Source organism: Mycobacterium sp. NGS56 (assembly GCF_059812425.1).
Genome location: NZ_JCALCQ010000001.1, coordinates 685,670 through 741,112, shown reverse-complemented (window position 1 = coordinate 741,112; position 55,443 = coordinate 685,670). Strand labels below are relative to the sequence as shown.

Annotated in this window: 57 protein-coding genes, 1 tRNA gene and 2 pseudogenes (2 of these 60 only partly in view); 39 read left to right on the top strand and 21 right to left on the bottom strand. The window is 64.5% G+C overall.

The features are described 5' to 3' along the window. From AC5Y4F_RS03455 to AC5Y4F_RS03430, 6 genes are all read left to right on the top strand, one after another. Positions 1–1,284, top strand: partial view of a serine hydrolase gene (locus tag AC5Y4F_RS03455; protein ID WP_499995147.1) — the 3' portion only. It extends 300 nt beyond the left edge of the window; only the last 1,284 of its 1,584 coding nucleotides appear in the window; its start codon lies off the left edge, out of view; it ends in the stop codon at positions 1,282–1,284. Next, complete coding sequence (locus AC5Y4F_RS03450; RefSeq protein ID WP_499995146.1) at positions 1,281–3,662, top strand: cation-translocating P-type ATPase; 2,382 nt, start codon at positions 1,281–1,283, stop codon at positions 3,660–3,662. The genes AC5Y4F_RS03455 and AC5Y4F_RS03450 overlap by 4 nt, the downstream gene beginning before the upstream one ends. 68 nt (positions 3,663–3,730) lie before the next feature. Beyond that, complete coding sequence (locus AC5Y4F_RS03445; protein ID WP_067930187.1) at positions 3,731–3,919, top strand: antitoxin; 189 nt, start codon at positions 3,731–3,733, stop codon at positions 3,917–3,919. A gap of 3 nt (positions 3,920–3,922) precedes the next feature. Then, positions 3,923–4,396: a type II toxin-antitoxin system Rv0910 family toxin gene (locus tag AC5Y4F_RS03440; RefSeq protein ID WP_067930185.1), complete on the top strand. Its 474-nt coding sequence runs from the start codon at positions 3,923–3,925 to the stop codon at positions 4,394–4,396. An 88-nt stretch (positions 4,397–4,484) separates the two neighbouring features. Next, a complete protein-coding gene (locus AC5Y4F_RS03435) occupies positions 4,485–5,255 on the top strand; it encodes a VOC family protein (RefSeq protein WP_067930346.1) in 771 nt (256 codons plus the stop codon). Positions 5,256–5,392: 137 nt separating this feature from the next. After that, a complete protein-coding gene (locus AC5Y4F_RS03430; RefSeq protein ID WP_067930182.1) occupies positions 5,393–5,827 on the top strand; it encodes a hypothetical protein in 435 nt (144 codons plus the stop codon). A gap of 4 nt (positions 5,828–5,831) precedes the next feature. Here the strand turns inward: AC5Y4F_RS03430 and AC5Y4F_RS03425 are convergent, their stop codons facing one another. The 3 genes from AC5Y4F_RS03425 to AC5Y4F_RS03415 are packed head-to-tail and all read right to left on the bottom strand — an operon-like array spanning position 5,832 to position 9,053. After that, a complete protein-coding gene (locus AC5Y4F_RS03425; RefSeq protein WP_067930180.1) occupies positions 5,832–6,308 on the bottom strand; it encodes a VOC family protein in 477 nt (158 codons plus the stop codon). Between the two features lie 2 nt (positions 6,309–6,310). Then, entirely contained in the window at positions 6,311–7,825 is a 1,515-nt protein-coding gene (locus AC5Y4F_RS03420; RefSeq protein ID WP_067930178.1) for a carotenoid oxygenase family protein, read from the bottom strand. Further along, a complete protein-coding gene (locus AC5Y4F_RS03415) occupies positions 7,815–9,053 on the bottom strand; it encodes an acetyl-CoA acetyltransferase (protein WP_067930177.1) in 1,239 nt (412 codons plus the stop codon). The genes AC5Y4F_RS03420 and AC5Y4F_RS03415 overlap by 11 nt, the downstream gene beginning before the upstream one ends. 823 nt (positions 9,054–9,876) lie before the next feature. Between AC5Y4F_RS03415 and AC5Y4F_RS03410 the strand changes: the two genes are divergently transcribed. Beyond that, complete coding sequence (locus AC5Y4F_RS03410; protein WP_067930176.1) at positions 9,877–11,376, top strand: glycoside hydrolase family 183 protein; 1,500 nt, start codon at positions 9,877–9,879, stop codon at positions 11,374–11,376. A 169-nt stretch (positions 11,377–11,545) separates the two neighbouring features. Here AC5Y4F_RS03410 and AC5Y4F_RS03405 read toward each other — a convergent pair whose 3' ends face one another. Continuing rightward, entirely contained in the window at positions 11,546–11,764 is a 219-nt protein-coding gene (locus tag AC5Y4F_RS03405; RefSeq protein WP_082947419.1) for a hypothetical protein, read from the bottom strand. Between the two features lie 1,032 nt (positions 11,765–12,796). On the opposite strand from AC5Y4F_RS03405, the gene AC5Y4F_RS03400 reads away from it, so the two are divergent. Both AC5Y4F_RS03400 and AC5Y4F_RS03395 read left to right on the top strand, forming a co-directional pair. Continuing rightward, positions 12,797–14,026: a PPE family protein gene (locus AC5Y4F_RS03400; protein ID WP_082947417.1), complete on the top strand. Its 1,230-nt coding sequence runs from the start codon at positions 12,797–12,799 to the stop codon at positions 14,024–14,026. Between the two features lie 28 nt (positions 14,027–14,054). Next, the gene (locus tag AC5Y4F_RS03395) at positions 14,055–15,434 is read left to right on the top strand and encodes a PPE family protein (protein WP_499995141.1); all 1,380 of its coding nucleotides are present in this window, start codon (positions 14,055–14,057) and stop codon (positions 15,432–15,434) included. Positions 15,435–15,606: 172 nt separating this feature from the next. Here the strand turns inward: AC5Y4F_RS03395 and AC5Y4F_RS03390 are convergent, their stop codons facing one another. Beyond that, positions 15,607–16,212 carry a DUF4268 domain-containing protein gene (locus AC5Y4F_RS03390; protein WP_499995139.1) on the bottom strand — a complete coding sequence of 202 codons (606 nt, stop codon included), beginning with the start codon at positions 16,210–16,212 and terminating at the stop codon, positions 15,607–15,609. 542 nt (positions 16,213–16,754) lie between these two features. Beyond that, positions 16,755–17,003: a hypothetical protein gene (locus AC5Y4F_RS03385; RefSeq protein ID WP_156749892.1), complete on the bottom strand. Its 249-nt coding sequence runs from the start codon at positions 17,001–17,003 to the stop codon at positions 16,755–16,757. Between the two features lie 321 nt (positions 17,004–17,324). Here AC5Y4F_RS03385 and AC5Y4F_RS03380 point away from each other — a divergent pair, with 321 nt between their 5' ends. Next, the gene (locus tag AC5Y4F_RS03380) at positions 17,325–17,501 is read left to right on the top strand and encodes a hypothetical protein (RefSeq protein ID WP_499995137.1); all 177 of its coding nucleotides are present in this window, start codon (positions 17,325–17,327) and stop codon (positions 17,499–17,501) included. Then, positions 17,494–17,835 carry an RNA polymerase-binding protein RbpA gene (locus AC5Y4F_RS03375; protein WP_067930170.1) on the top strand — a complete coding sequence of 114 codons (342 nt, stop codon included), beginning with the start codon at positions 17,494–17,496 and terminating at the stop codon, positions 17,833–17,835. Before AC5Y4F_RS03380 ends, AC5Y4F_RS03375 begins: the two co-directional genes overlap by 8 nt. Positions 17,836–18,861: 1,026 nt before the next feature. Here the strand turns inward: AC5Y4F_RS03375 and AC5Y4F_RS03370 are convergent. Both AC5Y4F_RS03370 and AC5Y4F_RS03365 read right to left on the bottom strand, forming a co-directional pair. After that, positions 18,862–19,578 (bottom strand): annotated as a pseudogene (locus AC5Y4F_RS03370) (class I SAM-dependent methyltransferase); the annotation flags it as partial. A gap of 308 nt (positions 19,579–19,886) precedes the next feature. Next, positions 19,887–20,267, bottom strand: a complete 381-nt coding sequence (locus AC5Y4F_RS03365; RefSeq protein ID WP_499995135.1) for a hypothetical protein — start codon at positions 20,265–20,267, stop codon at positions 19,887–19,889. Positions 20,268–20,819: 552 nt separating this feature from the next. Here AC5Y4F_RS03365 and AC5Y4F_RS03360 point away from each other — a divergent pair. Next, complete coding sequence (locus AC5Y4F_RS03360) at positions 20,820–21,494, top strand: DUF5995 family protein (RefSeq protein WP_067930160.1); 675 nt, start codon at positions 20,820–20,822, stop codon at positions 21,492–21,494. A 129-nt stretch (positions 21,495–21,623) separates the two neighbouring features. Here AC5Y4F_RS03360 and AC5Y4F_RS03355 read toward each other — a convergent pair whose 3' ends face one another. Continuing rightward, complete coding sequence (locus AC5Y4F_RS03355; RefSeq protein WP_499995131.1) at positions 21,624–21,752, bottom strand: hypothetical protein; 129 nt, start codon at positions 21,750–21,752, stop codon at positions 21,624–21,626. Between the two features lie 1,520 nt (positions 21,753–23,272). Here AC5Y4F_RS03355 and AC5Y4F_RS03350 point away from each other — a divergent pair. From AC5Y4F_RS03350 to AC5Y4F_RS03310, 9 genes are all read left to right on the top strand, one after another. Further along, positions 23,273–24,451, top strand: a complete 1,179-nt coding sequence (locus AC5Y4F_RS03350) for a tyrosine-type recombinase/integrase (protein ID WP_499995129.1) — start codon at positions 23,273–23,275, stop codon at positions 24,449–24,451. Between the two features lie 162 nt (positions 24,452–24,613). Further along, entirely contained in the window at positions 24,614–24,841 is a 228-nt protein-coding gene (locus AC5Y4F_RS03345; RefSeq protein ID WP_499995128.1) for a MerR family transcriptional regulator, read from the top strand. Positions 24,842–25,003: 162 nt separating this feature from the next. Further along, positions 25,004–25,213 (top strand): helix-turn-helix domain-containing protein, encoded by a 210-nt coding sequence (locus tag AC5Y4F_RS03340; protein ID WP_499995126.1) that lies wholly within the window; start codon positions 25,004–25,006, stop codon positions 25,211–25,213. A gap of 123 nt (positions 25,214–25,336) precedes the next feature. After that, positions 25,337–27,190 carry a YfjI family protein gene (locus AC5Y4F_RS03335; RefSeq protein WP_499995125.1) on the top strand — a complete coding sequence of 618 codons (1,854 nt, stop codon included), beginning with the start codon at positions 25,337–25,339 and terminating at the stop codon, positions 27,188–27,190. A gap of 545 nt (positions 27,191–27,735) precedes the next feature. After that, positions 27,736–28,188: a hypothetical protein gene (locus AC5Y4F_RS03330; protein ID WP_499995124.1), complete on the top strand. Its 453-nt coding sequence runs from the start codon at positions 27,736–27,738 to the stop codon at positions 28,186–28,188. Further along, positions 28,185–28,679 carry a flagellar hook-length control protein gene (locus AC5Y4F_RS03325; RefSeq protein ID WP_499995122.1) on the top strand — a complete coding sequence of 165 codons (495 nt, stop codon included), beginning with the start codon at positions 28,185–28,187 and terminating at the stop codon, positions 28,677–28,679. Before AC5Y4F_RS03330 ends, AC5Y4F_RS03325 begins: the two co-directional genes overlap by 4 nt. A 107-nt stretch (positions 28,680–28,786) precedes the next feature. Further along, positions 28,787–29,347, top strand: coding sequence for a recombinase family protein (locus AC5Y4F_RS03320; RefSeq protein ID WP_499995121.1), 561 nt, complete (start codon positions 28,787–28,789; stop codon positions 29,345–29,347). A gap of 73 nt (positions 29,348–29,420) precedes the next feature. Further along, entirely contained in the window at positions 29,421–29,837 is a 417-nt protein-coding gene (locus AC5Y4F_RS03315; protein ID WP_499995118.1) for a YkvA family protein, read from the top strand. Between the two features lie 93 nt (positions 29,838–29,930). Further along, on the top strand, positions 29,931–30,551 hold the full coding sequence (locus AC5Y4F_RS03310; RefSeq protein ID WP_499995117.1) for a hypothetical protein: 621 nt from the start codon (positions 29,931–29,933) through the stop codon (positions 30,549–30,551). Positions 30,552–30,554: 3 nt separating this feature from the next. On the opposite strand, the gene AC5Y4F_RS03305 is transcribed toward AC5Y4F_RS03310, so the two are convergent. Beyond that, positions 30,555–31,229 (bottom strand): cation diffusion facilitator family transporter, encoded by a 675-nt coding sequence (locus AC5Y4F_RS03305; RefSeq protein ID WP_499995116.1) that lies wholly within the window; start codon positions 31,227–31,229, stop codon positions 30,555–30,557. A 196-nt stretch (positions 31,230–31,425) separates the two neighbouring features. Here AC5Y4F_RS03305 and AC5Y4F_RS03300 point away from each other — a divergent pair, with 196 nt between their 5' ends. From AC5Y4F_RS03300 to AC5Y4F_RS03265, 8 genes are all read left to right on the top strand, one after another. Beyond that, positions 31,426–31,692, top strand: coding sequence for a hypothetical protein (locus tag AC5Y4F_RS03300; protein ID WP_499995115.1), 267 nt, complete (start codon positions 31,426–31,428; stop codon positions 31,690–31,692). After that, the gene (locus AC5Y4F_RS03295; RefSeq protein ID WP_499995113.1) at positions 31,689–32,390 is read left to right on the top strand and encodes a hypothetical protein; all 702 of its coding nucleotides are present in this window, start codon (positions 31,689–31,691) and stop codon (positions 32,388–32,390) included. Before AC5Y4F_RS03300 ends, AC5Y4F_RS03295 begins: the two co-directional genes overlap by 4 nt. A gap of 11 nt (positions 32,391–32,401) precedes the next feature. Continuing rightward, positions 32,402–33,211, top strand: coding sequence for a hypothetical protein (locus tag AC5Y4F_RS03290; RefSeq protein ID WP_499995112.1), 810 nt, complete (start codon positions 32,402–32,404; stop codon positions 33,209–33,211). A 48-nt stretch (positions 33,212–33,259) separates the two neighbouring features. After that, on the top strand, positions 33,260–33,685 hold the full coding sequence (locus AC5Y4F_RS03285) for a hypothetical protein (protein ID WP_499995111.1): 426 nt from the start codon (positions 33,260–33,262) through the stop codon (positions 33,683–33,685). Further along, positions 33,682–34,248, top strand: coding sequence for a hypothetical protein (locus AC5Y4F_RS03280; RefSeq protein WP_499995110.1), 567 nt, complete (start codon positions 33,682–33,684; stop codon positions 34,246–34,248). The genes AC5Y4F_RS03285 and AC5Y4F_RS03280 overlap by 4 nt, the downstream gene beginning before the upstream one ends. A gap of 84 nt (positions 34,249–34,332) precedes the next feature. After that, complete coding sequence (locus AC5Y4F_RS03275) at positions 34,333–34,602, top strand: hypothetical protein (RefSeq protein WP_499995109.1); 270 nt, start codon at positions 34,333–34,335, stop codon at positions 34,600–34,602. Then, positions 34,599–36,122, top strand: a complete 1,524-nt coding sequence (locus tag AC5Y4F_RS03270; RefSeq protein WP_499995106.1) for a terminase large subunit domain-containing protein — start codon at positions 34,599–34,601, stop codon at positions 36,120–36,122. The genes AC5Y4F_RS03275 and AC5Y4F_RS03270 overlap by 4 nt, the downstream gene beginning before the upstream one ends. Before the next feature lie 109 nt (positions 36,123–36,231). Continuing rightward, a complete protein-coding gene (locus AC5Y4F_RS03265) occupies positions 36,232–37,137 on the top strand; it encodes a GIY-YIG nuclease family protein (RefSeq protein WP_499995104.1) in 906 nt (301 codons plus the stop codon). Positions 37,138–37,172: 35 nt separating this feature from the next. Here AC5Y4F_RS03265 and AC5Y4F_RS03260 read toward each other — a convergent pair whose 3' ends face one another. After that, positions 37,173–37,541 (bottom strand): GIY-YIG nuclease family protein, encoded by a 369-nt coding sequence (locus AC5Y4F_RS03260; RefSeq protein WP_499995103.1) that lies wholly within the window; start codon positions 37,539–37,541, stop codon positions 37,173–37,175. Positions 37,542–37,565: 24 nt separating this feature from the next. Then, a complete protein-coding gene (locus tag AC5Y4F_RS03255) occupies positions 37,566–39,275 on the bottom strand; it encodes an AIPR family protein (RefSeq protein ID WP_499995101.1) in 1,710 nt (569 codons plus the stop codon). A gap of 499 nt (positions 39,276–39,774) precedes the next feature. On the opposite strand from AC5Y4F_RS03255, the gene AC5Y4F_RS03250 reads away from it, so the two are divergent. Next, complete coding sequence (locus AC5Y4F_RS03250; protein WP_499995099.1) at positions 39,775–40,056, top strand: hypothetical protein; 282 nt, start codon at positions 39,775–39,777, stop codon at positions 40,054–40,056. Positions 40,057–40,117: 61 nt separating this feature from the next. On the opposite strand, the gene AC5Y4F_RS03245 is transcribed toward AC5Y4F_RS03250, so the two are convergent. Both AC5Y4F_RS03245 and AC5Y4F_RS03240 read right to left on the bottom strand, forming a co-directional pair. After that, entirely contained in the window at positions 40,118–40,549 is a 432-nt protein-coding gene (locus AC5Y4F_RS03245) for a DUF2510 domain-containing protein (RefSeq protein WP_499995097.1), read from the bottom strand. Positions 40,550–40,553: 4 nt separating this feature from the next. Then, the gene (locus tag AC5Y4F_RS03240) at positions 40,554–40,886 is read right to left on the bottom strand and encodes a DUF2510 domain-containing protein (RefSeq protein WP_499995095.1); all 333 of its coding nucleotides are present in this window, start codon (positions 40,884–40,886) and stop codon (positions 40,554–40,556) included. Positions 40,887–41,182: 296 nt separating this feature from the next. Between AC5Y4F_RS03240 and AC5Y4F_RS03235 the strand changes: the two genes are divergently transcribed. From AC5Y4F_RS03235 to AC5Y4F_RS03215, 5 genes are all read left to right on the top strand, one after another. Further along, the gene (locus AC5Y4F_RS03235; RefSeq protein ID WP_499995093.1) at positions 41,183–41,896 is read left to right on the top strand and encodes a DUF732 domain-containing protein; all 714 of its coding nucleotides are present in this window, start codon (positions 41,183–41,185) and stop codon (positions 41,894–41,896) included. Between the two features lie 509 nt (positions 41,897–42,405). Then, positions 42,406–43,128 (top strand): hypothetical protein, encoded by a 723-nt coding sequence (locus AC5Y4F_RS03230; RefSeq protein WP_499995091.1) that lies wholly within the window; start codon positions 42,406–42,408, stop codon positions 43,126–43,128. A 95-nt stretch (positions 43,129–43,223) separates the two neighbouring features. Beyond that, positions 43,224–44,651, top strand: coding sequence for a hypothetical protein (locus AC5Y4F_RS03225; protein WP_499995090.1), 1,428 nt, complete (start codon positions 43,224–43,226; stop codon positions 44,649–44,651). Beyond that, positions 44,594–45,085: a hypothetical protein gene (locus tag AC5Y4F_RS03220; protein ID WP_499995088.1), complete on the top strand. Its 492-nt coding sequence runs from the start codon at positions 44,594–44,596 to the stop codon at positions 45,083–45,085. The genes AC5Y4F_RS03225 and AC5Y4F_RS03220 overlap by 58 nt, the downstream gene beginning before the upstream one ends. A 195-nt stretch (positions 45,086–45,280) precedes the next feature. Beyond that, positions 45,281–46,447: a site-specific integrase gene (locus AC5Y4F_RS03215; RefSeq protein ID WP_499995087.1), complete on the top strand. Its 1,167-nt coding sequence runs from the start codon at positions 45,281–45,283 to the stop codon at positions 46,445–46,447. A 47-nt stretch (positions 46,448–46,494) separates the two neighbouring features. On the opposite strand, the gene AC5Y4F_RS03210 is transcribed toward AC5Y4F_RS03215, so the two are convergent. The 6 genes from AC5Y4F_RS03210 to AC5Y4F_RS03185 all read right to left on the bottom strand — a co-directional run bounded on the left by AC5Y4F_RS03210 (position 46,495) and on the right by AC5Y4F_RS03185 (position 51,741). After that, positions 46,495–46,567: transfer RNA gene (locus AC5Y4F_RS03210), tRNA-Arg, on the bottom strand. 48 nt (positions 46,568–46,615) lie between these two features. Then, positions 46,616–47,440, bottom strand: coding sequence for an LLM class F420-dependent oxidoreductase (locus tag AC5Y4F_RS03205; RefSeq protein WP_499995085.1), 825 nt, complete (start codon positions 47,438–47,440; stop codon positions 46,616–46,618). 7 nt (positions 47,441–47,447) lie between these two features. Next, positions 47,448–48,524, bottom strand: a complete 1,077-nt coding sequence (locus AC5Y4F_RS03200; RefSeq protein WP_499995084.1) for a poly-gamma-glutamate hydrolase family protein — start codon at positions 48,522–48,524, stop codon at positions 47,448–47,450. Next, complete coding sequence (locus tag AC5Y4F_RS03195) at positions 48,525–49,820, bottom strand: Nramp family divalent metal transporter (protein WP_499995082.1); 1,296 nt, start codon at positions 49,818–49,820, stop codon at positions 48,525–48,527. It lies immediately after the preceding gene. 28 nt (positions 49,821–49,848) lie between these two features. Then, entirely contained in the window at positions 49,849–50,925 is a 1,077-nt protein-coding gene (locus AC5Y4F_RS03190) for an NAD(P)H-dependent amine dehydrogenase family protein (protein ID WP_067930158.1), read from the bottom strand. A 24-nt stretch (positions 50,926–50,949) separates the two neighbouring features. Further along, positions 50,950–51,741: an SDR family oxidoreductase gene (locus AC5Y4F_RS03185; protein WP_067930156.1), complete on the bottom strand. Its 792-nt coding sequence runs from the start codon at positions 51,739–51,741 to the stop codon at positions 50,950–50,952. A gap of 125 nt (positions 51,742–51,866) precedes the next feature. Between AC5Y4F_RS03185 and AC5Y4F_RS03180 the strand changes: the two are divergent. The 4 genes and pseudogenes from AC5Y4F_RS03180 to pstA all read left to right on the top strand — a co-directional run. After that, positions 51,867–52,010: pseudogene (locus tag AC5Y4F_RS03180) on the top strand (phosphate ABC transporter substrate-binding protein PstS); the annotation flags it as partial. A 243-nt stretch (positions 52,011–52,253) separates the two neighbouring features. Next, on the top strand, positions 52,254–53,369 hold the full coding sequence (gene pstS / locus AC5Y4F_RS03175; RefSeq protein ID WP_067930154.1) for a phosphate ABC transporter substrate-binding protein PstS: 1,116 nt from the start codon (positions 52,254–52,256) through the stop codon (positions 53,367–53,369). A gap of 30 nt (positions 53,370–53,399) precedes the next feature. Continuing rightward, positions 53,400–54,374: a phosphate ABC transporter permease subunit PstC gene (gene pstC, locus AC5Y4F_RS03170; RefSeq protein ID WP_156749898.1), complete on the top strand. Its 975-nt coding sequence runs from the start codon at positions 53,400–53,402 to the stop codon at positions 54,372–54,374. Positions 54,375–54,500: 126 nt separating this feature from the next. After that, complete coding sequence (gene pstA / locus AC5Y4F_RS03165) at positions 54,501–55,403, top strand: phosphate ABC transporter permease PstA (RefSeq protein ID WP_067930150.1); 903 nt, start codon at positions 54,501–54,503, stop codon at positions 55,401–55,403. Between the two features lie 6 nt (positions 55,404–55,409). On the opposite strand, the gene ku is transcribed toward pstA, so the two are convergent. After that, positions 55,410–55,443 carry the 3' portion of a non-homologous end joining protein Ku gene (ku, locus tag AC5Y4F_RS03160; protein ID WP_499995077.1) on the bottom strand. It continues 872 nt past the right edge of the window, so 34 of the gene's 906 nt are visible here — the last part of the coding sequence; its start codon lies off the right edge, out of view — the gene reads right to left on this strand; its stop codon occupies positions 55,410–55,412.

The following is a 55,443-nucleotide window of genomic DNA, read 5'->3' as shown; positions in this document are numbered from 1 at the left end:
AAGGACAACAAGGTGGACGCCGACACCGTCTTCCAGTTGGCTTCTGTGTCCAAATCGGTGGGCGCGACGGTAGTCGCGCACGAGGTCAGCGACAACGTGCTCGCGTGGGACACACCCGTCGCGGCCAAGCTGCCGTGGTTCACGCTGAACGATCCCTACGTCACCAGCCACGTGACCGTCGGCGACCTGTACGCGCATCGCTCCGGCTTGCCAGACCATGCCGGTGACAAGCTCGAAGACCTCGGCTATGACCGCCGGCAAATCCTGGAGCGGCTCAAGTACCTGCCGCTGGATTCGTTCCGAATCAGCTACGCCTACACCAACTATGGGATCACTGCCGGTGCCGAGGCGGTGGCGGCCGCGGCGGGCAAGCCATGGGAGGACCTCTCCGACGAGGTGCTCTACCGCCCGCTGGGAATGGCTTCGACCAGTTCGCGGTTCGCCGACTTCATCGCCAGGCCCAACCATGCGGTCAACCACATCAAAGTCGGTGACAAGTGGCAGGCCCGCTTCCAGCGCGACCCGGACACCCAGTCGCCGGCGGGCGGCGTGAGTTCATCGGTAAACGACATGGCGCGCTGGCTATTGATGTTGCTGGGCAACGGAACCTACAACGGCCGCCGGATCACGTCGCCGGAAGCACTGCTGCCCGCCATCAGCCCGCAAATGGTGTCGTCGCCCGCCACGACGCCGCAGGCGCGCACCGGATTCTACGGATACGGCTTCAACTCCTCGGTCGACTCGTCGGGCCGCACCGAGTTCAGCCATTCCGGCGCTTTCGATTTGGGCGCGGCCACAAATTTCGTGGTGCTGCCGTCGGAGGATTTGGGCATTGTCGCGCTGACCAACGCCGCGCCCTACGGCATCCCGGAAACGCTCGCCGCCGAGTTCATGGACCTCGTTCAGTACGGTCGGATCCGTGAGGACTGGGGACCGCTGTACAAGAAGGCGATCGGCTGGTTGAACAACCCGGTCGGCTCACTGGTCGGAAAGCAACCCCCGGTCAACCCCGCCCCGGCCCGACCGCTCGGTGACTACGCCGGCAGCTATGTGAGCGACTACTGGGGGCCGGCGGTCGTGACCCAACACGACGGCGCGCTGCAACTGCAGATGGGTCCGAAAAACCGGACGACCACCCTCGCCCACTGGGACGGCGACACCTTCACCTTTGCGCTGACCGACGAAAACGCACCACCCGGAACGGTTTCCAAAGCTGTTTTCGGCGACCATACGCTGAACTTGGAGTATTACGACTCGAACAAGCTGGGAACCTTCACGCGATGACTCACGCCTCGGGCCTGACCGACGCCGAAGTCGCGCAGCGGGTGGCGGACGGCAAAAGCAACGCGATGCGGCAGCGCGCCACTCGCAGCATCACCGAGATCGTCCGGGCCAACGTGTTCACTCGGATCAACGCGATCCTCGGAGTATTGCTGCTGATCGTGGTCGCGACGGGCTCGGTGATCAACGGCATGTTCGGGCTGTTGATCATCGCCAACAGTGTCGTCGGCATGGTTCAAGAAATCCGCGCGAAGCAGACGCTGGACAGGCTCGCCATCGTCGGGCAGGCGAAACCCCTGGTGCGCAGGCAATCCGGGACCAAGGCCGTGCCGCCCGGTGAAGTGGTGATCGACGACATCATCGAGGTGGGCCCCGGCGATCAGGTCGTCGTGGACGGGGAGGTCGTCGAGGAGGCGAGCTTGGAGGTCGACGAGTCGCTGTTGACCGGGGAGGCCGACCCGGTCGCCAAAGCCGTCGGTGACTCGGTGATGTCAGGCAGCTTCGTCGTCGCGGGCAGCGGTGCCTACCGCGCCACCAAGGTCGGGCCGGCCGCCTACGCGGCCAGGCTCGCCGAGGAGGCCAGCAAGTTCACGTTGGTGAAATCCGAACTGCGCAATGGGATTAACCGCATCCTGCAGTTCATCACCTACCTGTTGGTGCCGGCTGGACTGCTGACCGTCTACACCCAGTTGTTCACCACGCGCGCGGACTGGCGGGAGGCCGTGCTGCGCACGGTCGGCGCGCTGGTGCCGATGGTCCCCGAAGGGCTGGTGTTGTTGACCTCGGTCGCATTCGCGGTCGGGGTGGTGCGGCTCGGTCAGCGCCGGTGCCTGGTGCAGGAGCTGCCCGCCATCGAGGGACTCGCGCGCGTCGACGTGGTGTGCGCGGACAAGACGGGCACCTTGACCGAGAGCGGTATGCGGGTCGCGAGCGTAGACGAGCTCGACCAATCGGCGCAGCGGGAACCGATCGGCGACGTGCTCGCCTCGTTGGCCGCCGCCGATCCGCGTCCGAACGCGAGCATGCGGGCCATCGCCGAGACCTATCACCAGCCCCCCAGTTGGACCGCCACGGCGACGGCACCTTTCAAGTCGACCACCAAATGGAGCGGTGTCTCTTTCCAAGACCACGGCAACTGGGTGATGGGGGCTCCGGACGTGTTGCTCGAGCCGTCGTCGGACGTGGCTGTACAGGCCGAGCGGATCGGGGCGCAGGGGCTACGGGTGCTACTGGTCGGCGCCGGTGATGTCGCCGTCGACGACCCCGACGCGCCGGGCCGCGTCACCCCGGTTGCGCTGGTGGTCCTCGAACAGAAGGTGCGCCCGGACGCGGGCAAGACGCTGGATTACTTTGCTGAACAAGGCGTTTCGGTCAAGGTGTTGTCCGGGGACAACGCGGTCTCGGTCGGCGCCGTCGCCGGCACGCTGGGGCTGCGCGGCGAGACGATGGACGCGCGTCAATTGCCCTCGGAAACCGCACAATTGGCGGACGCGCTGGACACTCACACCACCTTCGGCAGGGTACGGCCGGACCAGAAACGGGCCATGGTGCACGCCCTGCAAACACACGGACACACTGTCGCGATGACCGGCGATGGCGTCAACGACGTGCTGGCCCTCAAGGACGCCGACATCGGCGTCGCGATGGGATCCGGCAGTCCGGCAGCGCGCGCCGTCGCGCAGATCGTGCTGCTGGACAACAGATTCGAGACGCTGCCTTACGTCGTCGGCGAGGGCAGGCGGGTGATCGGCAACATCGAACGCGTCGCTAACCTTTTCTTGACCAAAACGGTGTACTCGGTCCTGCTGGCCTTCTTGGTGGGCATCGAATGCCTGCTGGCCAAACCACTCAAGGCCGACCCGTTGCTATATCCGTTCCAGCCCATCCACGTCACCATCGCGGCTTGGTTCACCATCGGCATACCGTCGTTCATCCTGTCGCTGGCGCCCAACAACGAACGCGCGCACCCGGGCTTCGTGCGCCGGGTCGTCTCATCGGCACTGCCCTCCGGATTGATCGTCGGCAGCGCGACGTTCGCCTCCTACCTGCTGGCGTATCACGGTCGTCACGCCAGCTTCCAGCAACAGGATCAGGCGTCCACTGCCGCCCTGATCACCTTGCTGATGACGGCGCTGTGGGTGCTGGCGGTGGTGGCGCGGCCGTACCAGTGGTGGCGGGTGGCGCTGGTAATCGCTTCGGGCGTGGCCTATGTCGTGATTTTCAGCCTGCCGTTGGCGCGCAAGGCGTTCCTGTTCGACCCGTCCAATGTCGCGGTGACGTCGACCGCGCTGGGCGTCGGTGTGCTGGGCGCCGCAGCTATCGAGGCCACGTGGTGGATTCGCGCCAAGGTGTTGGGCGTGCAGCCGCGGTTGTGGCGCTGAGCGCGCCGAACTCACCCCGCAGTGGGTTGTCGCGGACCAAGTACGATGCCGGGAAAAGGGAGGAGCGCATGGGTTTCCTGGACAAGGCGAAGGACCTGTTGTCGCAGAACGCCGACAAGGTCGAGATGGCGATCGACAAGGCCGGCGAGTTCGTCGACGAGAAGACGCAGGGCAAGTACACCGACACCATCCACCAGGTGCAGGAGCAGGCCAAGAAGGCCACCGGCGCCCCGGACACCGGCGACCAGCAGAACTGAGCAATGGCCAAGCTTTCCGGATCCATCGATGTCCCGCTGCCACCGGAGGAGGCCTGGCAGCACGCCTCTGACCTGTCCCGGTACAGGGACTGGCTGACCATTCACCGGGTGTGGCGCAGCATCCTGCCCGACGCGATAGAAAAGGGCACGGTCGTCGAGTCGATCGTCGAGGTCAAGGGGATGTACAACCGGATCAAGTGGACGGTCGTGCGCTACAAGCCGCCCGAGGGCATGACGCTCAACGGCGACGGGGTCGGCGGGGTCAAGGTCAAGCTGATGGCCAAGGTCGCGCCAAAAGACGACGGCTCCATCGTCAGCTTCGACGTACACCTGGGCGGGCCGGCGCTGTTCGGTCCCATCGGCATGATCGTCGCCGCCGCCTTGCGGGGCGACATCAACCAATCGCTGGAGAACTTCGTCACCGTGTTCACCCGGGCCGACCCGAGCACGAATGGCGACGGTGGGGCTCGTCGCTGATCGCCGCCGCCGATGAGTTTCCGGCCCGACGGCGGTCTACAGTGTGAAGCCCTTTCCTTCGGGGCCAGAACACCACCAGGAGGTCACCGTGCCCATCCCTGACTGCGCCCCGCTAGGCGCTCCATGCTGGATCGATCTGACCACGTCCGACGTCGCCCGCGCCCAGGACTTTTACGGCACGGTCTTCGGCTGGACGTTCGAGTCCGCCGGACCCGAGTACGGCGGCTACGTCAATGCGGCCAAGGACGGCCACCCGGTGGCCGGGGTCATGGCCAACCGGCCAGAAAGCGGGTCGCCCGACCACTGGGCCACCTACTTCCACACCCGCGAGATCGACACCACGCTGGCCGCGGTGACCGCGGCCGGTGGATCGGTGTGCATGGCGATGGAGGTGCCCGCAAAGGGTCACATGGCCGTGGCGACCGACCCCGCCGGGGCGGTGTTCGGGCTGTGGCAGCCGTTGGGCCACCGCGGCTTCGAGCTCATCGGGGCGGCGGGCGCTCCGGTGTGGCACCAGCTGACCACGCGCGGCTACGGCGCGGCCCTTGCCTTCTACGGCGACGTCTTTGGCTGGCAGACCGAGGCTGTCTCCGATACTGACGAATTCCGTTACAGCACAGCGCGCTTCGGTGAAGAGCCATTGCTCGGCGTCATGGACGGTGCCGCAACCCTGCCAGAAGACATCCCGTCGAACTGGGTGATCTTCTTCGGCGCCGAAGACGTCGACAAGACCCTGCGGGTGATCGCCGACAATGGCGGCACGGTGGTGCGCGACGCCGAGGACACACCGTACGGACGGCTGGCCGCGGCGGCCGATCCGACGGGTGCCGTCTTCAATCTGTCCTCGCTGCAGACCTAGCGCCCCGCCTCGGGCACCCGGTGTTGGGCACCACCCGCGTGCGAGCGTCACGCCGGCGTGGCCACCGGCGACCGGCGCCACGCTAGCGGAACGCTCGCTCACGTGAGCCGGCGCCGGCGTCCGTTAGTCTCACTAGCATGACTCGCCGACTGCGCCCCGGTTGGCTGGTGGCGCTTTTCGCCGTCATGGTGTCGGCCAGTGCATGGCTGCCTTGGCTGCGGACGCGGGTAAACGGCGGGGGCTGGGCCAACGCCATCGGCGGCGCCCACGGCAACCTGGAGCTGCCCCGGGGGTTCGGCGCGGGTCAGCTCATCGTGCTGTTGGCCTCGACGCTGTTGGTGGTCGGCGCGATGATGGGTCGTGGTTTGTCGGTGAAGCTCGCTTCGGCTGCCGCACTGCTGATTTCGTCGCTGATCGTGGCGCTGACGTGCTGGTATTACAAGCTCAACGTCAATCCGCCGGTGTCGGCCGAATACGGGCTGTACGTCGGAGCGGGTGCCGCCGTCTGCGCGGTCGCGTGTTCGCTGGTGGCCGTCATCACCGCCTTGGCTTCCGGCCGGTCCGGCCGCTGAATCGTCAGGCCGACGGGAATTCGTGCTTTCCCGAGGCGCCGCTGTTGTCGGGCTCGTTGACGCCGAATACGAAGGGCGCGAAGACTATTTCGCGTCCATCCGGGTCACGGAAGGTCACGGCGCCCGTGGCCTCCCAGTAGGGGTGCTGTTCGACGGGTTCGACGCCCGCGTCGCGCAGGCGGGCCAGGGCGGCCTGTTGCGCGCGCTTGTCGGGGAAGTACAGGCACAGCTGTTCGTGGTGGTCCACGGCGACGGGCTCGGACGATTCGACGAGTTCCAGTGTCAGGTTCCAGCTGGGCAGCCCGAAGATGGCGCCGTTGCTGCCGAAGCTTCCCTCAAACGTCTCATAGAGTGGCAGCCCAACCAACTCACGGTAAAACCGCACGGTCTCAGCGAAATTCGGCGACCGTCGAGCGAAACGCATGCCGCCGATCGAGCTCAGCTGTGCAGGCCAGTGCGTCATCCGGCGGCGGTGCGGCATCGTTACAGCCCAATCGCGCCGGCCGCCGACTCCGCGGTGTTCCAGCGCCGCAGTTGAGCGCCGGGCGCCCAGGTAGCGTGGGTGCCGCTGGAAATGCGTTCGGGCAGTTGCAGTTTGCACACGGGGCCGTCACCGACCCGAGCGGCGTCGAAGACCAGGCAGTGGGAGGCGTCGGTGTTCATGTCGGTGGTAAGGGTGACCAGATAGCCGTCGTCTTCACCGGTGGCGCCCACGCGCGGTGCCATCGCGGTCTCGCTGCCGTAGACGCCCGCACCGAACGAGAACCCCTCCTCGGTTCCCGTGCGCAGGTCATGTTTGACCAGGCCGTCGAACAAGAACCAGCCGGGCTTGCCGGTCGCGGCATAGGTGTAGCGGTAGTCGGCGCCGGCGCACCCGGGATTGATGGTGCCGAACTCGGTGATGGACTCCGAGAGCCGCTCTTCTCGTACCGCTCCGGTGACCAGGTTGAAGCGCCAGCGGTGCAGCCGAGCCTGCAGGCGATCGAGGGCGAGGAAGCGAAACAGCTTCTCCCACTTGGTTCCTCCGGTATCGAGCGGGGACGGATCGCCTTCGAAGAAGCCGTCGAGCACGACCTCGTCACCGTCCTCGTAGGCGTTGGTGAAGTGCAGCACGAAGGTGGGATCGGCCTCGAACCAGCGAATGTCTCCGGTCTCGCCACGGCGCGGGATCACCGCGAACCGCGACGGGATGTCGGGATAGAAGCGCGGCAGGTGCACGTCGTGCTCGAGCAGCTGGGGATCCCAGAACAGTGGAAAATCGTTGAGGATGGCGTAGTTTTCGGTAAACGCCATGTCGTGGGGGAGACGCGGTCCGGGTAGCGGGATGTCGACATAGTGCACCAGCTCGTTGCGCTCGTCGACGACGCCGTAATGCATGAACGGCTCTTGCTTGCTGTAGTTGAAGAACAGCAGTTCACCGGTTCTGTTGTCTACCTTGGGATGTGCGGACACCCCCCACTCTGTCGGGAAGCCACCATTCCAGGACTCCTTGCCCAACGTGGCGGCCGAGTACGGGTCGATTCGGTACAGGTCGCCGCACTGGTAGAAACTGGTCAGCGCGATTCCGCGGTGGACGATCACGTCCGTGCTCGACGCATCCTTCATCTTGGTACGCGCGCCCCACCCGCGCTCGCGGCGGGCCAGTTGCACGGGCTCGGCCAGACCCGGCCACAACGGCTCGCCGGCCTCGTTCTCGGCCAGGAAACCATCGGTGCGGATGAATCGGTTGCGGTAGAAGGCTTTTCCGTCACGGAAACCGACCACATGCACCATGCCGTCGCCGTCGAACGGATGATAGGTCTTCAAGGCCGGATGCAGGGGGTTCTCGGTGTTGCGCAGGTAGACGCCGTCCAGGTCGCCGGGGATCTCACCCTCGACTGCGATGAGGTCGTCGGCGTCCCACTCGGTGGTCTGGGGGCGCCACGGTCCCGTGCGATACGGGTGCTCGTCGTCCTCGGGCAGCGTAGAGAGGAACTTGCCGACGATCTCAACATCCATAGTCACACGCCTTTGTGCCGCTGACGACGAAACTCACTGTGGTGGCGGTGCTGCCGCCGAAATTCAGGGTGCCGAAGGTCTTAGCGCCATCGACCTGATACTCCCCGGCGGCGTCGCTGACCTGTTTGGCCGCGTCAAGCAGCATCCGCACGCCGGAGGCTCCGACCGGATGTCCGCCGCCGATCAGCCCCCCGCTCGGGTTGATCGGCAGCCGGCCTCCCATCTCGATCTCACCGTTCTCGATCGCCTTCCACGATTCGCCAGGGCCGGTCAGCCCGATGTGGTCGATCGCCAGGTACTCGCTGGGAGTGAAACAGTCATGCACTTCGAATCCGTCGACGTCGTCGAGGCCGCACTGTGCGCGACGCAACGCGTCGAGTACCGCCGCCCGCACATGGGGAAGCACATAGGGGTCGCCGTCAGCACGATCCAGTTTCTGTCGTAGACCCAGCCCGACGGTGCGATGGCCCCACCCGTCGATCCGGGCGATCGTGCGCGCATCGGGATGATCGCGCAGATAGGCGTCATTGACGAGTACCAATCCCGCGCCGCCGTCGGTCATTTGGCTGCAGTCGAATCGGCGAAGCCGGCCTTCGGTGATCGGATTGCTCGCGTCATCGTCGACGATTGGGTCGGGGACGGTCCATTCCCGGGTTTGGGCGTTGGGGTTGCGCCGCGCGTTGGCGAAGTTCAGCTGCGCGATGGCACGCAGGTGCGCGTCGTTCAGGCCGTACCGCTGGTCGTACTCGTCTGCCACCTCGGCAAACATTGACGGCCACAGGTAGCGGGCGTCGGCTCCCTCGTGCCCGGTCCATGCGGCCGCACCCAGATGCTGGGCGGCGGTGTCGCCGGGAACCGTCTTCTCCAACTCGATTCCCACCACCAGCGCTGCATCGTAGGCGCCCGATCGCAGATCGGCCATTGCCGAAAGCGCCGCCACGCTGCCAGAGGCGCACGCCGCCTCGTGCCGCGAAGCCGGCGTATCCCAGAGGCCGTCGCACACGGTAGCGGGCATTGCCCCGAGGTGGCCCTGACGCGCGAACATCTCGCCGAAGGCGTTGCCGACGTGCACCACCTCGATGTCGGCCGCCGCAACCCTGGCCGCGGTGAGCGTGGAGTGGACGACCTCGGCGGTCAGCGCGGCGAAATCGCGGCCTTCTTTGGTGAGGTTGCGAGCGAAATCGCTTTGATAACCACCGAGAATCCACACACCGGCCGAGTCATGCATACGCCGACCGTACTACCGCACGGCTGGGTTGTTCACGCCTATCGGCGACCCGATGCCGACCGGTGCGGATCGGTAGACGGGTCCAACGAGGGCGGCCCCGTCGGCTCTCGGGCTGAACCGACGGGACCTAGACAAGTGCGAAGGCCGGCCGACGCACTCGCCTCTGTTGGATCATTTCCCTCGATGAGGGTCGACAAACATGTTGACCCGATCTGATTTGCGTGTCACACCGCGGCGGGCGATTGTCGATTCCCGTTTTGCGCGTGTGCAATAGAGCTCTCGGGAGCTTGCGCCGGCGCTCGGCTGAGCCGCGGAAATCTGGTGCGCTCGTACCAATGCGAATCAACGGCTCGGGTCGCCGCTGGGCGTCGAACAACGCCTTCCATGCGTCCCCGCGCGGCGCGCCTCGCCGCTTTTGGCGGCCGTGTAGCAAAGTGCCGATCTCGCTTAACTCGGCACGGGCAGCGGCCGCGCCGACGCCGGAGGGCCTGCGATGGTGTCTTCGCCGCGCAGCGACAAGCCGACGGCGGCCAACGCTCGGAGGTCAGTCGGTTGCACGGTCGTTGGTCGTGCCTCTTGGGGGACCACGCAGCCGCTACCACTTCAAGCGGCGGCAACCTTGGTAACGCATCCCACCTGCTCATATGCATGGGCAGCTAATCGTCTGCCGGGGCGGCACGGGCCGTCAGTGCAGCGTTGCGACACGGTTACGGATGGATACCTATCAGCTCATCACTGGTCACATTTGCCACGCAGATCACTATCGTCACATGAGCCAGCTAAGGGACGTCAATGCGGTGTCCTACCCCTCGAAAGGTGCTACATGTCGGCGTTTCTGCGAAGTGTGTCGCTATCGATGGCGTCGGCGGCCGCTATCGGATTCGTCCTCGTGGTGGGACCCGCGCCAACTGCCAGCGCCACGCCCTGCGGGGCACCCGAGGCGAACGTGGATCCTCCCGCCGCGCCCCCGGCCATGCCCGCGCCGCAGCCGGTCGTGCAACCGCCGACCGGGCGTCGGCCCTCACACACGAACGACCAGGCGCCGCTGCCGAGGCTCGGCCCGCTGATCTCGTCTCTGCTCAAGCCGGCCGCTCCGGGCCGCCAGTACGCAGCGCCGCTGCACCCGCAAGCCGAGGTGCTGCCACCCGGGCCCAATCCGCCGCCCGCGCCCGGCGTCCCGTTGCCTCCCAACGCAAATCAGCTGCGCCCCAACGCAGTCCCTGTTCCGCAGCCGCAGCCGCAACCGCAGCCCGAGCAGGCACCGCCGCCTCCTTCGATCGCGGGTGCTCCGACGTCGCTCGTCGACTGGGTGACCGGACCGAACGGCCCTAACAAGACCCTGCAACGCTTCAGCATCTCGGGTACCGACCTTGGGATTGCTTGGGACAACGGTGATCCCGTGAACCGTCAGGTACTGATGGCCTTCGGTGACACCTTCGGTTATTGCAAGGTGCACGGTCAGCAGTGGCGCTACAACACCCTGTTCCGCAGCAACGATCGTGATCTTTCCAAAGGCATTCATATCGCCGATGGTGTGCCGAACGACAGGTATTCGGGATCACCGGTGTGGGCGCCCGGCCTTTCCAAGCAGGTCGTCAACACCATCCATAAGGCCGCGCACGAGACGGGCATCATTCCGACCGCAGCGATGTCCATGGGCAGAACCCAGTACATGAGCTATATGTCCATCCGTCAGTGGGGCCGGGACGGCGAATGGTCGACGAACTACTCGGCGATCGCCAGGTCCAATGACAATGGCCAGAACTGGGGAATCTTCCCGACGACCATTCGTACGGCCTCGCCGGATGCCATCCCCGGAGCGGGGTTCACGCCCGGAAATGAGAACTTCCAGATGGGCGCGTTCCTGAAGGGGAACGACGGTTACCTCTACCAGTTCGGCACTCCGTCTGGGCGCGGCGGCGCGGCTTTTCTCTCGCGCGTCCCGCCGAATCAATTGCCCGACCTGACCAAGTACCAGTACTGGAACGGCGACAACGGCGGCCATTGGGTGGCGAACAACCCGGGCGCGGCGACTCCGATTTTCCCGGGGCCGGTTGGCGAAATGTCGGCCCAGTACAACAGTTATCTCAAGCAGTATCTGGTGCTGTACACCAATGGCGGCAGCAACGACGTGGTGGCAAGGACCGCACCGACGCCGCAGGGGCCGTGGAGTCCCGAGCAACCGCTGGTGTCGTCGTTCCAGATGCCCGGCGGCATCTATGCGCCAATGATTCATCCGTGGTCGTCGGGACGAGATCTGTACTTCAACCTGTCGTTGTGGTCGGCCTACGACGTGATGCTGATGCACACCGTATTGCCGTAGAGCCGTCGCCGGCGGATGACGAGGTCAGGGGGAAGGCGGCTTTCGCTCGCAGACGCCCGGGGGGATGCGGGCGTCTGCGGCGTTAGTTGCCGGGGAGGTGAATATTCCTAACCAGCCCGGGAGTAGCTAAAGGCTTTTCGCGAGGAGTCGGCCGCGATGGTTCTTGCGGCTACGGCGGGGGCAGGGGAATCCATCGTTTGCCGTCCGTCGTCCAACCGCAGGGCAGGTAGTTCCAGTGCGCCGGCGGATTGGAGTCGAAACTCAGGCACTTCGGCGTGTAGAACGATGGCTCGGGCGGAGGGGGTGCCGGCTGGTCCTCAGCGCGTGCGATAGCACCGCTGAGCATCACCGCCCCAACGGCGATCAGTATCGCGACTGACTTCCGCATCGCAGGCTCGGCAAGTCCTATGCCTTGACCAAGCGACCGGCGCTACGTTTGTTTCCTTGCACGCACGGTATAGATGCTAGTCCTCTTTCACGGGCTATGTGGGGCTTGCGAGTCTCTCGCCGAGGTAGGACGCCGCACCCCGGCCGAAGCGTCGATATGTTCGGCACCGCGAGCCCCTGCGCCGACGGAACCGGCCGGTCCGTTCGTCGTGCGCGAGGGTTGCTAGCGGTGGCGGCGGGAGCGAGTGCGCGATAGTAGGACCCGTTGATGAACGTAAGCTGGACAGGGCGTCACAACGAAAAGTACGATCGTGTTCAGTCAGCAAGTGGTAAAGCGGGGAAATTGTTTGCGGCACAGGGCCGTGCAAGCAGGAGCATCGCAATGAGGTCTCTCGATGGGAGCTCACCGCCAGTGTTTGCGGCGAGTGCCTCTGGGGTGACCCTGCACCGCCTGAATCACACCCCGCTGCCCGCCCGTTATTTCGAGCGCGCCCGGCCCTGCCTCGCCACAGTCATCTCCGAGCAAACACGCGAAGATAGCTGGCACGCAATCGAAATCATTGCGAATAGGCACAACCGCCGAGTCGAGTCCTACCTGCAACGCCGACGGCATCGTCCGTGGCGCAACAGGGGATCTTAGGCTCGACCGTCGACCTGTCGACGTCGTGATCGGCGTTGCGCAGCAACTCCGACGATGTCGATGTATCACCCACGGCCGAAGAATGCCGTAGCTACGTCACGCGTCGCGCAGGGTTGCCCGAGCCGCAGCCTGCTGCCGGGATCTGGTCACGGAACGTCATTCATCGATCGCCGTGTGTCACAACAAATAATGTCGCCATGCTCGGCCTGGCTCCTCACGTAGTGGGAGTGAGCCAGCGGCATTGCAGCTCTGGATGACAAAAATGGATCGGGCGCAGTGGTGCCCGACGCGAGCACCAGAAGTGGCGTTTAGCGGATCAGCAGATAGGTACGGCGGGTCGGTGTGCAACTTGCACAGGCGTGATCGCTGTGCCGTTAGTTATGAGGTGTAGCAATGGACTTCGGAGGTTTACCGCCGGAGGTCAACTCCGGGCGAATGTACGCCGGCCCCGGATCGGGCCCGATGTTGGCAGCAGCCGCGGCGTGGGATGCGTTGGCCGCCCAATTGCACACCGCGGCAGCATCATACGAGTCGTCGATCGCGAACCTGACCGGCGGCTGGCGCGGTCCTTCGTCGACCGCGATGTCGGCCGCAGCAGCGCCGTATGCGGCGTGGATGAGCGCGACCGCTGCCCAGGCCGAGCAAACCGCCAATCAGGCGCGAGCGGCAATATCCGCTTATGAGGCCGCATTCGCCGCGACAGTGCCGCCGCCGATCGTTGCGGCCAACCGCGCCCGGCTGATGGCTCTGGTCGCTACCAACTTTCTCGGTCAAAACACCCCGGCGATCATGGCCACCGAGGCCGAGTACGCCGAGATGTGGGCCCAGGATGCGGCGGCGATGTACGGCTACGCGGGCTCCTCGGCGGCCGCTAGCCAGATGACCCCATTCGGCCAGCCGCCGCAGACCACCAACGCGGCCGGGACGGCGGGACAAGCCGCCACCGTCGCGCATGCCACCGGCGGCATCGCCACAAATACGGAGTCGGCGCTGCCGCAATTGATGTCGGCTGTTCCGCAATCCCTGCAAACCCTCACAACCCCAACCGCCGCCGCAGCCGACCCGCCGTCGCTACTATTAGGACTCAACTCGGCCCTGACCGGTCCGTTAGGGCCCGTCTCGTTGTATGGCATTGGGGGCAGCCCCTATCTGCTGGGGGTTGAGAACTATCTGGTGCCCCAGAACGTGGCGAATCTCAACAGCGCGAGTCACCGACTCGACAGGGATCGATCGGCGCTGCGATCGCTGGGCGGTGGCCTCGGTTCCGAAACGCGGACGGTGCACTCGACGCCCTCCGGCGGAACCGGGATGTCCGCGGGTGTAGGCCGTGCCGGAGTGGTTGGTCGTCTGTCGGTGCCGCTGGGATGGGCAGCGGCGGCACCGGAAATCCGGACGGTCGCCGCGGTGATGCCGCAGGCCAGTTTCGCCGGTGCTCCGGCCGCAGTTGCGGCGGGGGAGCAGGGGTCGCTGTTCGGCAACATGGCCGCTTCCGGCCTGGCCGGGCGCGCCGCTGCTGCGGGTGGCGGTTCTGCCCGCGACATCACCTTCGGCGGCAACGCATTCGGGCGGGCAGCGACCACTGCCACGATCATTGTCATCAACGCGGACGACGCGCAGGAATAGCCGCGGTCATTAATCTTAAGGAGCAGCAATGGATTTTGGAATCTTACCGCCGGAAATCAACTCCGTCCGGATGTATGCGGGACCCGGCGCGGGATCGATGTTGGCCGCGGCGTCGGCATGGGATGCGTTGGCCGCTCAGCTGAACGCTGCGTCAGCGTCGTATGAGTCGGTGATCTCGAACCTGTCGAGCGGGTGGCAGGGTCCGTCGTCGGTGGCGATGGCGGCCGCGGCGACACCGTATGTGGAGTGGATGAGCGCCACCGCTGCGCAGGCCGAGCAGGCCGCCGCCCAGGCCAGAGCGGCGACGGCGGCCTATGAGGCCGCCTACCTGGCGACGGTGCCACCGCCGACGATCGCGGAAAACCGCAGTCGGCTGGCGTTACTGGTGGCCACAAACGTACTAGGGCAGAACACCGCCGCGATCGCTGCCACCGAGGCGGAGTACGGGCAGATGTGGGCGCAAGATGCGGCCGCCATGTATGGGTACGCCGGTTCGTCGGCGACGGCCGCGCGGATGTCACCGTTCAAGTCCGCGCCGCAAACCACGAATCCCGTTGGGGCGGTTAGCCAATCAGGTGCGGTCGCGCACGCTGGCGGCGCCGCGCCGGCCAACGCTCAGTCGGCCTTGTCGCAGCTGATGTCGACAACGCCGCGAACGCTGCAAGGCCTCGCGTCGCCCGCGGCATCGCCGGCTGCGGATCCGTCGTCATTGGCATCGTTTTTGAACAACCTGAATTCCACGCCGTTGGCGAGGATTGCCGCGAACATCGAATTCGTCACCAAAGGCATTCGGCCGGTGAACGACACGTTGCTCAGCCTCAGTTTGGGCCTGGTGGCAACGGCGCGGGCCTGGAACGACACAGCGGTCGAGCTCGAGGGGCCACTGTTCGCGGCGCTCGGTTCGAGCAGCCAGGCAGTGGGAGCTGCGGGTGGGGCCGCGGTGTCGGCAAGCGTCGGCAGTGCGGGCCTGGCAGGAGCCTTATCGGTGCCGCCGAGCTGGGCCGTAGCCAGTCCTGCCGTCAAACTCGCCGCCACTGTCTTGCAGTGCACGGGCGCGGGTGCCACACCGACGGTCGCGGCGGCCGCGAGCGGCTTCTCGGGTGAGATGGCGTTGGCAGGTTTGGCCGGAGGTGCCCTGGGCGGCGCCGTGCCCCGCGGGGCGACGGGCGGCGCCCTGCGAGGCTCGGGACGCCGCTCGCCGCACAAAGAGGGGGAGGCCCCGGACAAGCTCAAGACCGTTTTGGCGGAACTGCAAGAGTCGCCCGAGGCGGTTCAGCACTGGCACACCGATAAGGCGCATCTGGAAAGCCTCTTGGACCAGCTGTCCAAGAAGCCGGGCGTCCACGCCGTGCATTTGTCCTCGGCGGACAAATCGAAGGCCACACCGCCACGGCCTACGTGGGGTTAATAAATCATCTTGTCCGGGGCCAGACGACGCCGTTGTGGAATCCACCACGCGGTCGTCATGGCCGCGGCGCGCAACGCGGGGGCCAAGACAATGACAACGTCTCCCAACGCAAGCAGCAGGATGACGCCCGCGATGACGCACAGCGTCGCGGCAGGAGTCCGCGGTCATCCGGTTAGCCGGCTTCCGCGAAGCGCACGGCAGGCATCGTCTCTTTGAGGCGTCCAAGCCCACCGACCGCTTCAACCGCCTGCCTGAACCGCTCATGCTGATCCAGCACCCAATCGAGCATCGCGGGCCACAGATCCACGTCCGCAACATCGGCGAACTGCGATGTGACGCAGATTGCGGCGGCCTTCTTACCGGGCTTGTCGTCCCACTGGGCGGCCTGGCCCAGGGCCCGCTCGAATTCATCCTTGATCGCACGGAGCGCCCCGAACCGGGCCGAATTGACGCGGGGATCGCGACTGCTGAAGTAAAGCTGCACGCCCAGACCCCGGTGGGTGAATGCGGTTGAGTATGCAACCGCGCTTATGCCGGTAGGAAGGTTGTATCGCGCGGCACGTGTCGGTGTTCTCCGTTTTGTCCAGGCGGGGTGGTCCGCGCCTACGCGGTTGAGGAACTGCTCCCAGAAGTCCCAATACAGCTTGGAACGTTCGGTCACCGTCGCCGCCTTACCTCGCCTTCCCAATTCGTATGTGGGCACGACCCCGTCGGAATTCGGCGCCGGGGCGGAAGCGTCGCTCTTGACCACCTCGGTCTCGGGTCCGCCAGGGCGCACGTCGGCGCCTCGTGCGGCCGCTCTTGTAGCCGCTGCGCGTCGGGTCCTTGCTTTGGCGGCCCTCGCCTTGCCGGCCCTCGTCTGAACGACCCACGCCGCGAGCACGATTCCACCGATAGCGACAAAGAAAACGAGAAACAGAACGTAGAAGAAACCGGCCGCATCCATGACGTCACCGCCCGAAAGCCAGCTGCCGGAACTGTGCGGCAATTCCGTACAGGTGCTGGCCCAGCGACTGGGCAGTCATGAGGCGGCTACCACAGTTGAGTGAACGCTGTCATGGCCGTGAGATGCGCCGCGGGGCAACATGCTCGCCCGAACCTCCGGGTTTGGTGATGCTGTTTGGTGACGCTGCCCGACTCGTCGCTTCGAGCGTAAGTGTCCGAGCCGTTAGTTAGGGGGGAATTGCGAAACTTGCGCAACCGTTAAGTGCCGTCGGGCTGTGATCGCGGCAGTGCGCGGCGAATCTGACGCGGCGCCGATCCGCGGTGTCAGACGTGGCGCGAGGCTAGGTAAGTGCGAATGGCACACAGTCACCGGGGTCACCAAGCGGCTTCCCCTCGCAGGCGTAAACGGGCCCCTGCTATCACGGCCTCGGCTTCTGCAACGACTGCGTCTGCCGCCTTGGCTTCTGTCGTCGCCGCGACTGCCTCGGCTTCTGCTGCCGCGGCGCGCCGGGCCACGTCTTCTCGTGCCATCGCCAGCGCGGAAATCAACATCCCAACGCAGGCCACAGCGGCCACGACCGGCCCCGCTGCGGCGGTGACGACGAACGCGAAAGAAAAGCTCAAGACAACGAGCCGAACAAGCGTCCTGGTCCTCATGGAGGTTTAGTCGGCTGGTACCGCGTTTGCGTTACGTAAGGATTCGCAGCCGATGCGGGGCTGTCCCGGTTCAGCTCGGTAAGGGTCCGCTCTTCGGAATGTTGTGCCGGGCGTCCTACGAATAAGCTGGCGCAAAGTGGCTAGCCCGCCAACGGAGTAGGGTAGCGGGGGCGGTTGGGAGACGCTAGATAACACCCCCCGGTGCATTACGGATGGACAGCTGGACGGCATCAAGTTCCAAGTCGAAAGTCCGTGCGTCTCAGTAAATCCCTGCCCCAGGAAGAAATTATGCCCACCTTTGAGGCGCAGCTCCGCCAGGACTTGCGCGACTACGCCCTCGAGTTACGCCAACTCGCCTATACCCTGCCCGAAGGTGTGGGGGAACACGATCTGCTTCAAATGTCTGGTCGGATGCGCGCCACTGCCGATCAAGTGGACCGTCAGGGGAGCGTTGACGATGGCTGATCGCGTCATGAGAGGCAGTCGCCTGGGCTTCGTGAGCTACGAGGCTGACCGCAACCACAGCCTCGCGCCGCGTCAGGCGGCGCGATACCGGACCGAGAACGGCGACGAGTTTGAGGTTCCCTTCGCGGACGACGCTGAGATCCCCGGAACCTGGCTGTGCCGCAACGGCTTGGAAGGCATCCTGATCGAGGGTGGTGACCCGGTCGAACCCAAAAAGGTCAAGGTGCCGCGCACACCCTGGGACATGCTGCGGGAACGCCGCTCGATCGAGGAACTGGACGAACTGCTCAAGGAACGCCTCGAGATCATCAAGTCGGGCCGCCGCCGCAGTTAGCTTAGCCTTGGGTGTTTCGATCGCATGGGCTTTCCTCAGATCGTGCTCGGCAGGATTCGTGCCTGCGACACCAACTGGCCTTTGACGGTTCTCACTTGTATCACGAAGTCGTTGTAGGGCAATACTTTTCGGCTCGTGTCAGCGGCGATCGGTAGTCCGAAGAATGAACAACAATGGCTATAACCGGGTATCGATCGGCCGTGAGCGAGTGATCGCAACTCAGAGGATCGGGTCGTGAGCACAGCACACGGACTAGAGGCCACCGCAGCGCGAGGGGGCCAAGATGGGTGACCACGGCGGGCAATCCGGTGGTAAAGGTTGCGGCGGAGGCGACGGGATTGGAGTCGGGAATAGGTTAGGCCCCTCCCAATAGTGCGCAGGAGCCTTGGTCCGCACGTCGTAGTCGAAGTAATAGGTGTGGCAGACACCCATGTCCCAAACTAGGTCCGCATCCGACCGTGGTGGATCATTCGGCATAGCTTGTCCTGGACACCATTGGAATGGGCCATAGGTATACGCATGGGCGGTACCAGTGCCCAATCCCAAAGCTGCCACGCACAAACCGCCGGACACCAGCGCGACCGTTGCTAGTCCAACGATCCCTCGTTTCATAAACCGCAGATTATTCCTACGTGACCCGGGAAGACGGGATAATCGCACAACTGGGTACATGTTGGTCGTTTGTTGCTGTTGGCCCGCGGGGCGGTGACTCAAGCGCAGGCGAGGGTTCCGATTGAAACCGTCCAAGGTTGCAATGACCGGGGGTCATCAGGGGTAAATCCTGAGCGACGGCAATTCACCGAAAGGCGTTGCCCCGCGAACGACATCAATCTAACGGCAATCGTTCAAACAACCGACAGCCAATCCCTGGGCCGCACGTTCCAGTCGGGCGGGTCACTGACGTCAGTTAGTGCTCGACATTCTGTCGTCGTGTCATGTCTGACGCAGTTTCGGCCGATGCTTTTTCGGCACGCCCCTGAACTCTTTCTGCATGAGGTAGCTGAACGACGCTTGATGGTTGGGCAAGCGGGTCGCCACCACGATTTGCGGCTTGAATGTTTTGCCTCCGCGCATCTCGACCTTGATCGCCGGGTCTGCATACTGTGCCAACGCCCGCAACGCCGACGGGCTGTAGGCGCGCAGCCCGCTGATGAATCCGTCGTGGTGTAGCGGCAAAATCGGTGCCAACGGCAAAGTCAGCGACAACCGCAGAATGTGCACCATCGACGGCGGGCGCGACAGGTCGATGACCAGCAGCTTGTGCGCGACCCGGGTGCCTTCGGCGAAAACCCGGGCGGCCAGCGGCGGCGGCAGGTGGTGCAGCGACAATGCGAATATCGCAAGGTCGTAGCACCCATCTGGCGCGTCGACGGCGGTGGCGTCCATCGCGCGGACCACCGCCCGCGGGTGCGTGCCCAGATCGCCGGCGACGATGGAGGCCACGAATGTGGGATCAATGTCGGTGACCGTGACCTGGGCTGTGGGATGCATCGCCAGCAGCGCTCGTGATAGCCCGCCGTGCCCGGCACCGAGTTCGAGGATATTGGGATCGCGCACATCCGCGACCTCGTCGAGCGCGATGCGCGCAAACTTTTTCTGCGTACCAGAAAACTTTTCGATGCGTTCCAGAGAGCGGACCACCCTGCGTTTCAGATCGTCGGCGCCGTCGCGGTCAAGATATTCCAGGCGGTCAGTCTGCAGCCGCCGGTCCAGCCATGAGGCGTCCGGCCCCCCGCGCGGCATACGGTCGATTTGGTACCTCGCGGCCACTGTGCCCCCCGTTTTGAAGTGGTCAAAGTTCAACCGAAGTCAAGGATCCCCGATTCGCAATCCTATGACGTTGCCGATTCGTGCGGAGGTGAACGCTACACGTATGCGAAGTCTTTCACGTGCGCACACTCCAAGTGACGGTCGAGCGATTTTGTCAGTCGATTCGCGACTACAGAGCGCTCGGAGGCGAGATGGGCTTCCCGGGCCCATCACCGATGACGGCGTGGCGGGGCGGTGGGCAACGGGGCGCCGTGGCGTTAGGCTGCCGAACCTCCGGCGCCCTATTGAAATTCGAGAGAGTCGACGCTCAACGCGACTATGCGCGCCCCGAAAGCACCCCCCCTGTAGGTGTTACATGCCAGGGTGACGGTTTCGTCGCGAGTGGTGGTGAGTCCGGCGAAGAGCGTAATGCCGGAATTATCCGCTTCGTTCAGGTAGATCCGTACTTTCTCGAGTTCGATGTTCGCATCGTAGAGAAGCCTGGCTTCGGCATACTGTTTAGAGCCATCGTAATTCCACAGCACCACTGTGCCCATGAGGAGCCAGTTGAGTTCCTGGCCATCCGGGTTCTCCAGGTCCACCTTAGCGACGATGACATCGCTGAAATGGTCGAGATTGACTTGGTCGTATATACCATTGATGATGGCTCGGCTGGTGCCCATTCGCGTCTCCCTCGTTTCAACCTGAGTGAGCGGGAAGACTACGCGATCGGCCCATTCGGGGGAGTTGATTCGGAAACTCGAGATCATCATCCTAAGACGAAACGACGCACATGACCCGAGGTCATACACGACAACTGTGCCCCGGCAGGACTCGAACCGGCGACACCGGCTGTACCAGTTCGTCGTTCTCAAGATTGCTGTAGCATATCGCTTGAGTTACGAGTCAATGGAATTCGACGCCAGTCCGCTTTGCCGGCAATCATCGGTTCTCGATCATATCCGAGGAATAAACGAAGGGTGGATGAGGCTGCTCGTGGGACCGGATCCTCCAGGGCCGCGTCTGAGTTTTGTCTGGCCGGCCTTGAAACGCTGCAGCGGCACCGGCGGGTGTAGCGCGCGCGCCGATGGTCCAGTGACATCGTTGTTCTCGAATCTGTTGGGGATGGTCGCATCTCGGGAAGAAACGGGTTACGCGGTGTTGCTCGGAGCATGCACAGTGTTAAGCGATACGATTTGCGCGCCGGGCCGGCATCTGTCTGCTGTGATGGACGGATGAGCCCAACCTCAGTTGCCGACGTGCTTACGCACATGCGCGCCATCGCCTCCGATGTGCCGGCGGGTGATGGCGCCGGCGTTTTCAACGGCGTCTATCTGCGCGTGACCGAGATGGTGCAGGACCGCTTGTCAACGGGCCACGTGTTTCACGACGACGCGTTTATCGCCGACCTCGATGTGCGATTCGCCGGCTACTGGTTCGACGCGTACGACGCCCCAACCGACAAGCCCAAGGCGTGGGAGCCGTTGTTCGCCGCGCGGGCCCACACGGGCATATTGCCAATCCAATTCGCACTCGCCGGCATGAACACGCACATCGAGAACGACCTGCCGCTCGCCGTGGTCGCGACCTGCGCTGCTCGAAAGTGCACGCCCGACAGCCGGGGTATCCACAACGATTACGAGAAGGTCAACGAACTGCTGGCCAGTGTCGAGGCCGAGATTCGGCGGTCATTCCTCACCGCGGTGGAGAAATCTATCGACGACCACCTCGAACCGGTCGCGCATCTGGTCACCTCGTGGGACATCGATAAGGCCCGCGACTTCGCATGGCTGACGGTGCAGACGCTGTGGGAGCTACGACGGGCCGGCCCGTTGTTCGATGCCTATGTCGCCACCCTGGCCCGCACGGTCGGGATGGGCTCCCGGCTGCTGCTGACCCCCCTCATCTGATCCTCAACGGCCAGTCCGAGCAATTCCCTCGGGTTGGCATTCCCTTTCTGTCGGAAGCGGCCGCGGGCCCCACCGCACCGCTGCCGCCCGCCACGACCCCGCCGCGGGCAGACCGACGAAGCCGAACTCTCACAGCGCCCTCTCGGTGCGCACCACGGCGCCGTTCTCGATTCGCTGGGGTGAGCCGCGAAGGACCACCGAGAAGGAATCGACGGCCGCCGGCGTCGGATGTTCCTTGGCCGTCCGGTGCTGTGGCACGGGGCGTGCGAATGTGCATCGCCGGTTTGGAACAGCGTTACTGTCCTCTTTGATTCGAAGAGCCAAACAGAACTGTTTAAAAGCGGCAGCCCAAGCGGCTTACGCGGATGTTCGATCACAGGACGCAGGCAGGGATGCCGACAGGAAGTTGAGTAGTGCACTACTCATGTGCTCGGCGTGATCTTGCGTAATCATTCTGACACCGTAATTAAACGGTAACGGTACCGAAAGCCAGAGCATCATGTGCACGTCGGATCGGGTTGCAGTGCCCTGTCAATCCGCGTGTGACGCCCCGGCAATCAGTGCGATCGAAAACGCCATGCGGCAACACGACTATTACTACAAGCTCTGCGTACGGAGGTAGAGCAGCCATGTCATCGCACGCATATAACCCGCGCAACTCTAGGGCGACACCCAAGGTAAAACTGTACGGCGGGATCGCCGCAGCGTTAATCACCGCCGGCACGCCGATAGGGGTCGCCTTGGTGAACCATATCGGCTCCGGTTCGCCACCGATCGGCTCCGTGTCTACGCCACCGACGGTGACTAGCGGCGCCACGGCTTCTATGCCATCGACGTGGACGACCATCACACCGACCCCCGTGAGCCAGGGATCCGACCAGGGTCCGGTTGACAAGTATGCGATCAACGCCTCGGGTACTGAGGTCAAAGTATGGGGCCACGCCGATAAAGACGCCGACGGCATGATTGTCCTGATAGGCCCACAGTCTTCGGGTGGCTTCTGGCCCGCCTTCGCAAATGTCGTCAACCACCAATGGCAAGCTAATGTCAAGACCGATCCACAAATTTCGGAGGGCTACAGAGTGTGGGCCATCCCCCATATACCCGGCGGCAGTGCCCCAGGCCAGATTCCTGTGAAGTTCACCTTCCAGGCGACCGGACCGACATCGACAACGCCACCACCACCTCCGGGCCAGTTGATGGAATGCGCGGCACAACACGGCCCCGACTGCTTTAACGGCCCGGGTTGGGGACCGCCGTCGGTCTACCAACCGAATCGGTGATTACTTGATTGCTAATTGGTCGGACTGCAGCGTAGCTGTGCTGGGAAGACGGCCTCACTAGCGGCGGGCCCGCGAGTTCACCGATGATCTGTTGCTGCCACGAACGGAATGGCGGCTTTGACACTAAGGCAGGTCGAGAGCGGGCTGTGCCGCTGCCATCAATAGACCTCGCGGATGCGATGCTGGATGTACAGCGCGACGGAGTGTCACCGATCAACCGAAACAACTGTCACGCATCAGCCGAAACACTGTCACGCATCACCCGACGACGAAATGTCACGCATCCGCCGAGGTCATACATACACGCCGTGCCCCCGGCAGGATTCGAACTAGCCGGATACTAGGGTTGCTCACCCTTGGTCACCTGCGCTAATGAAGCTAAACTAGCTGACAGTAGGCAATTTTGGCGATTGCTGCTGTTAGGTTCTGTTGGGTTCTGCATAGGCTTGTTATGGCCCGCTTATAGCCCGAAATAGCCCGAGGAAAGGCCCCGCGATGCCCGCGACCAAGAGCACCAAGACGCAGACCCGCACCCGCAGGGGATTCGGGCGGCTGCGCCAGCGCGGATCGGGCCGCTGGCAAGCCAGCTACCTCCACCACGGCCAGCTCCACTACGCCCCGGCCACCTTCCCGACCAAGGACTCCGGCGCGGCCTGGCTCCAGAACGAGCGCGATCTGATCGACCTGGACCGCCGCAAGCCCGGCACATGGACGCCGCCCGCCGACCGGGTGACCAAGGCAGCGGCGCGCAAACTTACCCTGCGGGACTACGCCGTGCCCTGGCTGGAGCACCGCAACATCTCGCCGCGCACACGCGACAACTACGACTACCACCTGGACCGCAATATCCTTCCGGCGCTGGGGGATCGGGCGCTGGCCGAAATCACGCCCGAGGACGTGAGGGTCTGGTTCACCGGCCTGGGCACCGAGCACCGCACCCGCAACGCTCAGGCGTACGGAGTGCTGCAAGCGTTGCTGAACACGGCGGTAGACGATGGCCTGATGGACCGCAGCCCAGCCCGCATCAAGGGCGCGGCGGCGGTCAAGCACACCAAGCGGTCGGTGGTCCTGCTGGAGCCGGACGAGCTGGCGGCGCTGGCCGACAAGATGCCAAAACCGCTGCGGCTGACGGTGCTGCTGGCCGGGTGGTGCGGGCTACGGCGCGGCGAGCTATTCGCGCTGACGCGGGCCGATGTCGCCGCCGAGGGCGCGGCGCTGCGGGTCAGCAAGGCGGTGACGTTCCGTCACGGCAAGTTCGACGCCGGGCCGACAAAGACGAAGGAGTCCAACAGGACGGTGACGGTGCCACCGCACCTGCGCCCGGCGATTCTGGCCCACCTGCGCCAGCATGTCGGCGAGGCCAAGGACGCGCTGCTATTCCCTGATCCTGTGACCGGCGGGTTCTACGCCGAGGGCCGGTACCGCACGCCGTTCTTCGCCGCCCGCCAGGCCATCGGCAAAGACGACTTGCACTTCCATGACCTCCGGCACTTCGGCGGCGTGATGGCGGCGGTGGCTGGTGGCACTACCAAGGAGGTCATGGCCAGGCTGGGCCACGTCACCAGCGGAACCGCCATGCGGTACCAGCATGTGGCGGCAGGCCGGGCTGACGCCCTGGCTGAGCGGCTGTCCGCGCTGGCGGCGGTGCCGGAGGGCGCGCCGACGGCATCGTGAAAGTTCGAGTGGTACAACATAATCCGCACAGAAACCGCCGCAATCTAGTGAGAACCCAACACAGCAGCTAATATTGGCGGCGCGAGGCGGGATCGACCCGCCGTACCCCGAGAGGGCCAACCGGCTCTGCTTGGCTACGGCGAGGTCAAGGAGACCACCAGCATGTCCGCCCGCACGGTGCGCGCCACGGCGCGCGAGTACGAATCCATCCAGCACGCCGCCGAGCGCACTGACTACTCGATCTGGACCATCCGCGAGAAGATCGACAGCGGCGAGCTGCCCGCGTACCGGCTATCCGACAAGCCCGGCGCGGCGCTGCGCGTCAAGGTCGCCGACGTCAACGCGCTACTCAAGCCGGTGATCCCCACCCAGGTGTACGGAAACGCCTAGGTGATGGAGTGTCAATCGGCAACCTCTGCTGACGCGAAATACCCTGCGGCACTAGTCCTCCCATGTCGGGCAAGACGAACCGGCGCGGCCAGCGTTTGCACCGCTAGTCCGTAACGTCAATCAACACAACATGTTCGGACCTAACGCGAAAGGACGCCGACCGTGACCACCACAGCCACAGGCATCGCGCCGGAGTACATGGACGAGAAGCAGACCGCCGCCAGGCTCGGCGTGAAAGCGACATCGCTGCGGGCTGACCGCCACCGTGGAGTCGGGCTGCCATATGTGCGCATCGCCCACCGCATCAGGTATCGCGTCAGTGACGTGGAAGCCTACCTGAGTGCAAACACTATAGTGCCGCAACCGAATTGACTTAGATGCAGTGATGCCCGCCCAGCGCGCCGTTTTGGCCTCGACGCGGGTGCCAGGCGGGCACCACCCCCAACGACTCCGGCGAGAGTCATGTCCCTTCCAGCACGACCCGAAAGGTACGAGATGAATCCTAACCCGAACCCCGGCAGCCACGCCGCCGGAGCCGCCGAGGCCAACGCGAATGGCCAGGGCCGCAACGGTACTGCGCCGCCGATCGAGTGGTGGCTCGCGCAGCAGTGGGCCGATGTCACCGGCAGCTACGCCGAGGAGCCGATGCGTGACGAGCTTGGCATCTCCGGCTGGCAGGCGCTGCGCAACGCGATGGCCGACAGCCTGGGCGTGGAAATCACGCCGGAGATGTCGTTCGCCGATCTGCGGGTGGTGCCCGCCGACTTTGCCGCGAGGCACGCCGAGATGACACTGAGCCGCGCCCAGATTGCGGCCTACGCCACGGATCACGGGCTGGACATGCCCGACGTCATCGCCGCCAGGCTGGCCCGTGAGCGGTCGCTGGGGGTCGAGCAGGCCCGTGACAGGGCGCGGGCGCTGTTCGACGGCGACCCGCTGCCCCTGATCGTGACCAAGCTGCCGTCGTTTCCGGTCCATGCGTTGCCGGAGGTGATGGCCGACATGGTGACCGGCGTGGCCCGCGAGCTGGGCATCGACCCCGCCATGACCGCCGCGTTCGCGCTGGGCGCGGTCTCAGGCGCGCTGGCCGGGCGAGTCGTGGTCCAGGTCCACGGCAACTGGTTCGAGAACTGCGTGTCCTACATCGCCGTGGTGGCCGAGTCCGGCGACCGCAAAAGCCCGGCGTTCTCCGCGATGTTGGGCGGGCCGCTGGGCGCTGTGGAGCGCCAGCTGACCGAGGCGTGCTGGGAGAGCAACTACGTCGAGGTCGATCCCGACGGGCCGGACGGGCTGCCCGTGGTCACCCTGGCCGGTGAGCCGGAGTTCGTCGGTCCCGCGCCCAGGCTGATCGCCAGTGACGCCACGCCGGAGCAGCTGGCCGTGCTGATGGCCGACAACGGCGAGCGGATGATCGTCGCCGACGCCGAGGGCGACGTATTCGACATGCTGGCCGGGCGCTACAGCGCGATGCCGAACATGACGCTGTTCCTTCAGGGCTACAGCCGCGAGTACGTGCGGGTGGACCGGGTGGGCCGTGCGCCGGTCGCGCTGGATCACCCGGCGCTGACGCTGTGCCTGGGCACCCAGCCGACGGTGTGGCACGCGGTGATGGCCAACCCCCGGTTCGCCGGTAAGGGCTTCGCGGCGCGCATCGAGGCGGCGTTCCCCGAGCCGCGCAAGGAGCGCACCCGGCGGCTGGCCGCGCTGGCGGCGTCGGAGCGCCTGGACCCGGTGCCGGTCGATCCGGCGGTGGCCGGGGCGTACCGCACGATGATCACCGAGCTGGCGCTGGGCATGTTCGACGCCAACACCACGACCGTCAAGCTGACCGACGACGCCCAGCAGCGGATGCGGCAGCACACCGCTGAGGTCGATCGCCGCACGCTGGATGACGGCGACATGGGCGGGCGGCTGGCGCGGTGGGGCGCGAAGTGCTCTGGTCGGGTGGTGCGCCGGGCGCTGCACCTGCACATGGCCGAACACGGCGTCAATGGCGTGCGCCTGCTGATCGAGCGCGACACCATCGAGCGCGCCATCGAAATCGAGGAGTGGTTCATCACCAACGCCAAGGAGGCCTACGGCCTGGCCGACACCGGCGACGACGTGAACGCCGAGGACTTGAAGGCGTTCGTGGCGTGGCTGGCCCGCAAGCACGCCGACGCGCCGTATCAGCCGGTCATGCTGAGCTACATCAGCCAGCACGCCACGCCGAAGGCGCTGCGGCAAAAGTCGCGCCGCGACCGCGCGATCGAGGTGCTGGTCGATCTGAACTACCTGGCCCACGTCACGGTCGGCACGTCCGGCAAGGCGAGCGCGGTTTGCCTGCATCCGGTGGCGGCTGAGGGCTGATCAGCCCGGCTCTTGCTCCTGGCCACGCCCCGCAGCCACAGCACGCCATAGCCTGCCGGCGAGGCCGACTTTAGCCCCGAAAGTGGCCACCTTAGCCCCGGTTTAGCCCCCGCCTTAGCCCGTCGATAAGGCTGCTACCAGCGCGAATGCGGCACCTTAGCCCCTTTAGCCCCTGTCGGCCCGTTTCACGGCTTCGGCGCCGTCTCGACCAGCTAGATAGATAGATAGATAGATATTCTAAATAGCAGTTCCTGTCGAACCGGCTAAAAGGGCTAAATGCGGGCTGAGGGGCTAAAGGGGCTAAGGTTCGCTGTTCGCGCAGGTAGAGCCAATCTTGCCGGGGCTAAGGTCGGGGCTAAGCAGGGGCTAACGTCGGCCATATCGGGGCTAAGGTCGGCGACGGCGTGGCCTGAGCAGCCGGTATGTGAGGAGCGGCGGGACCATCGGCGTCAACCGGCGCTGCGCGGGTCGCCGAGGCGGCGGCACCTCCGGCTTCGCCCGCCGTTTGCACGGTTCTGAGGTAGACCGAGGTAGTGCCTCAAGTCATGTCGTTGGCCGAGTCCCGCGCCCGCGCCGAGCAGGTGTTCGTCATGCGCGCCGTCGGCATGCAGTCGTGGAGCAAGATCAGGGACGCGCTCGGCTTCAAGTCGGTCGGCGCGGTCCAGCAGGCGTACAAGCGGTACAACGAGCGCAATCCACTGCCGAACGCCGGGGCTGCACGAGCGGAAATCATCGAGCGCAAGCGGGTCACCGTCGGAGCCGCACTCAAGTCGTTGGCCGACGCTCAGAAGGCGGGGGACCATCAAACGGTCGCCAGGATGATCGACGTCATCACGCGCGCCGATGCTGAGCTGGCCAAGCTCTACGGGCTGAACGCGCCGGAGCAGATCGACGTCAACGTGCGCCAGTCGCCATCCGAAATCATCAACGAGGCCAGGCGGCGGCTGCTGGACGTAGTGGACGCCGAAGTGGTTGAGACCAAGGAGATTGAGCGATGACCAGCATGACCAAGCGGGACGCCATCAACGGCGCGATGAGCATGGCCGACGACGTGGCCGAGGGACGGCTGAATCCCGCCGACCTTGAGGCCCAGGCCATCAAGGAGCTGCGCGTGCTGTTCGGCACCGTGATCGGTGAAGGCGACCTGGCCTGGCCGGTGCAGCTCGACGTGGCCCGCCAAGTCCTGGCCCTGGGCGGCGTACCTGCCGATGAATTGGCGGAGTGGTTGGCCGTCGAACGCCACCGTGCCGGTGAACCCGTCAGCCAGCCCGACCCCGACGAGACCACGCCGACATTGGAATCGTTGCCGAGAGGGACGCTCAGCGCCGATTCCGACGCCGACGAGCTGACCGACGCCGACGGTGAACAACCCGTTGATGCCGACGCTGAACAACCCGTTGATACGCCGCCGCCGACGTCGCCCCGGCCTGACGTGTATGACCCGCTGGCGCACTGGCCACCGGCCCGCACACTCCGCCGACCGCTGTAGCGAACTCAGCAGAGCGGGTGTCACACAAGCCAAGCGTTGTGTGACAGGCTGAGTTGGTGCGTGAAAACCCATGTGGGAGTGTCACATATCTGTGTCACAATGACGGCATGACCAAACACGTCGCTTACGCTCGCGTGAGCACTAGCAAACAGACCACCGACCAGCAGGTCGCCGCCCTCCAGGCGGCGGGCTGCGCGCCGATCTTCACCGAGAAGATGTCTGGCAAGCGTGATGACCGGCCACAGCTCGCCGCCGCGCTGGCCGAACTGGAGCCGGGCGACACCCTCACCGTCTGGAAGCTGGACCGCCTGGGCCGCGACGCCCTCCAGATGCTCACCACCATCAAGTCGCTGCACGACCGGGGCATTGTGGTCCGGTCACTGACCGACGGGCTGAACTCCAGCACCGACTGCGGGCGGATGGTGATGACCATCCTCGCGGCGGTGGCGGAGTACGAGGTCGGCCTGAAACATGAACGGGCCGAAGCCAAGCGGAAGCTGATCCGCCAGCGCGGCGGCTCCCTCGGCGGCGCGAAGCCCAAGCTCGACAAGGAGCAGGTCGCGGCTGTGCGCCGCGCCCACGCCAGCGGCGATACCGTCGCGTCGCTGGCGCGCGTCCACAAGGTCAGCCGCATGACCGTCTACCGGATGTTGGAGGGCCAGCGATGATCCCGGCGCACCTGGTCGTGGCCGACTGAACCCGACGCGCCCGCGCCCTGATCGCCACCCGAAGATGTAGACCGTGTGGTCAGGTTGGTTGTCCGTCTTGTTGGCCGTGGTTGGCGGCATCGCCCTGCTGTGGTTCCTGCTGATCGCGGCCCTTTGGATGGCGAAGCCCGACGACACCGGGCTTCGAGACGCCGTGCGCCTGCTGCCAGACGTGGTGCGGTTGCTGAGGCGGTTGGCGTTCGACCCGACCACGCCGCGAGCCGTGCGGGTGTGGCTGGCGTTGCTCTTCGCCTACTTGGCGCTGCCGATCGACCTAGTGCCCGACTTCATCCCCGTGTTGGGCTACGCCGACGATGCCATCGTCGTCGCGCTAGTTCTGCGCTACATCACGCGAAAGGCCGGACCCGACGCCCTCGACAAGCACTGGCCCGGCACCCCAGAAGGGCTCGTTGCTGTACGCAGACTGTGCCGATTACGCGACGCCACTTAGCCGCGCTGAGGTACTTCCTCCGATAGCAGAGGACGAAACTCCCTAGCATCACCGCCCAGCCCGGCTCATCATCGAGGTCAGGAGGCTTCGACGATGACCCAGTTGACCCGGCGAGCCATGATCGCCACCCTCGGCGGGCTAGGAGCGGCGAGCGTGCTCGCCGGAGGATATGTGCTGCGTCATGTCTGGGAATCTTTCGGTTCGGGCATGGGCCGCGCCGACCCGAACGGCGGAATGGGCATGATGGGCATCGACCGCGCCGACATGAGCCGGTACATGGAGATGTTCAACCGGCACAACGAGATCAGCCGCGCAGTCGATGAGATTCCTGGCGGAGTCCGCACCACCACCGAATCAAATTCCCCCGACTTGGTTGCGCAACTGCAAGCGCATGTCAGCAGCATGTACTCCCATGTCGGTCAAGGCGCGGAGGTCATGTGCATGAGCCCGACCCTTCCGACGTTGTTCCGCAATGCCAACGGCTACCGCCGGCAACTTACCTTCACGGCCAAGGGCGTAATCGCCGAGGAAACTGCCGATGATCCGGCCCTCACTCAGGCCATCCGCGCACACGCACAAGAGGTCAGCGGATTTGTGCGTGACGGGATGCCAGCAATGATGCAGGGCATGATGGGCGGCGGCATGATGGGTCCAGGCGGAATGATGGGACCAGGCGGCATGATGGGACCGGGCGGAATGATGGGTCCGCGCTGACAGTCAGTCGCTGTCGCAGCAGCCACACTGATCTGCCGAATCGCCCTCGGCTTCTCTTGTCGGCGCCGGACAGCAGGTTTCGCCCTTCCAAGCGTCGATGCCCTCCTTCACCGCGACTGCGGCGATCACCAGGCCCGCGATCGGATCGGCCCACGCCCAGCCGAACACGCTGTTGAGCACCAGGCCAACGAGCAGCACCGCCGACAGGTATGTGCACAGAAGCGTCTGCTTGGAGTCAGCCACCGCTGACAGCGATCCGAGTTCGCGACCGGCTCGGCGCTGGGCGTACGACAGCACCGGCATGACCACCAAGCTGACCGCTGCCAGGGTGATACCGATCGGTGAGTGTTCAGCTTCGCCGACGCCGAGCAACGCGCGGATGGCCTCAACCGTGACGTAGGCCGCCAGTCCGAAGAACGAGAACGCGATGATGCGCAGGGCCACCTTCTCGCGCGCCTCCGGGTCGCGCCCGGCGAACTGCCACGCGACCGCCGCCGCCGACGACACCTCGATGACCGAATCCAGACCGAACCCGATCAGCGCGGTGGAGGAGACCCGCGTCCCTTCGCTGAGCGCCACAGCAGCCTCGATGACGTTGTAAGAGATCGTGGCGGCGACGAACAGCCGGATGCGGCGGCCCAGTAGCGCGCGCCGCGTATCGGTCAGGCTGGAGGTCATCACCTGACAGTACCGGCGCACCCGCCCGGCCCGACACGCCGCAAACTTCGATCCAACTACGGGCCGGGTTTGCCGTCTGTCTGGTGACAATTCGCAGGTTGTAGGCGCGGTCTTAACCGACATCGGCGGGCAAGTCGATTGCGCTGCAACATGTTTCGTCAAGTAGCTTGCATGCTCAAGCGCAATACTGGCTCTCATGCAGAGTGACACGACGACCGCCGCCCATCCACGCACGCGGACGATGGCGTCGTGGCGGGCGCGCAAGGCCGTCATGGCATCGCGCGGCGAAGTGGACGGTCCCCGCGTGGCGGAGGCCGACGCGGCGCTGACCTGGTGGCGTCACCGCACTTACCTGGTGCGCGACATGGGCATCGCCGCCGAGCACGCCGACAAGCTCATGGACCTGATCGCCGCCCAGGCCGACACCGATACCGACGCCGCCGAGGTGGTGGCTTCCGCATGAGCCGCGCCGCCCGCCGGTACGCGACTCCGGCCTACATCGCCAGCCAGCCGAACGCGCCCAAGCGCCCGCCGCGCCGATACAGCCAGCCGGAGCTGCGGGAGCGGCGGCGCACCGGCATGACCGTCGGCCACTACGGCGGCGACTGGAGCCTGGCCCGCGAAATCTCCGATGTCGTGACGCCGCTGGCCCGCCGCATCGCCGCCGCTGACCGGCCTGCCCGGTTCGGCCACTCCCAGGCGTCGGTGGGCTGGCTGACGGAGGCTGTCCACGAACTGGTCGGTGTGGCGGTCGGCTGGCTGGCCGAGGCCGATGCCCGCCGCAAGACGGCGCACCTGGCTGCGGAGCCGGGCAAGCGGAAGTACGCCATGACCACGCTGATCGACCTGGCCAAGCGCCCGGCGCTGCCGGAGGTCACCGACAACATGCTGGAGGACGGTTCCTGGGCGGCGGCGCTGATCGCGCTGGCCGACGGCATCGACACCGCGCTGTCCGACCTGCTGGCGTACGCCTGGCCACCGGGAGCTGCGGGGCTGCGTGGCCGCGAAAGCCGCTCCGAACAGCTCGCGCGGCTGCTGGGCCGGACCATCGACCAGGCCGCGCTGGAGCTGGAGCGGCGGCTCGATCGTGACGCCAAGCCCGCCAAGCCCGCCCCGACCGACCCGCGCGCCGAGCTGGCCGCTATGGGCATCACCACCTAAGGAGACCCACCATGACCATGCCGACGCCGACCACGTACACGACGCCGCTGCCGATCCACTTCGATGCCCCGCCGGTCAACCCGACCGCGTTCGGCCTGTACGCCTCCACCCTCTGGACGGAGGTCGCCGCCGATGAGCCGAACCGCCATTTGCATGGCGTGGAGGTTCGCGGCACCAATTACCCCGGCGGTCAGGCTAGCGGTGTCTGGGACGCGCCGTGGTGCGGTGACCCCGCGCCGGGCAGCCTCAAGACGGGCGAGCGCCAGGGCATCCTCGATCCCTTTGAGCCGGTGACCGTCTGGGCCTACGACGAATGCGACCTCACGGAGCCGTCACGGGCGGAGGTCCAGGCTCGCGCGGCGCAGACGTTCCGGCTGGAGGAGCAGCCGATGATCGAACGCGCCTTCGCCGACCGGCTGAAGCTCGACGCCGCCGACCTGGGTGCGCCGCAGACGGCGGCGACCTTCCGGCAGGCCGTCGGCTACCTGGAGGGGGCGGTGGCCCTGACCAACACGACCGCGTACTTCCACGCTGGCGCTCAGTGGGCCAGCCAGGAGTTCGGCCTGGCGGTGAAGAACGGCACCCGCTGGACCACGCCGCTGGGCAACGTCTGGATTTTCGGCGGCGGCTACGTGGAGGGTCTCGACGACATGATCGTGGCCACCAGCCAGCCGTACGGATGGCGCGACCAGATGCAGGTCCGCACCGCGATTGACGAGCGGGAGAACAGCTTTATCGCCATCGCTGAGCGGACGGTGCTGGTGGGCTACGAGGCCGTCATCGCCGCCGTGACCATCACGCCGCCGGAGCCGACGCCGTGACGATCGTGATGACTTCAGCATCACGCGGGCCGGAGCGGGTGTGCTGACATGACCGTCGCCACCGCGCCTGACACCACCGCCGCCACCGACCAGGATGCCGCCGACGGCCCTCCCTATTGGGTGTGCTGGGACTGCGGCGGGCCATGCCTGATGTTCAAGGGGTCGGTCCACGGGTGGCGTTGCCAGAGCTGCATCGACACGTACCTGGAGGACGGCACGGCGCGGTGGCTGGCGCGGGCGCGCAAGGAGCAGGAGAAGCTGCGGGCGAAGCACCTGGCAGCGATGCCGCCCGCCATGACCGACGACAACCCAACGACTTCGCTCACTGCGAACACGGATCGACGCCAGGAGGGCGGTGCCCGCGTTATGTACCGACCGTCCTCCGGCGTCGGTCCGGCAACCGGAGAGAGCGGCGAACAGCGATATGTTCCGCGCCGCTCAGATGATCACCACCATCAGGAAGGACTGACATGACTGGACCCAAGCGCAAGCCGCTGACGCTGGCCGACATCACGCCGCGCGAGCGTTGGCACCTGGAGTTGGCCATCCATGAAGCGGCGCACGCCGTGACGGCGGTGGCGCTGGGCGGCACGATCCGCAACGCCGTCGTGTCGAACAGCCGCGTGATGGGCGTCGAAGGCCTGACCACGGTCACCGACATGCCGCATGGCCGCGACTCCGAAATCGCGTATGCCGGGCCGTGGTCTCAGGCCCGCTTTCGCGCCGGTCGCCGCCCCACCCAGCGGGAGGTGTTCAACGTCTTGTCGCGCGGCGGCTGGAAGGACGAACGCGCCTTGATCGCCTCCGGCGGCATCCACCTGGGCACCGCCGTGGTGCCGCTGGTGGAGCGGTGCTGGCCCGCCGTGGTCGCGGTGGCCAAGAAGCTCCACAAGGACGGAGAGGTCCACCAGGAAGACGTGCTGGCGGCGCTGGGCGTCACCGACGGCGGTGGGCTGACCAGCGTCCAGTTGGCCGGTCTCCGGTCAGGCTGCCGGTCGGTACCGCCGCTGGCCGTGAAGGCGTCCATGCCCGCGTGAACCTGACCCGGCCCGCCCGCCCGTTTGGCCTCGGGAGCGCGGTGGGCCGGAGCACCAACAACCCAACACCCCGAGGAGTTCCTGATGACCACCACGGACACCGCGCCGAAAGTCGATGTGTTCCATGACTTCTGGTTGCCGGACTACTGCCCGCGTTGCAATCCGGCGGGTCACCATGCGGACGGCTGCGTGCGCTCAGCCACCTTGACGGAGCCGGATGCCGTCACCTGGCACGGCGGCAAGCGCCTGATGTGTGAGTACCGCTGCACGGGCTGCGGCCACCAGTGGCGGCGGGCCGATCTGTGGACCGCCACGGAGGCCGGGTTCGACCCCAACCAACGGAAGGCCGCATGACGTTCACCATCACCGCCACCGATCCGATCGCCGCGCTGACCGCCGCCCGCGCCGCCAGCGCGGCGCGTGGTCGGCAGCGTCCCGATTCACCGGCGGAGCTGGCCCGGCGGCTGGACCCGCGCTTCGTGGTCACGCCGACGATCAGGATGTTGTCGGACATCGCCGTGCGGTCGGTTACGGAGCCGGACGAGCGCGACGTGGTGACCACGCCGCCCCGCACCGGCAAGAGCCGCCTGCTGGCCGTCTGGACCGTGGTCTGGGCGCTGATGCGCGACCCCGACATGCAAATCGTCCTGGTCTCCTACAGCGATGAGCTGGCCCAGGCGCACTCCAGGGAAGCGCGCCAGCTCATCAACGAACATGCCGACTACCTCGGCTTCCGGCTGTCCCAAGACAAGACGGCGGTGAGCCGCTGGCGCGTCGATGGCCATGCGGGCGGGCTGCTGGCGACCGGCATCAACTCCGGCGTAACGGGTTTCGGCGCGGACCTGCTGATCATTGACGACCCGGTGAAGGACGCCCAGGAGGCGGATAGCGCCGCGCACCGCAAGCGCGTGATCACCGAGTACCGCTCCACCCTGGCAACCCGTGTCCACCCCGGCGGCAGCGTGCTGTTGGTTATGACGCGCTGGCATCCCGAAGACTTGGCCGGTGAACTGCTCAAGAGCGAGCCGGACCTTTGGACCCACACGAACATCCCGGCGGTCGCGGAGGCTGGCGTGCCCGATGCCCTGGGCCGCGCGCCCGGCGTGGCGATGACGAGCGCCCTGGGCTTCACTGCTGAGCACTTCGCCGCCGCCCGCCGCACCTCCGGTGAGCGGGCCTGGTACGCGCTGTACGCGGGCGTCCCCGCCGCGCCGGAGGGCGGGCTGGTGAAGCGAGATTGGTTCGACACGTGGCGGCTGCCCAGCGCACCGCTCGCGCCCGTTCGCACTGTGGTGGGCGTAGACCCCGCCGACAGCGGCTCCGGTGACTCCTGCGGCATTGTGGCGGCGTCGATCACCGCCGAGGGCGTCGTGGCGATCATCGCCGACGTGTCCGCGCCTATGACATCGGACCAATGGGCCAGGGCCGCAGTCGATCTGGCGGTGGACGTCGGTGCGAGCGAGATAGCGGTGGAAGGCTTCGCCGCGCGGGAGACATACCGGCGGGTCGTCCATGATGCGATGCGCCGCGCCAAGCTGGACAGGCCGGTGAAGGTCAGCACGTGGCCACCGAAAGGCTCCGGTCGCGGTCACGGTGACGCGGTGGCCCGGTCGTCGGCGTTGCTTCAGGGCCTTGAGACCGGCACCTGCCGGATCGCCGGTCATCTGCCGGGCATGGAGGCGGCGGCGGTGACGTGGCAGGCCGGGCAGCACCAGCCCGACGCGCTGGCGGCGGTGGTCGTCGCGCATGACGTTCTGGTCCATTCGCTTGGGCAGCAGGTTCATTTCGTCTCGCCGTTGGACGTGGCGCGCCGCGCCCGCGAGGGCACTTTGCCGCCGCCGCCAGAGTGGATGCGTCGCCGCGTCGGCGGTTAGAGCGTGGCTGGCTAACCATCAAACTGGTATTCCAACGGCCTGATCTAGCAACTGACAGACTCTTGGCGGGCTGTCATGATTCCCGTCCGTAGGGAGGCGCGTTGTCGATATGAGCGGGAAGCAGATCAAGCTGTTTCTGATCGACGGCACACCGGGCGGGCTAACTACGGCAGAGATCACCAACTGGACCGGCCATGTGTTGTCGGCTGGCCGGTCGGACCTGGCGGACCTCCTCAAACGTGACGAGGCCCAACGCACCGGAGCGTATTTGTTGTTAGGTGACGACGAGGAAGCCGTCGGCAACACCCGCTGCTACATCGGTGAGGCCGACATAGTGGCCGACCGGCTGCGCTATCACCAGCGTGACAGGGACTTCTGGGATCGGCTGGTCGTCATCACGTCGAAAGATGCCAACCTCACCAAAGCCCACGTCCGTTACCTGGAATCGAAGTTAATCAGCTTGGCGACTCGGGCTGGCAGGGTCACCCTCGACAACGGCACTGCGCCTACTACCCCGGCATTGCCGGAGGCGGATAAGTCGGATATGGACTATTTCGTGTCCCAACTGCAAATCGTCCTGCCGGTGCTGGGCGTCAACGCCATTCGGGTTCCGCAGCCAGCGGCGTTCCCGACTCCCACGCCCGTCGAGGTGACCACATCACCGATCTTTCGGCTCAGCCACCGCAAGCTGGGCGTCGATGCTCAGGCGCAGCAGATCGACGGGGAGTTCACCATGCTGGCCGGTTCGTTCGTGGTCGCCGCCTGGCATGGGGTCGGCAAAGCGCGAAGCACTAGGAAGGCTTACGCCTCCTACCGAGCCCAGCATGAACAACTGGTCGCCAACGGTGCCATAGCCGTCGAAGCCGGGACCGGCCGCGTGACCCGCAACATCGTCTTCCCCTCCCCGTCTACTGCCGGTGCAATCGCACTCGGGCGGTCCTGCAATGGCCGTCGAGAGTGGATTTCGTCGGAAGGCGAGACGTTCGGCCAGTGGGAGAGCCGGGGCGTCGAGTAGTCCGCGACTTAGGCAAAGCGGGGAACGCTATTCCGTCAGCTACCGGACCATCGTGGAGTGAGGTTATAGCCGATCGCAGGATTGTTCGCCCCAGTCTCCCGAATCAGTTTGATCTCCATTGCGCGGGCCTCCGCGTCGGTCGCGGTCTCTGATTCCCAGAGAATCTCCTTGCGGGCGGTCAGGTCGAGGCGATGCTCCGCCAGATCGGCGGCTATACGTTCTTTGGCTTTGACACTGGGGCTCCCGAAGTAGGAAGGCACGCCAATGAGGTCCATGCCCACGTAAATCTTCCCGTTGGGATAGGTGATCTTGTAGACCTGCTTGCGCCTTGGCACGGTCTCCACCGTATCGATCGGGGCGGCGGTCACCTGGCAGGCCGGGCAGCACCAGCCCGACGCGTCCACCTCGGCGGCACCTCAAAGTCGAAACTACGTGGGCTTTACCCTGTCGAGAACTTCGGCGAGCAACGCCTCCGTCTGCTCCCTGTTTCGACCAAAGTCTCGGGTAATGTCGCCGTCGGCCAATTCATCAACGACCTCCCCAACATCGAGAAGTGCTTTTAGGTACTTCTTGTCGTCCCACAGGAATCTGTTGAATGACGCAAGTGCTCGTTCAGCTTTAGCTTCCGTCCTTTCAACCTTATCTGCCTGCTGCGATCCGGTGAATGCGGTCCGAACGCCCGCAAGCAGGTGATAACGTGCCGGTTTGAACCTCCGGTCGATTTGCTCGTTGCGGAAGAATTGATCGAGTTTGCAATATGCATATGCAGCCGAGTAGAAGTACGCCGGGTGGTTGGCAGCGATGAATACTTCACTCTTGGCTCGATCACGAAGGTCGCCATAATATCGAGCAGCGGTGTGGGGAACCTTCAGATACATGGACGCGAATGACTGTAGAAGGTTTCGAAGCGTTATGACTCGCCAAGCGCCACGAACTTGTTGCGAGCCTGCCCACTGCTTGGACCTACGCTCATAGTAGATGCGGTGACCTTCGTCGGCTCTATAGGCATTGAAGTACTGCTCGATCGCTTTCTGCTCGTCAAGTAGTGCGAGAAGGTTCTCCTTACTAACCTGCGTTTGTTGGTTTGTGGCAGTCGTGATTGACTTCGCCACTTCATCATCGGCTGTTACGATTAGGCGAAAAGGCACATGAACACCTTTTGAAAACTCCCTCTCGGCGTACAGAACATGGCTCGTTTGACAGCCGTTCACTACCTGATAGTCCTCTAGTGTGAATCGGTCCCCAGTTGTCTTGAGAGCCCTCGCAACAACCGTCACGCCATTGTTCAGCACGCAGAAGCGTTTCCGATCGCTCGACCTGAGTGTTTTTCGAATATCTGCGTTGACATCAACATCTCCCTGGAAATCGCGCACGTTGTCGTAGAACAACGCCTTGCGGATCTCGCCTTCTTCGTCAGTGACAAGTTCGAGCAACTGATCTGCGGGAAGAATCCCGAGGAATGCCTGCTCTACCTGTGGCATTTCAGGAAGTGTGGTCTTACTCTCGAAGAGGATTGTCTTCTTCAACCCTCGGTCGATTGCCCTCCAATTCGTCTGTACTTCTGTGGCACCCCAGGTGTGAAAATCGACTCTAGATATGAGGTTAGAGTCCAATAGACTACTCTTAGTCTGGCTAATCTTTTTCTGCAGAGGGTCCGGGGATTCCCACCTGCCCGTCGTGACGTAGTAAAGTCGAACTACCGGATTCTCAACAAATCTATCCGAGTGCTCCCACAACATATTGACCATTTCGGAGAATTCCGGCAGCACGTCGGAATGGTCACTTGTAACAAGTGAAATAGCGGTATCCGCGAATACGCTCAAGTCGCCGAGCTCGAATTTCGGAGAGGTCTTGGCCTGAATGAAGATTAAGTCTGCCCGGATGGAGTCGGTTTCCGAAAGAATCTCTTCAACCTCGGAAAATTCCTCTACCAGGCTGCCGTTGACCGATAGCGCCACCGCGTCAACGCCTTGCACGCCATCGCCGACGCAGAAATCGTCGGCCGAGAAACTGCCACCGTATAACTTGGACAACGCTATATGCGTAACAAAACGCTCGAATTGCTGACTCTCCCCAAGCTTCCCAAGCCCAGCATTGTCCACGTAGGTCTTCAGAAGTCCCTTCGTAACCCTATCCACGACAACCTCCCCTATAGCCTGGGCGCGATAAGACCTGCACGTCTATGCAACCTAAACGATGGGCGTGATCGGGCGGCACGACGCCGCGCTCCTGCCAAGTCGTGGACTATAGCCCGGATATAGCCCGAGACCCTGAAAACATGCCCTGAACTGGTGCCCCCGGCAGGATTCGAACCTGCGACACCGGCTTTACCAGACGAGCAATCTCAACGTTTGCCGTAGCGCCGCGATTGTTGTTGCGGTCCAGCTGATTCTTGCGCGGACCCTAGTCGCTGGTTATCGAAGGTTATCGGCGGTTACGGGTCATAAGCGATGAATAAACGATGGATCGGGTGTCGGATGGTGGTGCTACAACCGTCTCACCCACAGGCGGAAGGTGATGGCGCGATGAGATCCCTATTAATCGTTGTCTTGCCGCTTGTCGCCGGCGGCCACCCGGTCATGTGCGGCCTGAGTGGTTACCGCTGCTACCGCGCGGCGCCCGGCAGCGGCTACTGACATGCGCTATGGGGGCTTGCTTCTGCTGGTGCTGGTGATCTTCACGGTCGTCAAGTACGCGGTGTGGATCGCGGTCGCGGCCGCGGGCATCGTGCTGCTCATCGTGCTGTGGAAATCGGTCGGCTGGCTGGATCGGCGTCTTGATGCGCGTGCCGCCAAGCGCGCCGCCCGGGCGGCCGAGCTCGCCGCGATCGCAGCCCGGGCCGATGAACAAAACCGGTTGTTCCTGGCCGGCGATGCGCGCGGCATCTACGGCGACTACCTGCCAAAGCAAATCGCTTGACTAGTTCAATCCAAAGATCGTTGGCTAGGTAGAAGTACTACTGGGTTGTCAATTGCGGCTGCTAGTCGTAGTTGCGGTGACAGTACTCTTCGATAGCACTCTCAAGCCTTGAGTTGACGTTTGAGCTTCCGCCCGCTTGGGCCTTCTGTTCGGCCACGCAGTGCTTATACCCTTGACTCTCCCATGGCTTAGTACTGACCAGCAGAATCGCGATGACCGTGAGCACCGCCAGTATCGCGAAGAGCAGGGGCTTAAGGTTAGTTCCTTGCGTGCGGGCATCGGCCTGAACGGGGTGGCCTGTCCAACGCCGGCCATCCCAGTACTGCCACGATCCGGGAACTTGGCTGCTTGGATACCAACCCGCTGCGGCCGCACCCGGCTGCACAGTCTGCTCCTGCGAATATGGCCGAGTAGTCGTCCACCGCTTGCCATCCCAGTACGACTCTCTCAATTTGTCACCGTTGGGGTGCGGATACCAGCCTGGCGCAGTCATGGCACTAGAAACCGTCGTCCGCTAGCCGACTAGGCCGATACCCTGGGGGCATCGGCGGCACCTGCGGCTGGTCAGCCCACCGCCGACCATCCCAATACCGGTATTGGACGGGATCTGCCGGGTCTTGATACCACCCTGGCGGCGGCAACGCCGAAGGCCACCGTGGCATCTCGGCCGAAGGCGACTTCGGCAAACACAACACGATGATGATGCCGATGACCCCCAGCAGCACACCGAGCAGGAACCCCTCGCCGCCGCTGCGATTCTTGGATTGGTTGATCGCGCAGCCGATACCACCGCACAGCGCGCAGAGCACGATCATCCCAAACCAAGACATTGCTTCCCCTGTGGTGATTAACCCACTGTGAACTACGGTCCCGACCCGTAGCTGACGGGCACGCTAACAGATGATCAGTGATGTAACCGGAATTTTCACAATTCCCGGACCGACAAATTGCGGGAGCGTTTACGCTCCCATCGAACGAAGCGGGCTACTTCACCAAATGCGGACTTCACCAACGGAGAGAGTTTGGGGGGCATGTTGTTCCGCCGCTTGGTTACGTGCAGCACGCGCAAGTGCTCGCCGGGGACGATCGCGGTATCTATGGCGAATACAGTTGAAACACTGCAAACATGAGCGAGCCGATTCCGCCCGCCCCGCCGCCGTCCCATTCTGAACCGGAGCCGGAGACTACCGGCGTACCGACCTGTGCGCCGACCGAAGCGGGAACGGCTGCGACACAAGACACCTTGATGTCACCGCCGACGCCTGAACCTGCGACGGTTGAGGCGTGGTCAGACGAAACCGAACCGATAGATCGCGATCCGCAGACGTGGCGTAAGACGTGGGTCACGGCTGCCATCCTTGCGCTGGCGGGCATCGTTGTCGGGGCAGCGGTTTGGTTTGGGCACTGGGCGTGGCCGCGGTCCGGACAAAGCGGTTCACATCCGGCACCGGCACCGGCTTCGAGCCCGATGCCGACCACCAACTCCGCTGCGCCACCAGCAGCTGCACCGACCAGCGCCCTGGCCCCTGCCCCGCCTCCGACCACTGTGCAGGCGTCACCATCGACGGTGCAAACACCACCGCTACCTGATGTCGGGATCTCACCGGAGATGGTCGCGTGGTACGACCGGGAATTCATCGCCAACCTGACATACAACGGGGCGAGGGTGACCGACCCAGTAGTACTGGCCCACGAGGCCCACAGGGTGTGCGCCATGTTGCAAAAGGGCGCGACACAGGACGATGTGATTCAGAAGATCGTGGCACAGTCGGGGTGGAATTATTTTACAGCCACGATATTCGTGTCGACCGCGATGTCGACCTACCCCAGTTGCCCGTGATTAGGTTCATCCCACCCCTTTGCCGGACGGCTCGGGAGCGGGGCGGGCCGCTGCGGGCGGTAGCCGCGGCGGATGCGCTGCTTGGTGAGCGCGTTGCGCTCATCGCGCAGGCAAGCGGGAATTTTCACAAATCCCGATGTGAGTAAGCATGCGAGCGTTTACGCTCCCATCGACGGAACGGGCACGTCACCAAATCCAGAAGCAGCGTTTAACAGATGTGAGTCCGGCCATGAATCGCATACGACTATTCATCACCGCATTTTCCGTAGCCATCGCGTTGATGGTCGGCGCCGGCGCCTTTGCCGGCATGCCTACCGCTTCCGCCGACCCCGTATGCGGCACGGCTGGGACGCCGCCGTGCGCGGGCCCGGGACCTTTGACGCCAGAACAGCAGTGCGCACTGTTCGCGGCGCGAACTTGGACGCCGTGCAACTGGATGGGCATGCAAGTACCCGCTGGCACCCCGGGGAGTTGGGACGGGCCGCCAGCGCCGCCGCCGCAGTGATCCTATGAGCACCGGCGCCCAACACGGTGAGCAGCAGCCGCCGACAGCGGCTGTCGGTGACCGTGACGAGACGGCCGTCGGCCCCTGCGCGGATGAGACCGAGATCGTGCCGCCGGTGGCCGACGCCGGGCTCGAGCTGGCTTGGTCCGACGACGAGAATGACAACGCTGCTGGGACCTCGTGGGGAGCTGCTGCTGAACGTGCCAGCATCATCGTCCTCGGCGCCGCGGCAGTCGCTGTCGTTATTGGTCTTTCGATCTGGCTTGCGTTCTACCTCTCTGACCAGAACCGACCGATGCGCGCCCCGGACGCTAAGGCTCCTACCGCGATCGCGCCGGTACCGACCGCGGGACCGCCGCCGCCGGCCACAGTGACGGTCACCGCGGCACCCCCGCCAACCGTCCCGGTGGAAGCATCCCCGCCTGCTCCTCGCCATGATGATGGCGGTGCACCTCCGCCCGCCCGCGGCACCGACGTCTTCACCATCTGCCCAGATGGGCATGAAGGCGTTGTCGGCGGCCATACTAGCTGCGAATTCGCCTCCAGCGTGCGTCAAAGCTTCTACGCCTCAGGCATGTCCACCACCGTCTTCGCCTACTCGCCCGTCACTGGCGACGGCTACGAGATGACTTGCGTCGGTAGGTTTCCGGCATATTTCAGCGACGGGTCGACGAAGATTTCAACCCGCTGCTACGGAGGCGACAACGCCGAAGTCGTCATCTGGTGACTCGCGTTCACTCGGGGTCATCCCTCAAAGATTCGTACTTAGGCAACAGCCACTGACGCACCTTGACGTGGCACTGGAAGGAAGAATGTCACAGCATGCCCCCAGTTGCGTGGACCGTTATCGGCGGTGATCTGGCCGAAACCGTGCTTTCGAATTTGCTCTACCACGACCACCCCAATGCGGTCCGCATCAGGCAATCCCAAGGCGACCTCGGGATTGACGTCCTCGTTCCCTTAAATCCCTCGGGTGAGCCGTTCGATGTGTACCAGATAAAGAAATTCGCGGAAAACCTGGAAGACAGCGAGAAGCGTCAGATCAAGGATTCCTTCCGGCGGTTCCTCGTCGGCGTGGGTCGTCACCGCATCCCGGCCGAGGGCTGGTACCTGATGATGCCCCTGGACCCGACGAGGCATAACTACCTGGCCTGGTTCAACGGCATGCCCGATGAGGTGATGGCCGAGATGTTCGCCGACACCAAACTTGCGTTGACTGAGGAGGAGAAGCAGCGAATCAACGAGTGGCGCAACGCAGATGGTCGCGAGATTGCGTGGAAAGGGGCCATCTACTGCGACAACCTCGCCGCTGAGCACCGCTTTGTGATCGACTATTACATCAACGGTGCCGATCACACGATCCGAGACGCGGTCAAAGATGTTGCGTCGCTGGCGAGGACCGCAAATGAACTCTCTGAGTCTTCCGACGCCGGCACGGTGGCGCTGAGGACCCCCGCCGAGATGATGGATCACCTTCGGACGCTACAGACGGTGCTCGACACCGACCCGCACTACCGCTACGACATCAGCCTTGAGCATGTCGCGTCTGCGATCGTCGCCGAGCCCGATCTTGTCGCCGCTACGCAGGTGTCGTGGGAAGATGGACAAACAGTTACCGTCCGTGTCTACCAACGATTCGCGGAGGCACTGAATGAGCGGCCGATCACGGTCAACTTTAAAATCCTCACAGATCACGCCACTTTCGACCGTCAGGCGTTCGACATGTGGCGCAAGTATGGCAAGGCGCTAACCGCACCAGCAGAGGTCACGGCGGCTGACCTCCCGGGTGGGTTGGGCGACGCGATGACCGGTGATGTTGCCGAAGTTCTGATTGGGCCGATCGGGGAGGCTCAGGACGCTCGATTCCGGATCCGTAGACCTGACGGGACCACGGGTGAGCCGCTTCCGTTCTCGATCACTTTGTCCGAAGGCGCCGCTGGCAACAGCGGGCACGGATCTGACCACACGGAGTTTTTAGACTTCGAAATGGTCAGTGATCGCGAAACACGAATCGGCACTTGGGATTTCGAGCGAAAAAACTTGTCGGCACCGAGGTCGTCGCAGCTCTTCCAAGCATCGAATTCATGCAGGAACTCCGAGCGCCGAACGTCCTCGAAATTGCCTCAAGATATGGGCAATTCGTTACATACGCTGAGATCCCACCCACCGACGAGGTGTTCCCAGATGCGCTTATGGATTATCTACGCGCGCTCGCGAACATCCAAACTGTCACCGCGACGCCGATTTTAATCCCTGATCTGACAAGGGTACGAGTTGAAGATGTGGAGGCCGCTGCCGAGGCGTCGGCTCTGATCAGTGGGCAGACGGTGGTTTTTAACTGGAGAGAGATAATTTTAGGTCCGGCTGCCGACCAGCAACCAGCCGGGCCAGGGACAGAGGTCGATACCGCTCTCTACTACCAATTTCTCCGGCTACGCCGGCTGGTACTGCACGTCGGCAACCAAGAACTGCTACTTGGTGCGGAATCAACCACATTTCTGTCGGCGGCAGTTGAGATTGATAACGGCCAACTCGTTGCGCAGCCGTTCCGCAACGACGCTGCGCACAAATCATTCTCGGCCGAACCGGATGCAATCCGCGAATGCGAGCAGTACGAAGGCGGGGTCATTTATAAACCGATCGGACGGATAGACGACGATCCGCCAACGCAACCGAGCGAGTAACTCTCCTGGTCAGTCGGGTCAGCGGCGGCTGCGAATTCAGGATCGCGGAGGGCGCACTCAAGAGCCCGGCCATCCGCGCCCGGCTACTCGGCGATCTCGACAGCAGGCCGGCCCATAGTGATCCGCAATACGCCATGCAATTGCAAAGTCAGCTCGACTGGGTTACGAAGCAACTCTCGCAACTGAAGGATGAAGATGGCGGGTAGGCCGCCGTTGCGAATCGGTGCGCACGGGAAGATCACCCGCAAGTATCTCGGCGGGGGAGTCTGGTTGGCGCGCACCCGGTTTCGTGACTCAGACGGCGTAACGCGCATCGTTGAGCGCCGCGGACCATCCGATGAACATGACGCGCACGGCAAGCTCGCCGAGGACGCGCTCATCGAGGCGTTGGTACAGCGTCGGGCGGCTGGCGACAGCGAAATCACCCTCGACACCCGGATCACGGCGCTTGTCGACCAGCACATCGACCGCCTCGAGGAAGACGGTCGCGCTGTTCGAACCATCGACACATACCGATACTGCGCGAAGCTATTGGCAAAAATCATTGCCGGGGTTCGCATTGGGGAGGCTACGCCGGCGCGCTTGGACGCCGCTATCCGCTCCATGCGGCGCGCCCACGGTGACGTGTTAGCTGTGCAGTCCAAGACGATCCTCAAAGGCGGTCTGCATCTAGCGGTCATGGCTAACGTGATCGCCGCCAACCCTGTTCGCGACGTGTCGCCGATGCGATCGAAGTCGCGCCCCAAGGGCGCCGCGGCGCTGACGGCCGACGAATTACGTGGGCTGCTAGGCCAACTGCGCGCGTCGGAAGCATGTCAGCGGCACGATCTTGTCGACCCGATCACCCTTTTCATCGCTACTGGATTACGGATCTCTGAACTGCTGGGCCTGGAATGGAGCGACTTCGATGAATCAGCGGCCTCGCTGACCGTCACTGGCAAGGTAATCCGGGCCGCCGGCAAAGGGCTCATTCGGTTGGACGAGACGAAGACGGCCGCCGGCCGCCGTACGTTACCGCTGCCCGGGTTCGCGGTAACGGTGCTTTCCACGCGTCGCGCGCTACCGTATCTCGATCAGCAGACGATGGTATTTCCGTCGACCGCCGGCAGATGGCGCGATCCGGACAACTTCCGCGCTCGGTGGCGAGCGGTGCGCGACGAACTCGGCGTCCCGGATGCGACCTCCCATAGCTTCCGCAAGACAGTGGCAACGCTAATCGACGACGCGGGCCTGTCGGCTCGGATTGGCGCCGACCATCTCGGGCACACCCGGATCTCGATGACTCAGGACCGCTACATGGCGCGTGGTCGCGTACATACTGCGGTTGCGGACATGCTGGACCGGACCATAAACGATGAATAAACGATGGATTGGCTTGCTAAGGCGGACTAAGTACCATGTTTGACCTGTGCCCCCGGCAGGATTCGAACCTGCGACACCGGCTTTAGGAGAGCCGTGCTCTATCCCCTGAGCTACGAGGGCGGACGGGCCTGAGCTTACCGGCAGGCTGGCGGGTAACCCCCGCGGCGGTCAGCGCAGTTCGGCGATCACCTTGGCGAAGTTGTCGATGTTGTTGTCCTGCACGGTGAATGACGACACACCGTACTTTTCGCGGTACGCCGACAACGTGTCGGCCATCTCGCGGGGGGAGCCGCTGAGTACCGAGGGCTGAGACAGGATCTCCTCATCGGACAGGTTGGGTGAGTAAGCGCGCGTGAGCTTGAGGTCGGGCTCGGTCTCGCCGACGCGTGGCATCGCCGTGATCGCCAGGTTCAGCTCGAGTGAGTTGAACCGTTCTCCGGCCGCATTGCGGACGAACTCGACGCGTTCGGCGAACGGGTCCTCGACGTCGCGCACCTTGGAGCCGGTCAGCCCGATGATGTCGGCATTGCGGGCTGCGATGGTCAGCACACGGTCGCCATTCCCGGCGATGATGAGTGGCGTCGACGGGTGATGATCTTTCAGGTACTTCGTCATGTGCTCGAGATAGTCGACCCGTGCGCCGGCGCTGGGATACGGAATCTCCGCGGCTTCGAACTCTTCCCGAACGTACCCGGTGCCGAGCCCGATCTCCAGGCGGCCATTGCTGAGTAGATCCAGGGCTTGCATGTCCCGGCTGAGCAGGGCCGGCTTGTAGAACGCGGAATTGAGCACATACATGCTCAGCCGCAGCGTCGTGGTGACCATCGCGACCGCGGTCAGCGTCGGGAACGGTGCCGCGGCGCCCAAATGGTCGGGCACACAGAGAATGTCGAAGCCGGCGTCCTCGGCGCGCTTGGCCTTGTCGAGCAGCGCCTCGCGCGATTTGTAAAACCGCATGCTCATTCCGAAGCGAAAATCCTTGGCCACCAACAATCTCCGTTCAACGATTCGACATCGACCAACTACGTGCTGCTGCGGCCAACCCCTGGATCAGGGCGCCGGTGACCGACGACAAACCGTCATCACCCGGCAGCGGACTGCGGGGGCTGATCCCCCGGACCCGCGCCGAAAGCTCCAGCTGGGTTCCGCCGTCCCGCACCCGGTTCACCGGGTTGCGCGGGTGCAGGCCCCGCAACTCCGGCGGGATGTCGTCGAGGTCGGCGATCACCTGATAGCCGGTCAGCTGGATATGCCGCGTCAGATGAGCTGCCAAAGCTCTGTTGCGGCCGCCCGCCAATAGCTGGGTACTGCGACCATCACGCCCATACCCATGCAGCGACACCGCCACGTCGACATGATCGAGGAACTCGGCGAGCCGCGCCGACTCGGCCGGGTCGAACAGGGCAGACGGCAGGTGGTGCGGGTAGCGATCCGGATGGCGCACCACATACACCGACGCACCGGCGGCCTCTGCGGCGCGCTCGGCAATCACATCGGTCATCTCTTCCAGGCCCCCGCCGTGGATCGCGAAAAAGCCGAAACGCGAATGTATTTTGCTGATTTCGGTTACCCCGGGCTCGCTCAGCAATGCCGAAAGCGACTGTGGCCCAGGCCCGCATGCCGACGGCGATTTCGGGCTGGGCCATCCAGCGGGATCCCAGCGGCGTAAGAAGTCGACCCAGCGTTGCGGCAACCCGTGCTGGGTGGCGCCGTCGATGATCTTGGGCAGGTAGCCGGGCCGGGGCGGGCCGGGCGTCACCCGGTGGTCGATGTAGACCCAGGCCGACGCCGGTCCGTCGTCGGTGTGCACGGTCATCTCGTCGCGCCGGTAGCGGACCGGCACCCCCTCGGCGCTGTCCAATGTCGCCAAGTCACCATCGGAGATTTGCCAAACCACCCCGTACACCTGGTTACCGGCGAGCGGTTCGACGGTCGCCACGCCGCGCTGATTGATCAGCCAGTCGTGATCGGTCAGCACCGCCGGTCGCGGCTGCGCGGCATCGGGACAGCGTTGCGTCATCTGACGAACGCATAGGTTCGACCCGTATGCGAAGTAGAGGTGCCGGCGGGCCGGCATTCAGCCGGTCACCGTCAGCCAGACGAGCACCATGTTAAGCAGACTAATCAATACGCCGACGGCCCAGCCGAGAACCGTCGTGATGCGGTGATTGACGTCGCCGCCCATCAACTCGCGATCGCTGGTCAGCTTGATCAAAGGCAGTACCGCAAAAGGAATGCCGAACGACAACACCACCTGCGACAACACCAACGCGCGGGTCGGATCGAATCCCACCGCCAAAATCACCAGGGCGGGCACCAGCGTGATCAACCGGCGCACCACTATGGGAATCGAGCGGTGCAGCAATCCCTGCATGATCATGGCGCCGGCGTAGGCGCCCACCGACGACGACGCCAGGCCCGACGCGAGCAACCCGATCGCAAACAACACAGCGATGGTGGCGCCCAGTGTGTGGTGAATTGCGGAGTAGGCGCCCTCAATAGAGGCGCTCAGGTCGCGGTGTTGCAGGTTGACCGCGGCGATGACCAGCATCGCTGCGTTGACCGTGCCGGCCACCGTCATCGCCAGCACGACATCCCATCGGGTGATGCGCAGCAGCAGGCGCCGATGTGAACCTTCGGCGGGATGCCCGTGCCGGTCCAGGACCAGGCCCGAATGCATGTAGACCGCGTGCGGCATCACGGTCGCACCCAGGATGGCGGCCGCCAGCAGTACGCTTTCGGTGCCGCTGAACCGGGGCACCAGCCCGCCGAGCATCTCCTCCGGCGGGGCCGTCTTGACGAAGAAGCTCGCCGCGAACCCGATCGCGATGACGAGCAACAGGCCGGTGATGACCCGCTCGAAAATGATCTGTCCGCGCCGGTCCTGAATCCCCAGCAACAGCAAGGCCACCAGGCCGGTGATCAGCCCGCCGGCCAGCAGCGGCAAATCGAAGAGAATGTGCAGGGCGATGGCCCCACCGACGACTTCGGCCGCATCGGTTGCGATGGCCACGAGTTCGGCCTGAGCCCAGTACACCAACCGCGCCGGGCGGCCCATCCTCTTGCCGATCGTGCCGGGCAGGGAGCGCCCCGTGACCAGTCCCAGCTTCGCCGACAAGTACTGCACCAGCCCAGCCAGCACGTTGGCCGCCACGATGACCCACAGCAACAGGTAGCCGTACTGCGAACCGGCGCTGACGTTGGCGGCGACGTTTCCCGGGTCAACGTAGGCGATCGCGGCGACGAACGCGGGCCCGAGCAAATACCAGTTGCCCTTCAGGGAGCCCTGGGTGCGCTGCCCCAACCTGCCGACCTCAATTCCTGGCGCCGAATAATAAAGTGAGGTTAGCCGAATATCCTGCGCGACCGTCATCGGCTCCGGCGTTTCCCTCCTTCGATCCTCAGCGCGGCAGGTACAGCCCCTTCCCGGTGACCAACGGCAGGTCCAGGGTCGTCACGATCCCCGGCCGGGCGGCCACCACCGCGGGGATCGCGTTGACTACGCGCATCGCGGTGGCTACCAGGCCGGCGTGGTTGTGATCGCCGTTGCGGCTGCTCAAACAGATATCCATGGCGTATGACGGTTCGCCGGCGATCTCGATGCGGTAGGAGCCGCCCTCTTGGGCGGGCTGTGGCCACTCGGGGCACAGGTCCTCGCGCAGCCGGGTGACGTGTTCGAGGACGACGACGGGGTCGCCGTCGACCATGCCGAACACCTCGAAGCGCAGCGCCGCGGCGGTGCCCTTGGCGATGTGACCCGCGGCGATGTCGAAGTCCTCCGGGGCGGGTATGCGAACGTAGTCCTGGGTGACCTCGTCGAGCGAAATACCAAGCCCCGCAGCGATTTGGCGGATCACCGACCCCCACGCCAGGCTGAGAACGCCGGGCTGCAACAGCATGGGAATCTCGTCCAGCGGGTTGCCAAACCCCATGACATCGAACATGACCGTGGCGCTGTCATAGGTGGCGTAGTCGACGATCTCCATGCAGCGAATCTGCTGAATGCTTTGGCAGGTGCCTGCCAGCGCCAGCGGCAACAGATCGTTCGCGAACCCGGGATCGATACCGTTGACGTAGAGGCTCGACTTCCCTTCGCGCGCTGCATCTTCCAAAGGCTTGATGAGCTCCTCCGGGATGACCTGCCACGGATACTGCAAGAAGACCGGGCCGCTGCCGACGATATTGATTCCCGCCGCCAAGACGCGCTTGTAGTCCTCGAGCGCCTCGGGCAGCCGGTTGTCGGCCAGCGCGTTGTACACCGCACATTGCGGTCCGGTGGCGAGCACCGCATCCAGGTCCGTGCTGGCGAGCACGCCGGTCGACTCCCTCAGCCCCGCAAGCTCTGCCGCGTCCTTGCCGGCCTTGGCGTCTGAGGATACCCAGACGCCCTTCAGGTCGAACTCGGGATTGGTGATGAGCGCCCGCAGAGCGTGGATACCGACGTTGCCTGTGCCCAATTGAACGACGGGAATGGGCATGACTAGCTCCTTAGCGGTCGGGGGTCACAGGTCGGGGATGGGGATGTCGAGGTTGGGGAAGGTGAGGCCGCCGTCGACCTCGAGCGTCTTGCCGGTCAGGAAGCTGCCGGCGGGAGACGCCAAATAGACTGCGGCGGCCGCGATGTCGACGGGATCGCCGAGGCGGCGCATCGGTGTGGCCTTCTCCATTGGCGCACGCAGCTCGTCGTTGGAGGCAACCACGTCCAGGGCGGAGGTCAGGATCGAGCCCGGCGCGATCGCGTTGACGCGAACGCGCGGGCACAAGTCCAGGGCGGTCAGCCGGGTGTAGTGCGACAGCGCGGCCTTGGCGGTGCCGTACGCGGCAAAACCGCGCCCGGCCAGCCGGCCCATGGTCGAGGTGATGTTGATGATGCTGCCTCCGCCGGAGTGTTCCAGCATCAACGGCACCGCGGCCAGCGTCAGCGCGTGGGCCGTGGCGACATTGAATGTGAAGGCGTCTTTGAGATCCTTCGTAGAGGTGGTCAGCAGCGTGTTGGGCATGGTCCCGCCGACGTTGTTGACGACGATGTCTAGTTTCCCGAATTCCTCGAGGGCCTTGCCGGCCAGCTCCGCGGTGGACTCGGGATGCGCCAGGTCGGCCGCCACGACGTGGGCCCGCCTACCGACCGCGCGGACCTGCTCGGCGACGGCGTCTAGTTGGGACTGCGTGCGGGAGGCGATGAGAACATCCGCGCCCGCCTCGGCGAAAGCCAGCGCGATCGCCGCCCCGAGGCCGCGGCCTGCACCGGTGATGACGGCGACTTTGTCGTCGAGACGGAACCTGTCAAGGATCATTGGCAGCCTCTCTTCGTTTCGGTGTCAGCCGACACGGTAGCAAGCCGCGGCGGCTCGGATCGGGCATTTCTGGAACACGTTCTACTTTTGTCGCTGACGTCGTATGACAGCCGCCGCGCCGGCATGCCCAGGTCGGTGCGGCGGTAAAGGCGTTCCTGCAGAGCACGGTCGGCGCCGGGCAGAACGGCTTGGGGGCGGGCAACGGATACGTCCCGGTGCCTGCATCATTCAAGTCGCGCCAGGCGCAGTCCATCAACGCCGTGACGTGAGAACCAGTTCGCGGCGACATCGTCGCGAACTAATCCACGCAACTTTCTTTGCTGTCGCACGGCGCTAGAACACGGGCGGGTACTGCTCATGCCCACGTGGCCGCGCGGTGCCAATGCGTTCAGCGGTGATCGTTCACCAATTTGCTCGACGTTCATCTTGTTACTGTTAGCTTCGTGGCTGCGAAACGGGCTGGTCGGGCGCAGCGGCTACCGACAGGCAGATCCCTACCTTAAGGAAGCGAATTGAAACTGAACCGATTTGGCGCCGTGTTGAGCGTGCTGGGCGCCGGTGCGCTGGTGTTGTCGGCGTGCGGAAGCGATAACAACAACGGAAGTGGCGCGAGCGCAACGAGTGGCTCCTCGTCTGGCAACGTGAGCTGCGGTGGCAGCAAAGCGCTCAAAGCCAGCGGCTCGACGGCTCAGGCCAACGCGATGACCCGGTTTGTCAACGCGTTCGAACAGGCCTGTCCCGGCCAGACGCTGAACTACACCGCCAACGGGTCGGGCGCGGGAATCAGCGAATTCAACGGTAAACAAACAGATTTCGGTGGTTCGGATTCGCCGCTGGCGCCAAACGAATACGCCGCGGCACAGGAACGTTGCGGTTCACCGGCGTTGAATCTCCCGGTGGTTTTCGGCCCGATCGCCATCACCTACAACGTTGCGGGCCTCAATTCGCTGAGTCTGGATGGCGCCACGGCCGCCAAAATCTTCAACGGCGCGATCACGACGTGGAACGACCCCGCCATTCAGGCGCTCAACCCCGGTGTCACGCTGCCCGCCGAACCGATTCACGTCGTGTTCCGCAACGATGAATCCGGTACCACCGACAATTTCCAAAAGTATCTCGATGCCGCCTCCGACGGTGCGTGGGGCAAAGGCGCCGGCAAGACATTCAAGGGCGGTGTCGGCGAGGGAGCAAAGGGCAACGACGGCACCTCGGCGGCGATCAAGGCGACCGAGGGGTCGATCACCTACAACGAATGGTCGTTTGCCCAAGCGCAGAAATTGAACATGGCCAAGGTCGTCACCTCGGCCGGCCCGGTCCCGGTGGCGATCAGCGCCGACTCGGTGGGCAAGACGATTGCTGGCGCCAAGATCGCAGGCCAGGGCAACGACCTGGTGCTGGACACGCTTTCCTTCTACAAGCCGACCCAGGCCGGTTCCTACCCGATCGTGTTGGCCACCTACGAGATCGTCTGCTCGAAGTATCCCGACGCGCAGATCGGTACGGCGGTGAAGGCGTTCCTTCAGAGCACGGTCGGCGCCGGGCAAAACGGCCTTGCCGACAACGGCTACATCCCTATCCCTGACTCGTTCAAGGCGAGGTTGTCCGCTTCCATCAACGCCATCACATAACCTGAGGTGGTCGGGACAGGAGGATCAGCAATCAGCCCGTCGACCACGGAGAAGCCGGCTCTAACAGCGCTGAGTGAACACGTGGGGCGGCGGGCTGATCGGCTGTTCAAGTTGACGGCCGCCGCTGCCGGTTCGACGATTGTGGTCGCGATCCTGTTGATCGCGGTGTTCCTGTTGCTGCGTGCGGTCCCGTCGTTGCGCGTCAACCACGCGAACTTCTTCACCAGTTCGAAGTTCAGCACCAGCGACCCGAACAAGCTCGCATTCGGTATCCGCGACCTGCTCATGGTCACGGTGCTCAGCTCGCTCAGCGCGTTGGTGCTGGCCGTCCCTGTCGCGGTCGGTATCGCCGTGTTCCTCACCCAGTACGCCCCGAGGCGGCTGGCGCGGCCCTTCGGTGCGGTGGTGGACCTGCTGGCCGCGGTGCCATCGATCATCTTCGGACTGTGGGGGATTTTTGTGCTTGCACCCCAGATCGAGCCGGTGGCCGCGTTCCTCAACCGCCACCTGGGTTGGTTGTTCCTGTTCAAGCAGGGCAATGTCTCATTGGCCGGCGGCGGCACCATTTTCACCGCCGGCGTCGTGCTGTCGGTGATGATCCTGCCCATCATCACGTCGGTCTCGCGGGAGGTGTTTCGCCAGACCCCGCACATCCAGATGGAGGCGGCGCAGGCGCTTGGCGCCACCAAATGGGAGGTGGTGCGGATGACCGTGCTGCCGTTTGGCCGCAGCGGTGTGATCGCGGCCTCGATGCTGGGGTTGGGTCGCGCGCTCGGCGAAACCGTGGCGGTGCTGATCATCTTGCGTTCGGCCGCCCAGCCGGGTAACTGGTCGCTGTTCGACGGCGGCTACACGTTCGCCTCAAAGATCGCGTCGGCGGCCGCCGAGTTCAGCGCGCCGCTGCCCACCGGGGCATACATCTCGGCGGGATTCGCGCTGTTCGTTTTGACGTTCGTCGTCAACGCGTTCGCGCGCGCGATCGCAGGCAACAAGGTCAACGGATGAACCGCTACGAGGAGCGGCGCTCATGACCCGCGCGGCGACGATGCAGAGCGAAGCGATGAGGAGGAGCGGCGCTCATGACCCGCGCGGCGACGATGCAGAGCGAAGCGATGAGGAGGAGCGGCGCTCATGACAGTTGAAGCGCTGGACCGGCCGGTGAAGGCCGACGTGTTCAGGCCGCTGAGCTTCCGGCGCCGGATCACCAACAACGCCGCGACGATCTGCTTCCTCGCTTCGTTCTGCATTGCGCTGGTGCCGCTGATCTGGGTGTTGTGGATCGTGGTCGAACGAGGCTGGTACGCAGTCACACGGTCGGAGTGGTGGACCCACTCGCTGCACGGCATCCTGCCGGAGCAGTTCGCCGGCGGCATCTACCACGCGCTCTACGGCACGCTGGTACAAGCCGGGGTAGCCGCGGCCCTGGCCGTACCGCTGGGCTTGATGACGGCCGTCTTCCTCGTGGAATACGGATCCGGGCGCTTGGTACGGCTGACGACGTTCATGGTCGACGTGCTCGCCGGAGTGCCCTCGATCGTGGCGGCGCTGTTCATCTTCAGCCTCTGGATCGCCACCCTGGGCTTCCAGCAGAGCGCGTTCGCGGTGTCGCTGGCCCTGGTTTTGCTGATGTTGCCCGTGGTGGTGCGGTCCGCCGAGGAGATGCTCAGGCTGGTGCCCGATGAACTGCGTGAGGCCAGCTACGCGCTTGGTGTGTCGAAATGGAAGACCATCGTGCGGATCGTCTTCCCGATCGCGATGCCCGGCATCGTGTCCGGAATCCTGTTGTCCATCGCGCGGGTGATCGGTGAAACCGCGCCGGTGCTGGTGCTGGTCGGCTACAGCCGGTCGATCAACCTCGACATCTTCCACGGCAACATGGCGTCATTGCCGCTGCTGATCTACACCGAGCTCACCAATCCCGAACACGCCGGTTTCCTGCGGATTTGGGGTGCCGCGCTGACCCTGATCATCATGGTCGCCGTGATCAATGTCGTTGCGGCGCTGACCCGCTTCTTGGCAACCCGCAAACGCTGAGCCGGCTCAGGACTTCGACGCCGCCTTTTTGGCCGCCTTC

Excerpts from the sequence above, each read along its gene's own strand:
- AC5Y4F_RS03430 (WP_067930182.1), top strand. The coding sequence starts at position 5,393 with ATGACTCGCCGACTGCGCCCCGGTTGGCTGGTGGCGCTTTTCGCCGTC.
- AC5Y4F_RS03220 (WP_499995088.1), top strand. The coding sequence starts at position 44,594 with ATGGATTATCTACGCGCGCTCGCGAACATCCAAACTGTCACCGCGACG.
- AC5Y4F_RS03405 (WP_082947419.1), bottom strand. The coding sequence starts at position 11,764 with ATGCGGAAGTCAGTCGCGATACTGATCGCCGTTGGGGCGGTGATGCTC.
- AC5Y4F_RS03285 (WP_499995111.1), top strand. The coding sequence starts at position 33,260 with ATGACCGTCGCCACCGCGCCTGACACCACCGCCGCCACCGACCAGGAT.
- AC5Y4F_RS03400 (WP_082947417.1), top strand. The coding sequence starts at position 12,797 with ATGGACTTCGGAGGTTTACCGCCGGAGGTCAACTCCGGGCGAATGTAC.
- AC5Y4F_RS03325 (WP_499995122.1), top strand. The coding sequence starts at position 28,185 with ATGACCAGCATGACCAAGCGGGACGCCATCAACGGCGCGATGAGCATG.
- pstA (WP_067930150.1), top strand. The coding sequence starts at position 54,501 with ATGACAGTTGAAGCGCTGGACCGGCCGGTGAAGGCCGACGTGTTCAGG.
- AC5Y4F_RS03190 (WP_067930158.1), bottom strand. The coding sequence starts at position 50,925 with ATGCCCATTCCCGTCGTTCAATTGGGCACAGGCAACGTCGGTATCCAC.
- AC5Y4F_RS03360 (WP_067930160.1), top strand. The coding sequence starts at position 20,820 with ATGAGCCCAACCTCAGTTGCCGACGTGCTTACGCACATGCGCGCCATC.
- AC5Y4F_RS03200 (WP_499995084.1), bottom strand. The coding sequence starts at position 48,524 with ATGCCGGCCCGCCGGCACCTCTACTTCGCATACGGGTCGAACCTATGC.
- AC5Y4F_RS03265 (WP_499995104.1), top strand. The coding sequence starts at position 36,232 with ATGAGCGGGAAGCAGATCAAGCTGTTTCTGATCGACGGCACACCGGGC.
- AC5Y4F_RS03445 (WP_067930187.1), top strand. The coding sequence starts at position 3,731 with ATGGGTTTCCTGGACAAGGCGAAGGACCTGTTGTCGCAGAACGCCGAC.
- AC5Y4F_RS03420 (WP_067930178.1), bottom strand. The coding sequence starts at position 7,825 with ATGGATGTTGAGATCGTCGGCAAGTTCCTCTCTACGCTGCCCGAGGAC.
- AC5Y4F_RS03280 (WP_499995110.1), top strand. The coding sequence starts at position 33,682 with ATGACTGGACCCAAGCGCAAGCCGCTGACGCTGGCCGACATCACGCCG.
- AC5Y4F_RS03380 (WP_499995137.1), top strand. The coding sequence starts at position 17,325 with ATGCCCACCTTTGAGGCGCAGCTCCGCCAGGACTTGCGCGACTACGCC.
- AC5Y4F_RS03300 (WP_499995115.1), top strand. The coding sequence starts at position 31,426 with ATGCAGAGTGACACGACGACCGCCGCCCATCCACGCACGCGGACGATG.
- AC5Y4F_RS03225 (WP_499995090.1), top strand. The coding sequence starts at position 43,224 with ATGCCCCCAGTTGCGTGGACCGTTATCGGCGGTGATCTGGCCGAAACC.
- AC5Y4F_RS03440 (WP_067930185.1), top strand. The coding sequence starts at position 3,923 with ATGGCCAAGCTTTCCGGATCCATCGATGTCCCGCTGCCACCGGAGGAG.
- AC5Y4F_RS03425 (WP_067930180.1), bottom strand. The coding sequence starts at position 6,308 with ATGCCGCACCGCCGCCGGATGACGCACTGGCCTGCACAGCTGAGCTCG.
- AC5Y4F_RS03185 (WP_067930156.1), bottom strand. The coding sequence starts at position 51,741 with ATGATCCTTGACAGGTTCCGTCTCGACGACAAAGTCGCCGTCATCACC.
- AC5Y4F_RS03305 (WP_499995116.1), bottom strand. The coding sequence starts at position 31,229 with ATGACCTCCAGCCTGACCGATACGCGGCGCGCGCTACTGGGCCGCCGC.
- AC5Y4F_RS03245 (WP_499995097.1), bottom strand. The coding sequence starts at position 40,549 with ATGACTGCGCCAGGCTGGTATCCGCACCCCAACGGTGACAAATTGAGA.
- AC5Y4F_RS03320 (WP_499995121.1), top strand. The coding sequence starts at position 28,787 with ATGACCAAACACGTCGCTTACGCTCGCGTGAGCACTAGCAAACAGACC.
- AC5Y4F_RS03310 (WP_499995117.1), top strand. The coding sequence starts at position 29,931 with ATGACCCAGTTGACCCGGCGAGCCATGATCGCCACCCTCGGCGGGCTA.
- AC5Y4F_RS03345 (WP_499995128.1), top strand. The coding sequence starts at position 24,614 with ATGTCCGCCCGCACGGTGCGCGCCACGGCGCGCGAGTACGAATCCATC.
- AC5Y4F_RS03230 (WP_499995091.1), top strand. The coding sequence starts at position 42,406 with ATGAGCACCGGCGCCCAACACGGTGAGCAGCAGCCGCCGACAGCGGCT.
- AC5Y4F_RS03295 (WP_499995113.1), top strand. The coding sequence starts at position 31,689 with ATGAGCCGCGCCGCCCGCCGGTACGCGACTCCGGCCTACATCGCCAGC.
- AC5Y4F_RS03270 (WP_499995106.1), top strand. The coding sequence starts at position 34,599 with ATGACGTTCACCATCACCGCCACCGATCCGATCGCCGCGCTGACCGCC.
- AC5Y4F_RS03335 (WP_499995125.1), top strand. The coding sequence starts at position 25,337 with ATGAATCCTAACCCGAACCCCGGCAGCCACGCCGCCGGAGCCGCCGAG.
- AC5Y4F_RS03395 (WP_499995141.1), top strand. The coding sequence starts at position 14,055 with ATGGATTTTGGAATCTTACCGCCGGAAATCAACTCCGTCCGGATGTAT.
- AC5Y4F_RS03235 (WP_499995093.1), top strand. The coding sequence starts at position 41,183 with ATGAGCGAGCCGATTCCGCCCGCCCCGCCGCCGTCCCATTCTGAACCG.
- AC5Y4F_RS03350 (WP_499995129.1), top strand. The coding sequence starts at position 23,273 with ATGCCCGCGACCAAGAGCACCAAGACGCAGACCCGCACCCGCAGGGGA.
- AC5Y4F_RS03450 (WP_499995146.1), top strand. The coding sequence starts at position 1,281 with ATGACTCACGCCTCGGGCCTGACCGACGCCGAAGTCGCGCAGCGGGTG.
- AC5Y4F_RS03365 (WP_499995135.1), bottom strand. The coding sequence starts at position 20,267 with ATGGGCACCAGCCGAGCCATCATCAATGGTATATACGACCAAGTCAAT.
- AC5Y4F_RS03415 (WP_067930177.1), bottom strand. The coding sequence starts at position 9,053 with ATGCATGACTCGGCCGGTGTGTGGATTCTCGGTGGTTATCAAAGCGAT.
- AC5Y4F_RS03195 (WP_499995082.1), bottom strand. The coding sequence starts at position 49,820 with ATGACGGTCGCGCAGGATATTCGGCTAACCTCACTTTATTATTCGGCG.
- AC5Y4F_RS03410 (WP_067930176.1), top strand. The coding sequence starts at position 9,877 with ATGTCGGCGTTTCTGCGAAGTGTGTCGCTATCGATGGCGTCGGCGGCC.
- AC5Y4F_RS03290 (WP_499995112.1), top strand. The coding sequence starts at position 32,402 with ATGACCATGCCGACGCCGACCACGTACACGACGCCGCTGCCGATCCAC.
- AC5Y4F_RS03375 (WP_067930170.1), top strand. The coding sequence starts at position 17,494 with ATGGCTGATCGCGTCATGAGAGGCAGTCGCCTGGGCTTCGTGAGCTAC.
- AC5Y4F_RS03330 (WP_499995124.1), top strand. The coding sequence starts at position 27,736 with ATGTCGTTGGCCGAGTCCCGCGCCCGCGCCGAGCAGGTGTTCGTCATG.
- AC5Y4F_RS03215 (WP_499995087.1), top strand. The coding sequence starts at position 45,281 with ATGGCGGGTAGGCCGCCGTTGCGAATCGGTGCGCACGGGAAGATCACC.
- AC5Y4F_RS03240 (WP_499995095.1), bottom strand. The coding sequence starts at position 40,886 with ATGTCTTGGTTTGGGATGATCGTGCTCTGCGCGCTGTGCGGTGGTATC.
- AC5Y4F_RS03250 (WP_499995099.1), top strand. The coding sequence starts at position 39,775 with ATGCGCTATGGGGGCTTGCTTCTGCTGGTGCTGGTGATCTTCACGGTC.
- AC5Y4F_RS03275 (WP_499995109.1), top strand. The coding sequence starts at position 34,333 with ATGACCACCACGGACACCGCGCCGAAAGTCGATGTGTTCCATGACTTC.